This is a genomic window from Streptomyces sichuanensis (genome assembly GCF_020328095.1).
Taxonomy (GTDB): domain Bacteria; phylum Actinomycetota; class Actinomycetes; order Streptomycetales; family Streptomycetaceae; genus Streptomyces; species Streptomyces cinnamoneus.
Genome location: NZ_JAIXMK010000053.1, coordinates 1 through 57,032, shown reverse-complemented (window position 1 = coordinate 57,032; position 57,032 = coordinate 1). Strand labels below are relative to the sequence as shown.

General features: G+C 72.6%; 49 protein-coding genes and 2 tRNA genes. 23 read left to right on the top strand and 28 right to left on the bottom strand.

All coding sequences use genetic code 11. From position 1 onward, the window contains the following. Positions 1–277 precede the first annotated feature (277 nt). From LE181_RS32230 to LE181_RS17230, 4 genes are read left to right on the top strand one after another with little or no spacing between them, the layout of a single operon-like run. Positions 278–394: a keywimysin-related RiPP gene (locus LE181_RS32230; RefSeq protein ID WP_263869060.1), complete on the top strand. Its 117-nt coding sequence runs from the start codon at positions 278–280 to the stop codon at positions 392–394. 57 nt (positions 395–451) lie between these two features. Next, on the top strand, positions 452–2,281 hold the full coding sequence (locus tag LE181_RS17240; RefSeq protein WP_225662175.1) for an asparagine synthase-related protein: 1,830 nt from the start codon (positions 452–454) through the stop codon (positions 2,279–2,281). After that, a complete protein-coding gene (locus LE181_RS17235; RefSeq protein ID WP_225662174.1) occupies positions 2,278–2,535 on the top strand; it encodes a lasso peptide biosynthesis PqqD family chaperone in 258 nt (85 codons plus the stop codon). Before LE181_RS17240 ends, LE181_RS17235 begins: the two co-directional genes overlap by 4 nt. Positions 2,536–2,537: 2 nt before the next feature. Beyond that, positions 2,538–2,960: a lasso peptide biosynthesis B2 protein gene (locus LE181_RS17230; RefSeq protein ID WP_225662173.1), complete on the top strand. Its 423-nt coding sequence runs from the start codon at positions 2,538–2,540 to the stop codon at positions 2,958–2,960. A 151-nt stretch (positions 2,961–3,111) separates the two neighbouring features. On the opposite strand, the gene LE181_RS17225 is transcribed toward LE181_RS17230, so the two are convergent. Continuing rightward, positions 3,112–3,909 (bottom strand): exodeoxyribonuclease III, encoded by a 798-nt coding sequence (locus tag LE181_RS17225; RefSeq protein WP_225662172.1) that lies wholly within the window; start codon positions 3,907–3,909, stop codon positions 3,112–3,114. Positions 3,910–3,976: 67 nt separating this feature from the next. On the opposite strand from LE181_RS17225, the gene LE181_RS17220 reads away from it, so the two are divergent. After that, on the top strand, positions 3,977–4,468 hold the full coding sequence (locus tag LE181_RS17220; protein ID WP_225662171.1) for a GNAT family N-acetyltransferase: 492 nt from the start codon (positions 3,977–3,979) through the stop codon (positions 4,466–4,468). Positions 4,469–4,695: 227 nt separating this feature from the next. On the opposite strand, the gene LE181_RS17215 is transcribed toward LE181_RS17220, so the two are convergent. From LE181_RS17215 to LE181_RS17205, 3 genes are read right to left on the bottom strand one after another with little or no spacing between them, the layout of a single operon-like run. Further along, positions 4,696–5,214 (bottom strand): DUF1269 domain-containing protein, encoded by a 519-nt coding sequence (locus LE181_RS17215; RefSeq protein ID WP_225662170.1) that lies wholly within the window; start codon positions 5,212–5,214, stop codon positions 4,696–4,698. A 37-nt stretch (positions 5,215–5,251) separates the two neighbouring features. Then, positions 5,252–6,490 carry a sensor histidine kinase gene (locus tag LE181_RS17210; RefSeq protein ID WP_225662169.1) on the bottom strand — a complete coding sequence of 413 codons (1,239 nt, stop codon included), beginning with the start codon at positions 6,488–6,490 and terminating at the stop codon, positions 5,252–5,254. A 39-nt stretch (positions 6,491–6,529) separates the two neighbouring features. After that, complete coding sequence (locus LE181_RS17205; RefSeq protein WP_225662168.1) at positions 6,530–6,985, bottom strand: hypothetical protein; 456 nt, start codon at positions 6,983–6,985, stop codon at positions 6,530–6,532. A 287-nt stretch (positions 6,986–7,272) separates the two neighbouring features. Between LE181_RS17205 and LE181_RS17200 the strand changes: the two genes are divergently transcribed. Continuing rightward, on the top strand, positions 7,273–9,462 hold the full coding sequence (locus tag LE181_RS17200; RefSeq protein WP_225662167.1) for an alpha-N-acetylglucosaminidase: 2,190 nt from the start codon (positions 7,273–7,275) through the stop codon (positions 9,460–9,462). A gap of 85 nt (positions 9,463–9,547) precedes the next feature. Here LE181_RS17200 and LE181_RS17195 read toward each other — a convergent pair whose 3' ends face one another. Together LE181_RS17195 and LE181_RS17190 are read right to left on the bottom strand one after the other, a co-directional pair. After that, positions 9,548–11,011 carry a hypothetical protein gene (locus LE181_RS17195; RefSeq protein WP_372458393.1) on the bottom strand — a complete coding sequence of 488 codons (1,464 nt, stop codon included), beginning with the start codon at positions 11,009–11,011 and terminating at the stop codon, positions 9,548–9,550. 293 nt (positions 11,012–11,304) lie between these two features. Beyond that, a complete protein-coding gene (locus LE181_RS17190; RefSeq protein ID WP_225662165.1) occupies positions 11,305–12,138 on the bottom strand; it encodes an NmrA family NAD(P)-binding protein in 834 nt (277 codons plus the stop codon). Positions 12,139–12,227: 89 nt separating this feature from the next. Here LE181_RS17190 and LE181_RS17185 point away from each other — a divergent pair, with 89 nt between their 5' ends. Next, positions 12,228–13,154: an AraC family transcriptional regulator gene (locus LE181_RS17185; RefSeq protein ID WP_225662164.1), complete on the top strand. Its 927-nt coding sequence runs from the start codon at positions 12,228–12,230 to the stop codon at positions 13,152–13,154. Positions 13,155–13,282: 128 nt separating this feature from the next. Here LE181_RS17185 and LE181_RS17180 read toward each other — a convergent pair. The 7 genes from LE181_RS17180 to galU all read right to left on the bottom strand — a co-directional run bounded on the left by LE181_RS17180 (position 13,283) and on the right by galU (position 18,639). Beyond that, positions 13,283–13,356 (bottom strand) — tRNA-Ala (locus LE181_RS17180). A 95-nt stretch (positions 13,357–13,451) separates the two neighbouring features. After that, a complete protein-coding gene (gene sepX, locus LE181_RS17175; protein ID WP_225662163.1) occupies positions 13,452–14,510 on the bottom strand; it encodes a divisome protein SepX/GlpR in 1,059 nt (352 codons plus the stop codon). 153 nt (positions 14,511–14,663) lie between these two features. Next, positions 14,664–15,278, bottom strand: a complete 615-nt coding sequence (locus tag LE181_RS17170; protein WP_225662162.1) for a GNAT family N-acetyltransferase — start codon at positions 15,276–15,278, stop codon at positions 14,664–14,666. Further along, positions 15,275–15,811 (bottom strand): MogA/MoaB family molybdenum cofactor biosynthesis protein, encoded by a 537-nt coding sequence (locus LE181_RS17165; protein ID WP_225662205.1) that lies wholly within the window; start codon positions 15,809–15,811, stop codon positions 15,275–15,277. Before LE181_RS17165 ends, LE181_RS17170 begins: the two co-directional genes overlap by 4 nt. A 32-nt stretch (positions 15,812–15,843) precedes the next feature. Further along, entirely contained in the window at positions 15,844–16,350 is a 507-nt protein-coding gene (moaC, locus tag LE181_RS17160; protein WP_225662161.1) for a cyclic pyranopterin monophosphate synthase MoaC, read from the bottom strand. 68 nt (positions 16,351–16,418) lie between these two features. After that, positions 16,419–17,732, bottom strand: coding sequence for a molybdotransferase-like divisome protein Glp (gene glp / locus LE181_RS17155; RefSeq protein WP_225662160.1), 1,314 nt, complete (start codon positions 17,730–17,732; stop codon positions 16,419–16,421). A gap of 4 nt (positions 17,733–17,736) precedes the next feature. After that, complete coding sequence (gene galU, locus LE181_RS17150) at positions 17,737–18,639, bottom strand: UTP--glucose-1-phosphate uridylyltransferase GalU (RefSeq protein WP_190111902.1); 903 nt, start codon at positions 18,637–18,639, stop codon at positions 17,737–17,739. A gap of 80 nt (positions 18,640–18,719) precedes the next feature. Here galU and LE181_RS17145 point away from each other — a divergent pair, with 80 nt between their 5' ends. Beyond that, on the top strand, positions 18,720–19,334 hold the full coding sequence (locus tag LE181_RS17145) for a 5-formyltetrahydrofolate cyclo-ligase (protein ID WP_225662159.1): 615 nt from the start codon (positions 18,720–18,722) through the stop codon (positions 19,332–19,334). A gap of 6 nt (positions 19,335–19,340) precedes the next feature. Here LE181_RS17145 and LE181_RS17140 read toward each other — a convergent pair whose 3' ends face one another. Beyond that, positions 19,341–22,283 carry a penicillin acylase family protein gene (locus LE181_RS17140; protein WP_225662158.1) on the bottom strand — a complete coding sequence of 981 codons (2,943 nt, stop codon included), beginning with the start codon at positions 22,281–22,283 and terminating at the stop codon, positions 19,341–19,343. A 324-nt stretch (positions 22,284–22,607) separates the two neighbouring features. On the opposite strand from LE181_RS17140, the gene LE181_RS17135 reads away from it, so the two are divergent. The 5 genes from LE181_RS17135 to mscL all read left to right on the top strand — a co-directional run bounded on the left by LE181_RS17135 (position 22,608) and on the right by mscL (position 28,197). After that, positions 22,608–24,125, top strand: a complete 1,518-nt coding sequence (locus LE181_RS17135) for a potassium/proton antiporter (protein ID WP_308103144.1) — start codon at positions 22,608–22,610, stop codon at positions 24,123–24,125. A gap of 281 nt (positions 24,126–24,406) precedes the next feature. Then, entirely contained in the window at positions 24,407–25,693 is a 1,287-nt protein-coding gene (locus LE181_RS17130) for an MFS transporter (protein ID WP_225662157.1), read from the top strand. Positions 25,694–25,759: 66 nt separating this feature from the next. Beyond that, positions 25,760–26,071: an FmdB family zinc ribbon protein gene (locus tag LE181_RS17125; protein ID WP_225662156.1), complete on the top strand. Its 312-nt coding sequence runs from the start codon at positions 25,760–25,762 to the stop codon at positions 26,069–26,071. A gap of 219 nt (positions 26,072–26,290) precedes the next feature. Next, positions 26,291–27,181, top strand: a complete 891-nt coding sequence (locus LE181_RS17120) for an S-methyl-5'-thioadenosine phosphorylase (RefSeq protein WP_225662203.1) — start codon at positions 26,291–26,293, stop codon at positions 27,179–27,181. Positions 27,182–27,714: 533 nt separating this feature from the next. Beyond that, positions 27,715–28,197 (top strand): large conductance mechanosensitive channel protein MscL, encoded by a 483-nt coding sequence (gene mscL, locus LE181_RS17115; protein WP_225662155.1) that lies wholly within the window; start codon positions 27,715–27,717, stop codon positions 28,195–28,197. Positions 28,198–28,271: 74 nt separating this feature from the next. On the opposite strand, the gene LE181_RS17110 is transcribed toward mscL, so the two are convergent. From LE181_RS17110 to LE181_RS17095, 4 genes are all read right to left on the bottom strand, one after another. After that, positions 28,272–28,469, bottom strand: coding sequence for a hypothetical protein (locus LE181_RS17110; protein WP_225662154.1), 198 nt, complete (start codon positions 28,467–28,469; stop codon positions 28,272–28,274). 69 nt (positions 28,470–28,538) lie between these two features. Continuing rightward, a complete protein-coding gene (locus LE181_RS17105; protein ID WP_225662153.1) occupies positions 28,539–29,630 on the bottom strand; it encodes a P1 family peptidase in 1,092 nt (363 codons plus the stop codon). A 33-nt stretch (positions 29,631–29,663) separates the two neighbouring features. Beyond that, the gene (locus LE181_RS17100) at positions 29,664–30,878 is read right to left on the bottom strand and encodes a low temperature requirement protein A (RefSeq protein WP_225662152.1); all 1,215 of its coding nucleotides are present in this window, start codon (positions 30,876–30,878) and stop codon (positions 29,664–29,666) included. A 204-nt stretch (positions 30,879–31,082) separates the two neighbouring features. Continuing rightward, complete coding sequence (locus LE181_RS17095; RefSeq protein WP_308103146.1) at positions 31,083–32,600, bottom strand: MFS transporter; 1,518 nt, start codon at positions 32,598–32,600, stop codon at positions 31,083–31,085. Positions 32,601–32,696: 96 nt separating this feature from the next. Here LE181_RS17095 and LE181_RS17090 point away from each other — a divergent pair, with 96 nt between their 5' ends. Beyond that, positions 32,697–33,656: a helix-turn-helix transcriptional regulator gene (locus LE181_RS17090; RefSeq protein WP_308103145.1), complete on the top strand. Its 960-nt coding sequence runs from the start codon at positions 32,697–32,699 to the stop codon at positions 33,654–33,656. Positions 33,657–33,731: 75 nt separating this feature from the next. Here the strand turns inward: LE181_RS17090 and LE181_RS17085 are convergent, their stop codons facing one another. After that, on the bottom strand, positions 33,732–34,736 hold the full coding sequence (locus LE181_RS17085; protein WP_225662150.1) for a sigma-70 family RNA polymerase sigma factor: 1,005 nt from the start codon (positions 34,734–34,736) through the stop codon (positions 33,732–33,734). 456 nt (positions 34,737–35,192) lie between these two features. On the opposite strand from LE181_RS17085, the gene LE181_RS17080 reads away from it, so the two are divergent. Beyond that, positions 35,193–35,630 carry a hypothetical protein gene (locus LE181_RS17080; protein WP_225662149.1) on the top strand — a complete coding sequence of 146 codons (438 nt, stop codon included), beginning with the start codon at positions 35,193–35,195 and terminating at the stop codon, positions 35,628–35,630. A gap of 67 nt (positions 35,631–35,697) precedes the next feature. On the opposite strand, the gene LE181_RS17075 is transcribed toward LE181_RS17080, so the two are convergent. Then, on the bottom strand, positions 35,698–36,498 hold the full coding sequence (locus LE181_RS17075) for a dioxygenase family protein (protein ID WP_225662148.1): 801 nt from the start codon (positions 36,496–36,498) through the stop codon (positions 35,698–35,700). Positions 36,499–36,660: 162 nt separating this feature from the next. Here LE181_RS17075 and LE181_RS17070 point away from each other — a divergent pair, with 162 nt between their 5' ends. Next, positions 36,661–37,194 carry a MarR family winged helix-turn-helix transcriptional regulator gene (locus LE181_RS17070; protein ID WP_225662147.1) on the top strand — a complete coding sequence of 178 codons (534 nt, stop codon included), beginning with the start codon at positions 36,661–36,663 and terminating at the stop codon, positions 37,192–37,194. 120 nt (positions 37,195–37,314) lie between these two features. Here the strand turns inward: LE181_RS17070 and LE181_RS17065 are convergent, their stop codons facing one another. Together LE181_RS17065 and LE181_RS17060 are read right to left on the bottom strand one after the other, a co-directional pair. Beyond that, on the bottom strand, positions 37,315–38,820 hold the full coding sequence (locus tag LE181_RS17065) for an MFS transporter (protein ID WP_225662146.1): 1,506 nt from the start codon (positions 38,818–38,820) through the stop codon (positions 37,315–37,317). 36 nt (positions 38,821–38,856) lie between these two features. Next, positions 38,857–39,519 (bottom strand): TetR/AcrR family transcriptional regulator, encoded by a 663-nt coding sequence (locus LE181_RS17060; protein ID WP_225662145.1) that lies wholly within the window; start codon positions 39,517–39,519, stop codon positions 38,857–38,859. A 270-nt stretch (positions 39,520–39,789) separates the two neighbouring features. Here LE181_RS17060 and LE181_RS17055 point away from each other — a divergent pair, with 270 nt between their 5' ends. The 4 genes from LE181_RS17055 to recQ all read left to right on the top strand — a co-directional run bounded on the left by LE181_RS17055 (position 39,790) and on the right by recQ (position 45,521). Further along, positions 39,790–41,070, top strand: coding sequence for a M6 family metalloprotease domain-containing protein (locus LE181_RS17055; protein ID WP_225662144.1), 1,281 nt, complete (start codon positions 39,790–39,792; stop codon positions 41,068–41,070). A 109-nt stretch (positions 41,071–41,179) separates the two neighbouring features. Beyond that, a tRNA-Arg gene (locus LE181_RS17050) sits at positions 41,180–41,252 on the top strand. A 138-nt stretch (positions 41,253–41,390) separates the two neighbouring features. Beyond that, entirely contained in the window at positions 41,391–43,427 is a 2,037-nt protein-coding gene (locus LE181_RS17045) for a restriction endonuclease (protein ID WP_225662143.1), read from the top strand. 72 nt (positions 43,428–43,499) lie between these two features. Continuing rightward, complete coding sequence (recQ, locus tag LE181_RS17040) at positions 43,500–45,521, top strand: DNA helicase RecQ (RefSeq protein ID WP_225662142.1); 2,022 nt, start codon at positions 43,500–43,502, stop codon at positions 45,519–45,521. Positions 45,522–45,568: 47 nt separating this feature from the next. Here recQ and LE181_RS17035 read toward each other — a convergent pair whose 3' ends face one another. The 4 genes from LE181_RS17035 to LE181_RS17020 form a co-directional block, all read right to left on the bottom strand. Continuing rightward, a complete protein-coding gene (locus LE181_RS17035; protein WP_225662201.1) occupies positions 45,569–46,219 on the bottom strand; it encodes a class F sortase in 651 nt (216 codons plus the stop codon). A 183-nt stretch (positions 46,220–46,402) separates the two neighbouring features. Continuing rightward, positions 46,403–46,978 (bottom strand): GVDTG sorting domain-containing protein, encoded by a 576-nt coding sequence (locus LE181_RS17030; protein ID WP_225662141.1) that lies wholly within the window; start codon positions 46,976–46,978, stop codon positions 46,403–46,405. A 277-nt stretch (positions 46,979–47,255) separates the two neighbouring features. Next, positions 47,256–49,133, bottom strand: a complete 1,878-nt coding sequence (locus LE181_RS17025) for a DUF8823 domain-containing protein (protein WP_372458390.1) — start codon at positions 49,131–49,133, stop codon at positions 47,256–47,258. Positions 49,134–49,298: 165 nt separating this feature from the next. Further along, positions 49,299–52,010 carry a D-alanyl-D-alanine carboxypeptidase family protein gene (locus tag LE181_RS17020; RefSeq protein ID WP_225662140.1) on the bottom strand — a complete coding sequence of 904 codons (2,712 nt, stop codon included), beginning with the start codon at positions 52,008–52,010 and terminating at the stop codon, positions 49,299–49,301. 267 nt (positions 52,011–52,277) lie between these two features. Here LE181_RS17020 and LE181_RS17015 point away from each other — a divergent pair, with 267 nt between their 5' ends. The 3 genes from LE181_RS17015 (at position 52,278) to LE181_RS17005 (ending at position 54,751) form a co-directional block, all read left to right on the top strand. Beyond that, complete coding sequence (locus tag LE181_RS17015) at positions 52,278–53,042, top strand: GOLPH3/VPS74 family protein (protein WP_225662139.1); 765 nt, start codon at positions 52,278–52,280, stop codon at positions 53,040–53,042. 446 nt (positions 53,043–53,488) lie between these two features. Next, positions 53,489–54,361, top strand: a complete 873-nt coding sequence (locus LE181_RS17010) for a helix-turn-helix domain-containing protein (protein ID WP_190111923.1) — start codon at positions 53,489–53,491, stop codon at positions 54,359–54,361. Positions 54,362–54,547: 186 nt separating this feature from the next. Continuing rightward, the gene (locus LE181_RS17005; RefSeq protein ID WP_225662138.1) at positions 54,548–54,751 is read left to right on the top strand and encodes a DUF397 domain-containing protein; all 204 of its coding nucleotides are present in this window, start codon (positions 54,548–54,550) and stop codon (positions 54,749–54,751) included. A gap of 180 nt (positions 54,752–54,931) precedes the next feature. Here LE181_RS17005 and LE181_RS17000 read toward each other — a convergent pair whose 3' ends face one another. Both LE181_RS17000 and LE181_RS16995 read right to left on the bottom strand, forming a co-directional pair. Further along, on the bottom strand, positions 54,932–56,059 hold the full coding sequence (locus LE181_RS17000; protein ID WP_225662137.1) for an ADP-ribosylglycohydrolase family protein: 1,128 nt from the start codon (positions 56,057–56,059) through the stop codon (positions 54,932–54,934). After that, positions 56,052–57,032: DUF8017 domain-containing protein (locus LE181_RS16995; protein ID WP_308103143.1), on the bottom strand; the 981-nt coding region annotated here is incomplete at its 5' end. The genes LE181_RS16995 and LE181_RS17000, both read right to left, overlap by 8 nt.

The following is a 57,032-nucleotide window of genomic DNA, read 5'->3' as shown; positions in this document are numbered from 1 at the left end:
GGCTCCCCCGGGCTCGCCACGCCGTGGTCCTTCGGAGTCATCCAGCCGGCGGGGCCGAAGCCCTGCCGCCTCGGCGCGAAACGGCGCGTTCCGGTCGGAAGAACGGAGCGCGCCCTTTCATTTCTTCTCGTCCGGAATTCCGATTTCGCAAGACTCAAACAGCGCTGGCCGGAAGATGACAAGAAGGCACCGCGCCTGGTTATCGACGACCGGGCCGTGGCACTGTGGATGGCGGGGGAGACACCCCCGGGATATTCCGACGAGAGGAGATCTTGATATGACTTTCAAGGAGACTTACGAGGCGCCGCTTTTCCTGGCCGCAGGTGACTTCCGCACGGCCACCGGCTGGCTCTTCCGCGGCAGCGCCGACCTGCTCGGCGGCTCGATGGTCTGATCAGGCGCCTGATCAAGATTCTGATCAACCGCCTGATCGATCGTTAGGAAACAGCTGATGCCGAGCCACGGTACGCCTTTCTTCTTCGCATTCTCCGACAGCGAGGCCGGGTGTGCCGTGGCCCGGCACCTGTGCCGGGAAACAGCCGGCCTGCGAATTATTGAATACGATTCCGGCCGCCCCTGGATTGTGGGGCTGTGGGATGACGACGGAATCGCCGTCGCACGAGCCGGCAACAAGGCCGTCGTCCTGATCGGCACCCTGCCGAAGCTGGGAAACGGACTGGGCTCCCGTGTCGAGCGGTTGCGTGATCTGAGTGAACTGGACGGCCTGAGTTCGTCCGTGCCGGGCGAGTTCCATCTCCTCGCCACGCTGGGTGGCGCCATGCGGGTTCAGGGCACCGCCTACGGAACCAGGCGGGTCTTCCACACCCGAACCGAAGGCACCGAGGTGGTGGCCGACCGGGCCGCGCTGTTGGCCGAGTTGATTGACGCCCCGCTCGATCTGACGGCCGTCGCGATGCGTCTCGTGCAGCCGGTGATCGCACCGCTCGACCGACGGGTCATGTGGCAGGGGGTGTCCGCAGTCCAGCCCGGCTGGCAGTTGACGCTCCAGCACGATGGGCGGGCTCGCCACCTGCGTTGGCACCGGCCGCCCGAGCCGCACCTGGCGCTGACAGCAGGTGCCGCAGCGGTCCGGTCCGCCATGGCGGATGCAGTGGGTGCCAGAACCCACCTCGGCGGACTGATCAGTGCCGATCTGTCCGGAGGAATGGACTCGACCTCGATCTGCGCACTCGCCGCCAGAGACGGAGCTGCGAAGCTGATCGCCTGCAGCGCCACCGGCGAGGAGTCGGAGAACCAGGATGGGTACTACGCCCGTCTCGCCGCCGAGCAGATGCCGGGCACGGAGCATTTCGTCCTGCCGAAGGGCGAGCTGCCACTCTTCTACAGCGGGGTGGTGGACGAGCGGAGCCGGACGGACGCCCCCTCGATCTTCGCCATTTCACGTGACCGGGCGACGGTTCTGAATGCCCGGATGGCCGAGCGGGGATCACGGCTGCATCTCACCGGTTACGGCGGCGACCACCTCTTCCTGGGGTCACCCGTGCACTACCACGGTCTGCTGCCGCATCGGCCCCTGCTCAGCCTCCAGCGGATCCGGGCCTTTCGGATCATCCGCTCCTGGCCCTGGCGCGAGGTGATTCCACAGCTCGCCGACCGTCGCTCCTTCCGGTCCGCCCTCGCCGGGCTGAGCGCGCACCGTTCGGGCAGCCTCAGTCTGACCACCCCTGCGCTGGGCTGGGCACCCCAGCCGCACGTCCCCGTGTGGCTCACTCGGGACAGCCGTGATGTGATCCAGAGGGAGTTCACCGAGGTGGCCCGGGACGCCGTGCCGTACGCCGCCACCACCGGGCGTCACAACGAACTGGCTGTCATCTACGGTGGGACGCAGGACATGCGCGCGATGGCCGAGATCTCCCGGCACGCCGGTGTGCCGGTAGCGACTCCCTACTTCGACGACCAGGTGGTCGACGCGGCCCTGTCCGTCCGGATCGAGGACAGGGTTACGCCCTGGGAGTACAAGCCGCTACTGGCAGCGGCCATGCGGGGCGTCGTCCCGGACACCTGTCTGTCGCGCACCACCAAGGGCGACGGAACGCCGGACGAGGTGGGGGGGCTCTACCGCCACCGGGACGAGCTCGCCGCACTCTGGGAGGACAGCGCGCTCGCCGCGCTCGGCCTGGTCGACCAGGAGGCACTGCGCCGCTCGTGCACCCGGCCGGGCTCGCCCGAAATGAAAGACGGCGCCATCGGGGCCGTCCTCGCCTGTGAAGTCTGGCTGCGGACGGCCCACAACGGACACTCCCGAAGGACGATCTCATGACTCTGCGGCTCAGCAAGCACCTCACGTTGGCCGAGACCGATTTCGGTGCGGCGATGCTCGACCAGCGGAGCGGTAAGTACTGGCAACTCAACCCCACCGCGGCGGTGGTCGCCCGGACGCTTCTGGACGGGGGCACGCCCGAGGACGCCGTCCGTGCCGTCACCACGAGGTTCGACGTGGACGAGGCCCGTGCCTCCGCCGACGTGCACGGTCTGGTGGAGGCGATGCGTGCCGCGGGGGTGGTGCAAGGATGAGCATGACCCTCGTCCTGAGCCGCGACCGGCGGAAGCGGCCACTGGGCCTGCGGCTGCGGACCCGGGCCGCCATCGTCGTCGCCCGGCCGCTCAGCTTCCTCCCGCCGCACCGGCTGCTGCGGGTGCTGGGTGTGGTCCGCCGGGGAGCCCGGCCGGCCACCGTCGAACAGGCCACCGTCGCGCGCGAGTCCGTGCTCGCGGGGAGTCTCGCGCTCAACGGCCTGCGCGCCTGCCTGCCGCGGTCGTTGGCGGCCGCCCTGCTCTGCCGGACGTTCGGGGTGTGGCCCACCTGGTGCGTCGGCACCCGCGCCGCGCCGCCGTTCGCGGCCCACGCTTGGATCGAGGCGGAGGAGCAACTGGTCGGCGAGCTGGGGGCCTACGAGAGCTACGCCCGGCTGATGACCGTGCCGCCCGTTCATCGATAGAGACCGCCCCCAGGGCCTGCATCGGCGGGTCCTGGGGCCTCACTGTGCTTCTCCGGTGTGCTGCCGGAATCTGACCGGTCCTGGCCGCACGCGCGACCTGCCCCGCCTCGGCTGGTCTCCGAAGCCGTGCGCACCTTCCCCTGTGGGCCGGTTAGCTCTTCAGGTCGTACGCGACGGTCACCGGCGCGTGGTCGCTCCACCGCTCGGCATGGCTGGCGGCGCGCTCGACGCGGGCCTTCAGGGCGCGGTCCGCGAGGCCGGGGGTGGCGACCTGGTAGTCGATGCGCCAGCCCGAGTCGTTGTCGAAGGCGCGGCCGCGGTAGGACCACCACGAGTAGGGGCCCTCGACGCCCGGGTGGAGGGCGCGGACGACGTCCACGTACTCCGTGAAGACCTTCGTCAGCCACTCCCGCTCCTCGGGGAGGAAGCCGGCGCTCTTGCGGTTGGCCTTCCAGTTCTTGAGGTCGGCCTCGGTGTGGGCGATGTTCCAGTCGCCGCAGACCACGACCTCGCGGCCGTCCGCCGCCGCACGGGCCTTCAGGGCCACCAGGTACGGCAGGAACTCCGCCATGAAGCGTTCCTTCTCGTCCTGGCGCTCCGTGCCCACCTCGCCCGAGGGCAGGTAGAGGCTGGCCACCGTCACGCCCGGCAGGTCGATCTCGGCGTAGCGGCCGCTGCCGTCGAACTCCGCCGAGCCGAAGCCGATGCGCACCGCGTCCGGCTCGCGCCGGGAGTAGAGGGAGACGCCCGCGCGGCCCTTGGCCGCTGCGGGGGCGTGCACGACGTGCCAGCCGTCGGGGTCGCGCACCTCGTCCGGGAGCTGGTGGGCCTCGGCGCGCACTTCCTGGAGGCAGACCACGTCGGCCTCGGTCTGCGCCAGCCACTCGACGAAGCCCTTCTTCGCGGCGGCGCGCAGTCCGTTCACATTTGCGGTGGTAACGGTGAGCATCCGGGCACGATACCGACTCCCGGAAACCCCTGCCGACCGGCCGCCGTCCGCCCGTACCATCGCCGGCATGGAGATCATGACCGTCGCCTACGACCACCCCGACGCCCTGAAGCTCAATGACCAGGTGCAATTGGAGTACGCCGAGCGGTACGGCGAGGGCGATCTCACCCCCTTGGACCCCGCGCAGTTCGCCCCGCCACGTGGCCTGTATCTCATCGCCTACGACGGCGGCACCCCCCTCGCCACCGGCGGCTGGCGCGCCATGGAGCGCAACGCCGAGGGCTACGCGGACGGCGACGCCGAGCTCAAGCGCATGTACGTGGTGCCCGAGGCCCGCGGCCGGGGCCTGGCCCGCCGCATCCTGGCCGCCCTGGAGGACAGCGCGCGGCGGGCGGGGCGGCTGCGCATGGTGCTGGAGACGGGCAACCGGCAGCCGGAGGCCATAGCCCTCTACACCTCCAGCGGGTACGTCCCGGCCGTGCCGAAGTTCGGCCTCTACCGCTCCTACGACAGCAGCCGCTGCTTCAGCAAACCGCTGACCGGCCAGAGCCCGGTCTAGGGCGTGTCCGCAAAGTCCCGCCTGGCCCGCGACGCTCCCCCAGCTACCGCTGGGAGGTGCCCCCAGGCACGCACGCTCGCCGCGTTGTCGGGATCACCCAAGTACGCCCAGTACGAGGGCGACCCTCCGCCTTGCGATCTCCCCCAGCTACCGCTGGGAGGTGCCCCCAGCACCAGACGCCGCGGGCCACGCCCTTCGGGCGTACGGCGCTACTTTGCGGACACGCCCTAGGGGGCCGGCTGACCGCCGCCGCCGTGGCCCGCCGCGATCGCGGCCTCCACCTCCGCCCGCACCCGCTCCGCCGGGTACCGCCGGACCTCGCCGAACGGCGCGAGCACCCGGTCGGTCGTCCCGGGGTCCTCCTCGCGGACCTCGGCCATCAGGACCGTGCTGCCCGGCGGCACCTCCGCCGCCAGCATCTCCAGCGCCGCGTTCGAGGCGGTGGCCCCACGGGCGTCGTGGACGCCGCCGATCAGGCCGCCCGCCCCGAAGCCGATGATGACGCCGAGCGGCCCGCCGAGGATGCCCAGCAGCCCGCCGAGCAGCCCGCCCATGGCGAACGCGGGGGCCGTACCGGTGTTGTCGGCCGCGTCGGGGAAGTCCAGGGCACCCTCCGCGTCCCGTGCGATCACCGCGCCCTCGCGCAGCGTGATGTCGCCGTCGGCGTGCGCCTGGCGCAGGGCGTCCAGCGCCCGGTGACCCTTGCGCGGGCTGTCGGCATTGAGGAACAGGACGTTGTCGTTCACAGCTTCCACTCTTGGGCCTGTTCCCCTCCCCCGCACCTCAGTCGCCGCCCTCCGGGCCCGTCTCCCCCGCCGCCCGCACCGCGTCCGTCAGGTCCAGCGTCGCCTCGGCCCCGCCGCCCGCCGGGTTGGCGAAGGCCAGCCCCGCCCCCAGCACCTTCGCCTGGCCCACCGCGATCGTCAGCCCCAGGCCGAGCCCCGCGCCCGAGCCCGTGCGGAACCGCTGCGGCCCGCTCGCCAGCAGGTGTGCCGGGAAGCCGGGCCCGCCGTCCCGCACCCGTACGAGCCCGCCGTCGACCTCCGCGACCACCGGGGCGTTCCCGTGCCGGAAGGCGTTGGTGACGAGGTTGGTCAGTATCCGCTCCACCCGGCGGGCGTCCGTCTCGACGAGGCAGTCGTGCACGATCCGTACCTCCGCCGCCTCCTGCCCCGGCCCCGCCGCCCCCCGCACCGCCCGCCGGGTCAGCTCGCCCAGCGCCCGTACGTCCGTGTCGGCGCGCTCCGCGTCACCGTCGAGCCGGGCCACCTCCAGGACGTCCTCCACCAGCGACCGCACCCGCTGCGCCCGTTCGCGGACCATCTCCGCGGGCCGGCCCGGCGGCAGCAGCTCGGCGGCGGCCACCAGGCCGGCGACGGGTGTGCGCAGTTCGTGGGCGATGTTGGCGGTGACCTCGCGTTCGGCCTGGAGCCGCGCGGCCAGCGCGTCGGCCATGGTGTTGACGGCGTGGATCAGCCGGGCGATCTCGTCCTTGCCGCCCCGCGGCCGCAGCCGGGCCCCGGCGTCGCCGTCCGCGATGCGTTCGGCGGTCCGCGCGGAGGCGTTCAGCCGGCGGCCGACGACCGTCGCGAGGCCCACCCCGACGATGCCGGCCAGGGCCGTGCCCGCCCCGCCGGCCAGCCACAGGGCCTCGTCGAGCCCGTCGAGGTTGCGGGCCTGCCGCCGGTAGGAGTGCTTGAGGACGACGATGTCGTCGCGGACGCGCGTCGCACCCCACAGGACCGGCTCGGGGCCGGAGCGGTCCAGGTAGGTGGCGCGCTGTCCCTTCTGGGCGGCCCGGCGCAGCGGCTCGGGCATCCGGTAGGGGTTGAGGAGCACGCGGGGGCGGTCGACGCCGGCGGCGTGGTCCTCGGCCGCCGTCAGCAGCCGCTGGTCGAGGCTGTCGCGCGCGGTCTCCAGCTGGTTGACGGCGGTGCGGTGGTGCACGACGAGGCCGATGAGAACGGCGACCAGTGCGGCCGTGGCGGTGATCGCCACCCCGATCTTCGTGCGCAGACCCATCGGATGCAGACTCCTCGGCTCCTCGGCGGCGGCTGCCGGCTACGGCGTGGGGACGAAGAGCCGCAGGCTGCGCAGCTCGTCGGACTGCTCGGGCGGGAGTCCGTCGGCGACGACGGCGGCCCGGCCGTAGTAGGCGGAACGTTCCTGCCGGACCACGCCGCTGAGCACGACGCGGGCCCGGTACGGCGTGTCCCGGCAGCCCGGCCGGCACCAGTCACCGGTCACGCCGCCCGTCGCCTCGGCGGTCGCCCCGCCCCAGGACCGCCAGCGCAGACCGGTCAGCCGCACGGAGCCCCCGATCTCCAGGGACGCCGGGCCGCGCAGGGCGGGCCTGCCCGGGCCCTCGGTGACGTACACCGGGCCGGTGGTGGCCGAGGCCGTGGGTGCCGGGCCCGCCACCTTGAGCCCGCCGGGATCGGCGCACCCGCAGAGCAGTCCGCCCAGCAGCCCGGCGGCGAGGGCCGTGGCGCCGGACATCGCAAGGAGTGGTCGCACGGGATTCCTCATGCCGGTGTGACGGGGACGGGGCGGAACTGGTTGTACGGAACCGCGCGAGCGGGGGCTGGGCCGGGTCGGACGGAGCGGGGCTGACCGAGCTGGGCTGACGGGCGGGCTTAGCAGGTCGGAACGGGCCCGTGGGGCCATTCGTGCCAAATGTAACCGGCGTGGCTGGTTCGCCGCCCGTGCCCTTGACCGATTCCCGACGCGGGCTCATAGGATCTCGGCGCTCAAGTGGTCCAGTCCAGCCCGTCGCCGCAGTGCCACGGCCCCGGAGGTCACTCATGCACATCGCCCGTCGTACGCTCCTCGGCGCCGTCGCCGGATCCGCCGCGCTCGGTGCCGTGGGCGTGCCCCCCGCGGCGTCGGCGGGGGCCGCGCCCCGGGAGGGCGGCGCCGCCGCGGAGGCGCTGGCCCGGCTGTTGCCCCGTCACCACGCCCAGGTCGCCTTCCGCACCGTCCCGCGCCGCGGCGGCCACGACGTCTTCCGGGTGTCCGGTGCGGCCGGCCGGATCACGGTCGAGGGCACCACCCCGGCCGTGCAGCTCACCGGCTTCCACCGCTACCTCCGGCAGGTCGCCCACGCGCACTTCTCCTGGAGCGGCGAGCAGACCGCGCTGCCCGGCCGCCTCCCCGCCGCCGGCGCCCCGCTCACCGGCAGGGCCAACGTCGCCCACCGCTTCGTCCTCAACGACACCAACGACGGCTACACCGGCCCCTACCACGACTGGGACTACTGGGAGCACGAGATCGACGTGCTGGCCCTGCACGGCTTCAACGAAGTGCTGGTCTACGCGGGCGCCGACGCCGTCTACCACCGCACCTTCACCGCCCACGGTTACAGCGACGCCGAGGTCCGCCGGTGGGTTCCCGGCCCGGCCCACCAGCCGTGGTGGCTGATGCAGAACATGTCCTCCTTCGGCGGCCCCGTCTCCCGCGAGCTCCTCGACCGCCGCACCGACCTGGCGCGCAGGATCGTGGCGCGCCTGCGCGAGCTGGGCATGACGCCCGTCCTGCCCGGCTACTACGGCACCGTGCCACCCGGCTTCGCCGACCGCAACAGCGGTGCCCGCACCATCCCGCAGGGCGACTGGATGGGCTTCCCCCGCCCCGACTGGCTCGACCCGCGCACGCCCCACTTCGCCGCGGTGGCGCGCACGTTCTACCGGACGCAGCAGGAGCTGTACGGCGCGACCTCGATGTACAAGATGGACCTGCTGCACGAGGGCGGCAGCCCCGGCGACGTACCGGTCGGCGACGCCGCCCGGGCCGTGGAGAAGGCCCTGCGCGCCGCGCACCCGGGTGCGATCTGGGCGATCCTCGGCTGGCAGCGCAACCCCCGGCGCGAGATCACCGACGCCGTCGACCGGTCCAGGATGCTCGTCCTCGACGGACTCTCCGACCGCAAGGCGGCCATCACCGACCGCGAGGCGGACTGGGGCGGCACCCCCTACGCCTTCGGCTCCATCTGGAACTTCGGCGGCCACACCGCGCTGGGCGCCAACGCCCCCGACTGGGCGGCGCTCTACCACCGGTGGCGGACGAAGTCCGGCAGCGCCCTGCGCGGGATCGCCGCCATGCCCGAGGCCGCCGACAACAACCCCGCGGCCCTCGCCCTCCTGTCCGACCTCGCCTGGACGGACGGGCCGGTGGACCTGACGGCCTGGTTCGAGCGGTGGCACGTCAGCCGCTACGGCGCCCATGACGCCGGCGCCGCCCGCGCCTGGGACGTGCTGCGCCGCACCGCCTACGGCACGACCCGCGCCGACGGCTGGAGCGAACAGGCCGACGGCCTCTTCGGCGCCCGCCCGGACCTGTCCGCCGACCGCGGCGGCACCTGGTCGCCCCGGCAACTGCGCTACGACGCGGCAGAGTTCGACAAGGCGCTGCCCGCGCTGCTGTCGGTGGCCCCGGAGCTGCGCGGCAGCACGGCCTACCGCAGCGACCTCCTCGACGTCACGCGCCAGTGCGTGGCCAACCGCAGCCGGCAGCTCCTGCCGCGCATCAAGGCCGCGTACGAGGCCGGCGACCGCGACCGTTTCGGCGACCTCGCGCAGCAGTGGCTGGACTGGACGGACCTGCTGGAGCAGGTCGTCGCCACGGACGAACGCCACCTGCTGGGCGGCTGGATCGCCGATGCCCGGGCCTGGGGGGTTTCGGACGACGAGCGCGACCGGCTGCAGGCCGACGCCCTCTCCCTGCTGACCGTCTGGGGCCCGCGCGCCTCGGCCGACGCGGGCAAGCTGCACGACTACGCCAACCGGGAGTGGTCCGGCCTGGTCGGGGGCCTCTACCGGCTGCGCTGGAAGACGTACTTCACCGAACTGGACGCGGCCCTGGACGAGGACCGCGAGCCCCGGCCGGTCGACTGGTTCACCCTGGAGGACCGCTGGACCCGCCGGCCTCCCGCCCTCCGCGCCCGCCCCACGGGCGACATCGTCCGCGTGGCGAGGACGGTGGCGTCCCGGCTGTGAACGCACGACGCCGGGCGGACCCGGAGATCCCGGGCCGCCCGGCGTCGTACGTGTCGTCGGTACTACGTGTCGTCAGTGCGTGGTGTCAGCGCTTCTTGGGCGCGTTGACCGTGCCCTCGCCGCCGGCCAGCTTCCACTCCTTGTGGAAGATGTCCAGCGGGATCCGCCGCTCGAACAGCGGCGTACCGAAGATCTTCAGCTGTGCCTGCAGCGCGCCGGTCAGGTCCACGCCGCCGTAGGCGGCCCACTTCCCGGTGGCGGACGCCTTGCCGTCGCTGGACGCGGTGGCGGTGCCCTCGCCCTCCGCCCGCAGGTACGGCGACAGGTTGGCGCTCACGCCCACCGCGCCGTACAGACCGACGGACGCCTCCGCGCCCAGCGCGGCCTTGACCTTGCCGGAGGCGGTCGCCGTGGCCCGCACGGGGCTGGCGTTCATGGCGGCCCTGCTGTCGGAGGACCAGCCCTTGCCCCAGGTGTAGGCGCCGCCGACCTTGAAGTCGCCGGTCATCTCCTGCTTCACGTCGACGCTGAGCTTGCCCTCGGCGTCGACCTGGAGGTAGCAGGTGAGGTCGAGGTTGACCACGACCGGCACGGGGCCGACCTGGATGACGGGGTCGGCGTGCAGCTTGGCGAGGGGGAGCCGCAGCGGCTTGTCCGCGGTGGTGGCCGACGCCTGTCCCTTCAGCTCCCACGCCGAGGACCAGTCGCCGGACAGCGACAGGCCGGCGGTGCCGGGGCCGCGGCCGCTGCTCTTGCCGTTGTAGGAGAAGTCGACCTCGGGGGCCAGCTGGACGAAGCCCCGCGCCGACGCCTCGGCCTGGACGGGAGAGCCCTGGGGCGTGGGGATGGCGGCCCCCACGTCGAGCCGCAGGCTGCCCAGCGGCACCTTGGCGCCCTGCGGGCCCACGTGCACGCCGCCCGGCTTGGCCCAGGAGACCTTCACACCCTGGACGAGCGGGTCCACCGCGACGGTGGAGGGGTCGACGGGCACCTTGCCCTTGGCCTCGGAGTCGCCGAGCAGCGCGTCCAGGGTGGCCGGCGCGGTCTTGACCTCGGTGCCCTGCTCGGTCTTGCCGAGCACCTGGGTGACCTTGGCCAGGACGCCCTGGGGGGCGCCGGGCGCGGGCGCGCTGGCGATGACGTCGCCGACGGCCACGTTCGTCTGCGCGGCGGGGGCGGGCGTACCGGACGACGGCGCCTTGGAGGGCTGCGGGGCAACCCCCTTGGGCTTCTTCGAGGCCGCGGCGGGGCCGGATATGACGGCCCGTCCGCTGCTGCGGTCGAACGAGGCGACCTTCAGCGAGGACGAGGCCGCCTTGGGGCCGGAGCCCTTGGCGGAGTGGGCGACGGCGCTCGGTGCGGCGCCCCCCGCGGGGGCGGCCGCCACGGCAAGCTGGGGAGAGGCGCCGCCCGGGGCGGTGGCCGCCACGGGCGCGGCGTCACCGCCCTTGCCGGCGGCGGAGGGGCTCGCACCGGAACAACCGGTCACGGAGAGCAGGGACGCTGCAGTCAGTGCAGGCAGAACGGCATACCTGGTGGTATTGCGCAAAGTTGAGTCCTCGGGAGCGTGAGGTGGGGGCGCCCGGGGGGAGTTCACACCCACGGGCTGCATCACACGGCAACAGGAAGAGCTGCGATCGCCCCTCACGGGATTACCTGAGGTAGCGATCGGCATGATCGTGTCATGGCCCCACGCACCCGAAGAACCGTTTCACCTGCCTCGTAAACATGATCTGACTCACAAAACGGCCACTGGTCCGTACCTAGGGCGGAGTTGGTTCGAAAGTGGACCAATTCCGGGCCCGGACAGGCCCGGTGCGCCCCGGAAGGCCGCCCCGGCCCTCAGGCCCAGGCCCCCGCGGCCGCGGCCTCCGCCGCGTAGGCTTCGAGGCTGCGCGGCTCCCGCCCGAGCACCTGCCGCACCCCGTCGGCGGGCTCCGCGGAGTGACCGCCGCGGTGCATGGCGAACAGGGCACCGAGGGCAGTCACCACGGCCTCCGGGTGCCCCTCGGCGCGCAGCTCCGCCGCGTACTCCTCCGCTGTGAGCTCCTCGAAGCGCATCGGCCGGCCGGCCGCCCGCGCGATCGCCTCCACGGCGGCGCGGAACGTCACCGCACGCGGCCCGGACAGCTCGTAGACCCGGCCGTGGTGGCCCGGACCCGTGAGCACGGCCGCCGCGACCTCGGCGATGTCCTCGGCGTCCACGAACGGCTCGGGCACCTCGCCGATGGGCAGGGCGAGCCGGCCCTCGCGCAACGGCCGGTGCCACAGGTCCTCGCTGAAGTTCTGGTGGAAGTTGTTCGGACGGAGGACCGTCCACTGCGCACCGCTGTCGCGCACGGCCCGCTCCCCCTCGGCCATGCCCTCGCCGAAGCCGGGCCCGACCGCCTCGATGCCGTTCCCGGACAGCGCCACGAAGCGCTCCACTCCCGCGCCCACCGCCAGCGTCACGAAGTCGCCCACCGGGGCCGGGTCGTCGGGCGCCACGAGATACACCGCCGCAGCGCCCGCGACGGCGGGCTCCCACGTCGCCGGGTCCGACCAGTCGAACCGCACCTCCGCCGAGCGGGAGGCCGCCCGGACGCTCTCCCCCGCCTCCCGCAGTCTCCGCACCAGTCGCCGGCCGGTCTTGCCCGTCGCGGCCAGCACCAGAATGTCCTTCGCATGTGTCGTCATGACGAGGAGTCAACCCGCCTCGGCAGCACGCGGACATGGCCGTGCGTCCGGCCCGCATGCCCGATCGTACGGCCGCATAGTGTGAGGCCATGGACCCATTCGACGACCTGTTGCGGGGCATACGCGCCGAGGGCGCCGTGTTCGGGCGGTCGGTGCTCGCACCGCCGTGGGCCCTGCGCTTCACCGACCGTGCGGCACTGACGCTGTGCATCCCGCTGCGGGGCGAGGGCTGGCTCGTCGAGGAGGGCGAGGACGCCGGCCCGCCGCGGTACATCCGGCAGGGCGTGGCGGCCATCGTGCGGGGCCCCCGGCCGTTCGTCTTCACCGACGACCCCGGTTCCGCCGCCCGCCCCGAGGCGTTCCTCGACCTCCGCTGCGCGGACGCCGCCCCGCCCGTCGGCCCGGCCGGCGACCCGGCCGGCGACCCGGCCGGCAGCACCGTCCTGCTCGCCGGCGCCTACCGCGTCCGCAGCGAGGCGTCCCTGCGGCTGCTGCGCATCCTGCCCCCGGTGGCCCTGGTGCCCGACGACCACGACTGCAACGCGCTCTACGACTACCTCGGAGCCCACTTCGACGCGGACGGGCCGGGGCGGCAGACCGTCCTGGACCGGCTGCTGGACTGGCTGCTGGTGTGCACCCTGCGGGACTGGTTCGACCGTCCGGAGGCATGTCCTCCCGCCTGGTACCGGGCGCTGGGCGACGACGTGGTCGGCCCGGTGCTGCGCGCGATGCACGAACGGCCGGCGCACCCGTGGACCCTCGCCGCGCTGGCGGCCGAGGCCGGCGTCTCCCGCACGACCATGGCCGCCCGCTTCACGGCCCGGGTGGGCGAGCCGCCCCTCGCCTACCTGACGCAGTGGCGCATGGACCTGGCCGCCGATCTGCTGGCCGACCCCGCCCACACCGTCGCCGCGATCGCCCGCCGCGTCGGCTACGCGGACGCCTTCGGCTTCAGCTCCGCCTTCAAACGCGTCCGCGGCCTGTCTCCCAGCGAGCACCGCTCGGCGGCCTCCTGACAGTGACCCAGGTCATACCCGTGACGTGAAGAAGGGGGGTTTCCCCCCGGAACGCAAAAATCCCGCCCGATCTGACGATCGGACGGGATTCCCGCTGGCTCCCATTCCGGTTCGGGAACCTTCTGTTGTGGACCTGAGGGGATTTGAACCCCTGACCCCCTCGATGCGAACGAGGTGCGCTACCGGACTGCGCCACAGGCCCTTGCAACGAGTGAAACTCTAGCACCCCCATCGGGGTGCCAGGAAATCCACTCCCCTCCGCCCGCGCTGGTCAGCGTGGGGAGCGGCCCGCCGGGGTCACTCGTTGGCCGCGCGGGGACGGTCGTCGTCGGCGTACTGGTCGAACAGGGGGGTGCGGCCGCGCTCGCGGGGGCGGCGGCGGTAGCGGCCCGCGCGGCGCTCCTCGGCGAGGGGCTTGCGGTCGTCGGCCGGCTCCGCGGTGCTGGAGCGGGCCGAGCTCCAGGCGTCCGGGCCGCCGAGGTCCCCGCCGCCACCGGCCCGCGGGGCGACCGGCGCCGAGACGTACGTCGGCAGCGGGACGGGCACGGGCTCCCAGCCCTCGCCCGCGTTCCGCTCGCGCTGCTGGTCGACCCACTCCGCGTGGTCGGTCTGCTCGACCAGGGCCCGTCGGCCGGCGCTGTGCGGGGACGGGGGCGCCGCGGGCGCCTGGCGGTGGATCACGGTGTCGGCGGAGGCGTCCGCCTCCGGGGCGCCCGCGTGCGCGCGGGGCCGGCCCTCGCGCAGCCGCTGGGCCGCCAGCTCGGCGCGGCGCTGGTCCATGGTGAAGGCGAACCGCCGCCGCTCCTGGATCCGCAGGTAGCAGATGTACGCGCTCAGCAGCACCGCCGGGACGGCCGGGACCCACAGGAAGGCCAGGCCGCCGACGCCCGCGAAGATCGCGCCGACGGTGAAGGCGAGGAAGAGCAGCACCGTGGTCCGGCGCCGGCGGGCGAGGACCTTGGAGCGCCGGGCGCGCTCGGCGGCCGTCTGCGCCGCGGACCCGGGCCCCGGCCCGGCCGCCGGGGCGGACGCGGGTGCCCCCTGGGCGGACGCGGGCGCGCCGAAGGACCGGGCGTCGACCGTTTCGGTCGCGACGTCCGGCTCGGGCGCGCGGGGCTCCGGCTCCGGCTCCGCGGATTCCGCGGAGCCCGGCGCCTCGGCCGGAGCGCGTCCCTCCAGGTCCTTGGCATAACGCCGCTCCATGCCCGCCCGTCCGGACAGCAACCGGATGGCCGTGCTGAAGCGTTCCGTCGGACGGGCTTCATTGAGCTCGTCCTGCCTACGGAGCCACATCGGCACCAAGTAGGCGGCCCAGGCCCCGACGATGACTGCGTAGATCAGGCCGCTGCTGCTCACCCTTCAACGGTAGAGGGGTACGCGCAGCGGATTCCGCCAATTGGCGCGGTGTGTCGCACGATCCGGCTGATATCTCGAACTTTTTTTGTGATTGTTGAGACCGGAACCCAACGAATGCCGTCAATTGACAGTCAAATTCGAACGTTTATTCGTTTATTTTATTTTCGGTGAGCGCAGGTGCCAGCGGGTCAGCAGCCCCTCCGGGACCTCTTCGGCGGTCAGCGCGTAGACCAGGTGGTCCCGCCAGGCCCCATCGATGTGCAGATAGCGCGGGCGCAGCCCCTCTTCACGGAAGCCGAGCTTCTCCACCACGCGCCGGCTGGGCAGGTTCTCGGGCCGGATGCACACCTCGATCCGGTGCAGGCCCACCCGGTGGAAGCAGTGGTCCACCACCAGGGCGACGGCCGCCGGCATCACGCCCCGGCCCGCGACGGCCTCGTCCACCCAGTAGCCGACGTGGGCCGAGCACATCGAGCCCCAGGTGATCCCGGCCACGGTCAGCTGGCCCACGAGCTGGCCGCGGTACTCGATCACGAACGGCAGCATCCGCCCGGCGTGCGCCTCGGCCCGCAGGTGACGGACCATCTGCCGGTAGGTGGGCCGCTGGGCGGCCGGGCTCCCGGGCGGGGGCGGGGGGACGGTCGCCTCCCAGGGGCGCAGCCAGTCGCGGTTGCGCCGGTTGACCTCACGCCAGGCGCGCTGGTCGCGCATCCTTATCGGCCGCAGTGCGACGTCGCCGTCCGCCAGCTCGACGGGCCAGACGTTCATGCCGGGCTTCGCGGGTGGTCGCCGCCGTGCAGCTGGTCCACCGCGTGGACCAGCAGCCGCCCCAGCACCGCCAGTCCGTCGCGCACCCCGCCGGTCGACCCCGGGAGGTTGACGATCAGCGTTCGTCCGGCGACGCCGGCCAGGCCGCGGGACAGCGCGGCGGTGGGGACCTTCGCCAGGCCCTCGGCGCGGATGGCCTCGGGGATGCCGGGGACGTCGTGGTCGAGGACGCGGCGGGTGGCCTCGGGGGTGCGGTCGGTGGGCGAGAGGCCCGTGCCGCCGGTGGTGACGATGACGTCGTACCCGGCGGCCACGCCCGCGCGCAGGGCCTGCTCGACGGGCTCGCCGTCGGGCACGACCAGGGGTCCGTCGACGGCGAAGCCCATCGCGGCCAGCCCCTCGGCGAGCAGCGGGCCTCCCTTGTCCGGGTAGACGCCTGCGGCGGCCCGGTTGGAGGCGGTGACGACCAGCGCGGAGTGCGCTTGGGCGAGGAGGGCCGCGCCGAGCCCGTCCGCGTCCCCGGGGAACGGCACGCCCGCGCCCGGGCGCCCGTCGGGGCCGGCGCTCACGCCCCCGCCCCTGCGCCACCCTCGGGACGGGACCAGTCGCCGGACTTCCCGCCCGTCTTCTCCTCGACCCTGATGTCGGTGATGACGGCGCCCTTGTCGACGGCCTTGACCATGTCGACCACCGTCAGCCCGGCGACGGCGACGGCCGTCATGGCCTCCATCTCCACGCCCGTGCGGTCGGTCGTGCGCACGGTGGCGAGGATCTCCACGGCATCGTCGGCGACGGTCAGGTCGACCGTCACTCCGGACAGGGCCAGGGGGTGGCAGAGCGGGATCAGCTCGGGGGTGCGCTTGGCTCCCATGATCCCGGCGATGCGGGCGGTGGCGAGGGCGTCGCCCTTGGGCAGGCCCTCGCCCCGCAGGAGCTCCACGACGCGCGGTGCGACGATCACCCGGCCGCTGGCCCGGGCGGTGCGGGCGGTGATCTCCTTGGCCGAGACGTCGACCATGCGGGCCGCGCCCGCGGCGTCGAGGTGGGTGAGATGGTCCTGGCCGCTGCTCATCGTTCTCCCGGTCCGGGGCGGGGCCCAGTGGTCCTGTGGGCAGCCACCGTACCCGGCGCGGCGGCCGGTCAGTCGAGAAGTACCACGTCCAGTTCGGCGCCCGGCTCCACGGACGTGGTGTCCTCGGGGACGACGATCAGGGCGTTGGCGTCGGCGAGGGCCTTGACCAGGTGCGACGAGGGTCCTCCGACCGTGCCGACCTTCCCGTCCGCGTAGTGGCCGCGCACGTACTGGCGGCGGCCCCCGGGCGAGGAGGCGATGCCCTCGGGGCACACCGCCCGGACCGTTGCGCGGTCGGTGGAGGGCTCCAGCCCCATCAGGGCGCGGATGGCGGGCCGCACGAAGAGCTCGAAGGAGACGTACGAGCTGACGGGGTTGCCCGGCAGGGCGAACAGCGGGGTGCGGTCGGGGCCGATGCGGCCGAAGCCCTGGGGCTTGCCGGGCTGCATGGCCAGCCGGCGGAAGGAGACGCTGCCCTCGTCGCCGGTCAGCCCGGCCAGGGTCTCCTTGACCACGTCGTACGCGCCGACGCTCACCCCGCCGCTGGTGACGACGGCGTCGGCGCGGATGAGCTGGTCCTCCAGCGTGGCGCGCAGGACGTGGGGGTCGTCCTCGACGGCGCCGACGCGGTAGGCGATGGCGCCGGCGTCGCGGGCGCAGGCGGTGAGCATGAAGCTGTTGGAGTCGTGGATCCGCCCTGCGGCCAGCTCCTCGCCCGGCGGCACGAGCTCGCTGCCGGTGGACAGGACGACCACGCGCGGGCGCGGGCGCACCTTCACGGTGGCCCGGCCGATGGCCGCCAGCAGGCCGATGCGGGCGGGGCCGAGGACGGTGCCGGCGGTGAGGGCGATCTCGCCGGCGGCGACGTCGCTGCCGCGGCGGCGGACGTGGGCGCGGGCGGTGGCGGGGCGGTGGACGCGGACCTCGCCGGAGGCACCGTCGAGGCCCTCGCCGCGGGCGGCCATGGCGGTGACGGGACCGCGACCGGTGCCACCGTCGGTCCACTCGACGGGGACGACGGCCTCGGCGCCGGGCGGCAGCGGGGCGCCGGTCATGATGCGGGCGGCCTCGCCCGGGCCGACGGTGGGCAGCTCGCCACTGCCGGCCGCGATGTCACCGACGACGGTGAGCACGGCCGGGAACTCCTCGCTGGCGCCCTTCACGTCGGCGACGCGGACGGCGTAGCCGTCCATGGAGCTGTTGTCGAAGGGGGGCAGGGAGGCGGGGACGGTGACGTCCTCCACCAGCACGCAGCCCTGGGCGTCCAGCAGTTGCAGCTCGATCGGCTCCAGCGGGCGGATCTTCGCGAGGATGTCGTCGAGGTGCTCGTCCACCGACCAGAGGCGGTCCCCCCTGGCGGCCGTGTCGGCGGTACTGCTCAAAGCGCTACATCTCCTCGGTGACGTAACTTCGAAGCCAGGCCCGGAAGTCGGGACCCAGGTCTTCACGTTCGCATGCCAGTCTGACAATGGCACGCAGGTAGTCACTGCGGTCACCGGTGTCATAGCGACGGCCCTTGAAGATCACGCCGTGCACGGGCCCGCCGAGGGCCGGCTCGGCGGCGAGGGCCTGGAGGGCGTCGGTGAGCTGGATCTCGCCGCCGCGGCCGGGCTCGGTCTCGCGCAGCACGTCGAAGACGGCCGGGTCGAGGACGTAGCGGCCGATCACGGCGTAGTTGCTGGGCGCCTCGTCGGGGTCGGGCTTCTCGACCAGGCCGGTGACCTCGACGACGTCCTCGGTGTCGGTGGGTTTGACGGCCGCGCAGCCGTAAAGGCCGATCTGTGCGGGGTCGACCTCCATGAGGGCGATCACGCTGCCGCCGTGCAGGCGCTGGATGTCCACCATGTGGGAGAGCAGCGGGTCACGGGCGTCGATCAGGTCGTCGCCGAGCAGCACCGCGAAGGGCTCGTCGCCGACGTGCGGGGCGGCGCACAGGACGGCGTGACCCAGGCCGCGGGGGTCGCCCTGGCGGACGTAGTGCATCGTGGCCAGGTCGCTGGACTCCTGCACCTTCGCGAGCCGGGAGTCGTCGCCCTTGCGGCGCAGCGCCTCTTCCAGCTCGTAATTGCGGTCGAAGTGGTCCTCCAGCGGGCGCTTGTTCCGCCCTGTGATCATGAGGACGTCCGACAGCCCCGCGTGGGCCGCTTCCTCCACCACGTACTGGATCGCCGGCTTGTCGACGATCGGCAGCATCTCCTTGGGAGTGGCCTTGGTAGCAGGGAGAAAGCGCGTTCCGAGCCCGGCGGCAGGGATGACAGCCTTGCTGATCCGAGGGCGCGATTGAGTCATGAGCCGAACACTATCCGGTGAGATTGAGCGGAAGATGTGACTCCGCCGAGTATGACCCGAGACAGGAGTTTGTAAGAACAATGATCGAGTCCGACGGAATTCCCGGCCGCGACGACGGTAGCAAAGGCGCCCTGCGGCGGGCCCTCCTGGCGGTGAGGTCCGGGTTGACCAAGGATGACATTCGCGCGGCGGAGGCCGCCCTGGGGCAGCGGGCCCTGGAGCTGCCGGAGCTCGCGCGGTCACGCACGGTGGCCGCCTACGTCTCCATCGGCAGCGAACCGGGGACCCGCGCCCTGCTGGACGCGCTGCACGCGCGCGGGGTGCGCGTGCTGCTGCCGGTCCTGCTGCCCGACAACGATCTCGACTGGGGGGTGTACCGCGGCCCCGGCCACCTCGTACGGGCCGGCCGGGGCCTGCTGGAGCCGGACGGCGAGCGGCTCGGCCCCGACGCCGTGACGGAGGCCGACGCCGTGCTGCTGCCCGGTCTGGCCGTGGACGGGCGCGGGCTGCGGCTGGGCCGCGGCGGCGGCTCCTACGACCGGGTGCTGGCCCGCCTGGAGCGGTCGGCGGCCGATCCCGCCCTCGTCGTCCTCCTCTACGACGACGAGGTGGTCGCGCAGGTCCCCGAGGAACCGCACGACCACCCCGTGCACGCGGTGGTCACCCCTGGCGGGGTGCGCCGTTTCCGGCCGTAGGGCCGGCTACGGCTTGAGCGTCAGCGTGACGTCCGTCGCCTTCTTGACCGCGTCCGGGCTGTAGGCCCAGGGCAGCAGCTCGCCCTTGGCCCACTTGTCGGTCTGGTCGTAGTAGTGGGCGTTGTACGCGTGGCCGGAGGCGCCGGTGAGGTTGATCCAGCGGGACTTGTCCAGGTCGTCGAGGTTGACGACCATCCGCATGGACGGCACCCAGATCACGTCGTAGCCACCCGCCGCGTTCCAGCCGGCCGCGTTGACGGCCGCCTCGCCGCCGGCGAGGTTCCAGGGGCCCCGGTTGAGCATCCACTTGACGATGCCGGGGCCCTCCTTGCCGAGGGTCTGGTTCTTCAGGTTCAGCTGGTGCAGACGGCCCCAGCTCCAGGACGTGACGTCCTTGCCGAGCTTGGAGGTGAGCTCCCAGCGGGCGTCCGTCATGGCCCGCGCCAGCAGCTCGTCGCGGTTGCGGGTGCCCGAGTCGGGGTTGGCGCGGGTGCTGCCGGTCTTCCACCAGTCGTTGTCGGGCTTGTCGAGGATGGTGCGGACGACCTCGAACCAGCGGTCGCCGCCGTCCGGCTGCGCGGAGTCGCCCTCGCGCTCGCCGCACTCCAGGACCAGCGGGGCGTGCCCCTCCAGGTCCTCCTTCGGGCGGGAGCCGTCGTCGGCCGGACGCACCCGCAGGCACTGGCCCTTGACCCGCAGCTCCTTGGGGAGCTTGTTGCCGAAGGCCAGCTTGAGGGTGTTGCGCCAGACGGCGTTGAAGTACGCGGCGGCCGCCGAGTCGGCCTCCTGGTTGTAGTCCCAGTCCTTCAGCAGCTTCTGCGCCTCACGGACGTACTTCGTCTCGCGCTCGTTGGCACCCTTGACGTCGATCTTGAGCAGGTAGGGCGTGAGCAGCTTGGCGATCTCGCTGCTGTTGTCCAGCTGCATCTTCTGCATGTCGTCCGTCGAGATCTTCCCGCCGTCCTTGATCTTCGACTGGATGAGGTCGTTGATCCGCTGGCTGCGGGCGCCGTAGCCCCAGTCCTGCGTCAGCAGGTAGGGGTACTTCTTGTCGGCGACGGGCTGGTTGGCGGTGACGATGTAGCCGCGCTTGGGGTTGTAGTCCCACGGCAGCGCGGACTGCGGCACCCAGCCGGTCCACTGGTAGGCCGGGTCCCAGCCGGGGGCCGGGTAGCGGCCGTCGACGACGGGGGCCTCGGTCTTGCCGTCCGTCTTCTGCTCGTCCTTGGCGTCGATCTTGCCGTCGCCGTTGACGTCCACCTTGGCGGTGCCGGTCTGGCCGGTACCGGTCGGACCCGTGCCCGTCGGGCCGGTGCCCGTCGGGCCGGTGCCGGTCTGCTCGTCGCCCTTGGCGCCGGCCTTGCCGCGCAGCGGGATGCGGCCGGGGGCCTGGTAGCCGATGTTGCCCTTGGTGTCGGCGTAGATCAGGTTCTGCGAGGGGACCTCGAAGTCGGCCGCGGCCTTGCGGAAGGACGTGAAGTCGTTCGCCTGGTTCAGCGCGAAGACGCCGTCCATGGTCTTGCCGGCGTCCAGGGCGGTCCAGCGCAGCGCGACGGCGTAGCCCTCGCCGCGGTCCGGGGCCGGGTCCTTCACGGGCGCCTTCTCGCCGACCTTGACGAGCTCGTCGTTGCGGTCGGAGACGACCGGGCCGTTGTTGGTCTCGCGGACGGTGATCTCACGGCTCTTCTCGCCCGCGACCTTGATGGTCTCCTTGCGGACGGTGAAGGGCTGCTGCTTGCCGTCGTAGAGGTAGGTGTCGGCGGTGACCTTCTCCAGGTAGAGGTCGGAGACGTCGGCGCCCAGGTTGGTCATGCCCCAGGCGATGTCCTTGTTGTGACCGATGACGACGCCCGGCATGCCGGAGAAGGTGTAACCGGCGACGTCGTACGGGCACTGCGGACCGGTCTTGGTGCAGTGCAGGCCCATCTGGTACCAGAGCGAGGGCATCTGCGGGGCCAGGTGCGGGTCGTTGGCCAGCAGCGGCTTGCCGGTCGTCGTGTACGTGCCGGAGACGACCCAGGAGTTGGAGCCGATGCCGTTGCCGCTCGGGCCGAGCAGCGCCGGGACCTTCTCCAGGGTGCTCGACAGCGAGGCCAGGCTGGAGCGCAGGCCGCCGGCCGCACCCGCGCCACCGGTGGCGGCGGCCGGGCCGGTGCCGGCGGGCGTGCCGGACGCGGCGCCCTTCGGGTCGTAGGTCTTGCCGGCCGCGTCGACCGCGCCGCCCTCGACGATCGGCTTGTTCCGGTCGTACGGGTACGCCGGGTACAGGTCCTCGATCTGCTTCGGGCTCAGCCGGGAGGCGGCCAGCGAACGGTCGATCTCGTCCTGCATGTTGCCGCGCAGGTCCCAGGCCATGGCCTTCAGCCAGGCGACGGAGTCGACCGGGTTCCAGGGCTCGGGCTTGTAGTCGTTCTCGAACTCCAGGGCCGCGTACTCGACCGACAGCGACTTGCCCTTGTGGTCCTTCAGGTAGGCGTTGACGCCGTCGGAGTACGCCTGGAGGTACTTCTTGGTGGCCGGCGACAGCTTGGAGTCGTACTCCTGCTGCGCGACCCGCCGCCAGCCCATGGTCCGCAGGAAGGCGTCGGTCTCCACCTGGCCGGATCCGAACATCTCGGAGAGCCGTCCGGCCGTCAGGTGACGGCGGACGTCCATCTCCCAGAACCGGTCCTGCGCCTGGACGAAGCCCTGGGCGCGGAAGAGGTCCTCGGCGTTGTCCGCGTACACCTGCGGAATGCCGTGGTCGTCACGGACGACCTTCACCTCGCCCGACAGGCCCTTGAGCTGAAGGGTGCCGTCGGTCGTCGGGAAGGAGGCGCGGACGGTACTGACGCTCCAGTACGCGCCGTAGGCGACGCCCGCCACGAGCAGCAGCACGAGGGTGATCACGAGCAGGCGGGCGCGTCGCCCCTTCTTCTTCTTGGCGGGGCCGGTCTTGTTGGCGGGCATCGCTGTCCTTAGAGGGGCAGGTGGTCCTGGAATGCTGGAAGCAACCATAGGCGCAGGGCGCGGAGCACCCGGACGCGGTGCCGTGCACGAGCGGCCGCCGCGGCGATACGGCGTCAAGAACCCGTAAAATATTAGATGAGGAAATTAACTTCCCGTCGGATGCGTGGTCGTCCGACCGTCAACAGCACGGAGGAACGTTTCGGCCTTACCGCACATACCGATGACGCACGACGCCCGTGGAAGACCTCGTGAAGGGACCGGCCCCTGACTGTCCACCACCTCAATGAACTCCTGCTGATCTGCTCGCTCGTTCTGCTCGTCGCGGTGGCGGCGGTACGGGTCTCCTCGCGCAGCGGGCTGCCCAGTCTGCTCATCTATCTGGGCATCGGCGTCGCCATCGGGCAGGACGGCATCGGCGTCTCCTTCAACGACGTCGGTCTGACCCAGATCATCGGTTATGCCGCACTGGTCGTGATCCTCGCCGAGGGCGGCCTCGGCACGAAGTGGCACGAGATCAAGCCGGCCCTGCCGGCGGCGGCCGTGCTCTCCACCGTCGGCGTCGCCATCAGCGTCGGCGTCACGGCGGCGGCCGCGCACTACCTCGCCGGCGTCGAGTGGCGCCAGGCTCTGATCATCGGCGCCGTGGTCTCCTCCACGGATGCCGCCGCGGTCTTCTCGGTCCTGCGGAACGTTCCCCTGCCCGCCCGCCTCACGGGTGTCCTGGAAGCCGAGTCCGGCTTCAACGACGCCCCCGTCGTCATCCTCGTCGTCGCCTTCTCGGCCGCCGGCCCCGTCGACGACTGGTACGTCCTGATGGGCAGGATCGCGCTGGAGCTCGCCATCGGCGCGGCCGCCGGCCTCGCGATCGGCATGCTCGGCGCCTACGGGCTGCGACACGTGGCCCTGCCCGCCTCCGGTCTGTACCCGATCGCCGTGATGGCCATCGCCGTGACCGCCTACGCGGCCGGCGCGCTCGCCCACGGCTCCGGCTTCCTCGCCGTCTACCTGGCCGCGCTGGTCCTCGGCAACGCCAAGCTGCCGCACTGGCCGGCCACCCGCGGCTTCGCCGAGGGCCTGGGCTGGATCGCCCAGATCGGCATGTTCGTCCTGCTCGGCCTGCTGGTCACCCCGCACGAGCTGGGCGACGACATCATCCCGGCGCTGGTGGTGGGGCTGGTGCTCACCATGGTGGCCCGGCCGCTGTCGGTGTTCCTCGGCCTCGCGCCGTTCAGGACCCCCTGGCGGGAGAAGACGCTGCTGTCCTGGGCCGGGCTGCGCGGGGCGGTCCCCATCGTGCTGGCCACCATCCCCATGGTGGGCGGGGTCGCCGACAGCCGCCGGATCTTCAACATCGTCTTCGTGCTGGTGATCGTCTACACCCTGGTGCAGGGTCCGACCCTGCCCTGGCTGGCCCGCCGGCTGCGGCTGGGCGAGAACGAGCCGGAGGACCTGGGCATCGAGTCGGCGCCGCTGGAGCGGCTGCGCGGCCACCTGCTGTCGGTGGCGATCCCCGAGGGGTCGAAGATGCACGGCGTGGAGGTCTCGGAGCTGCGGCTGCCCGCCGGGGCGGCCGTCACCCTGGTCGTCCGGGACGGCTCCAGCTTCGTGCCCTCGCCCTCCACCGTGCTGCGGCAGGGCGACGAGCTGCTGGTGGTCGCCACCAACCCCGTGCGCGACGCGACCGAACGCCGGCTGCGCGCGGTCGGCGAGGGCGGCAAGCTGGCGGGCTGGCTGGGCACGGCCCCGGCGGCACCGGCCGGGGCCCCGGCGACCGGCCCGAGCGCGGCGGCGAGTGCGGCGGCAAAGTGGGGAGCAAAGTGGGGTCTGGTAAAGCGGAAGTAGGTTAAGTAAGATATTCGCTCACGTAGCGAGCATTTCCGCTGCGTAGCGTTCCCTTACGGAAACTTCCCGACGGAACGTCCCCCGACAAACGAAATCGAACCAACTCTGCCTGATGCAGGGCTGGCGCGACCGCACGGCGGCCGCGGTCGCGTGACACCACCCGGTGCACTAGGCGGCCGGATCGGCATCTACCACGGTCCTGCGCGAGAGGACAGCTCTCGGCGCGCTCCGTGCGGCGATCCCGTTCGGGGCGTGCTACCAGGCGGCGGAAAGGCCCGGCCGTGGCATCCACGGTCAACGACCCCACCGGGGAGCGCCCCGGGTACGGCAGTCTGCTGCGCACGCGCGGCGCGCTGTCGTTCCTGCTCCCCGGCTTCCTGGCCCGGCAGCCCTTCGCGATGCTGACCATCGGCATCCTGCTGCTCGTCAACCACACCACCGGCTCGTACGGCACCGCCGGCACCGTCTCCGCGACGGCGGGCGTGGCGATGGCCCTGTTCGCCCCGCAGAGCGGCAAGCTCGCGGACCGCTTCGGCCAGGCCGCGGTCCTGATCCCCGGCGTCGTCGTGCACGCCGCCGCGATCTCGCTGCTGACGGCGCTCGCGCTGTCGGACGCGCCCGTGTGGGCGCTGCTCGTGGCGGCCGTGCCGGCCGGTGCGTCCACCCCGCAGATCGGCCCGATGGTGCGGGCGCGGTGGGCGGCGAAACTGGACGGCTCGCCGCTGATGACGACGGCCGCGGCCTTCGAGTCGGTCACCGACGAGTTCACGTTCGTCATCGGCCCGGTGCTGGCGACGGCGCTGTGCACCGGCGTCCACCCGGCCGCCGGCCTGATCGCGGAGGCCGCGCTGACGCTGATCGGCGGTCTGCTGTTCGCCACCCAGCGGCGCACCCAGCCCCAGCCGAACGGCGCCGCCGGCGCCGCGGCCGGCGCGGACGGCAAGCGCGTCTCGGCACTGTCCGTGCCGGGCGTGCGCGTGCTGGCGGTGTCGATGCTCGGCATCGGCACGGTCTTCGGCGGCATGCAGGTGTCGATGACCGCGTTCACCAAGGAGCTCGGCGAGCCGGGCCTGAACGGTCTGATGTACGGCGTCTTCGCGGCCGGCAACATGATCGCCGGCATCGTCTGCGGCGCCGTCGCCTGGAAGACCTCCCCGCAGCGCCGGCTGCTGATCGCCTACCCGCTGCTGGCCCTGGCCACCACCCCGCTGTGGGCGGCGCACGCGCTGCCGCTGCTGGGCGGTTTCGGCCTGCTGGTCGGCCTGTGCATCGCGCCCGCGCTGATCACCGGCTACACGCTGGTCGAGAAGCTGGTCCCGGCCGGCGCCCGTACGGAGGCGTTCACCTGGCTCACCGGCGCCGTCGGCCTGGGCCAGGCGGCCGGTGCGACCGTGGGCGGGCGGCTGATCGACGCCCACAGCGCGAGCACCGGATTCCTGGTGCCGCTGGGCGGTACGGCCCTGGCCCTGGTGGTCCTGCTGGCGCTGCGGAAGGCGCTCACGCCGAAGGGCGAGTCGCTGCTCGCCGCACGTGGGGTCGGTCACCGTGAGCCGGTTGCGGTGGACTGACGGACCGGAATACTGCACTATTGAGCGTCGTTAGCACTCATTGAGTGAGAGTGCCAGGAGGAGCAAGTGCCGACTTACCAGTACCAGTGCACCGAGTGCGGCGAGGGCCTTGAGGCGGTGCAGAAGTTCACCGATGACGCATTGACCGTGTGCCCGCAGTGCGACGGACGCCTCAAGAAGGTGTTCTCTGCGGTCGGCATCGTCTTCAAGGGCTCGGGCTTCTACCGGAACGACAGCCGCGGCGCGTCGTCCAGCAGCAGCCCGGCGGCGAAGTCGACGTCCTCGGCGTCCACGTCCTCCTCCACGTCCTCGTCCTCGTCGACGTCCGCCTCTTCGACGTCGTCGAGCAGCAGCACGAGCAGCAGCTCGGCCGCCTGACGCGCGAGGTGCGGGCAGAGGCCCGCACACCACGTACACACGACGGAGCCCGTCGCCTCTCGGTGAGAGGTGGCGGGCTTCGTCGTGCTGTCCCGTCGGATCGGTGGCCGCCGGTCGCGAGGGGGGCGTCGGCCGGGGGCGTTGGCAGGTGAGAGACAGGAGCCGTTGGGGGGGCAGCGGTCGTGGGGGCGGCGCGGCTAGGGTGACCGCATGTCCGACATGATCAACACAGCAGCGTCCGCGGACCCGTCGGGTACCGCCGGGGCGGCCGGGACGGCAGGCGTCGCGGAGATCGGCGTCATCGGCGGCTCGGGGTTCTACTCCTTCCTCGACGACGTGACCGAGGTCACGGTCGACACCCCCTACGGCGCACCGAGCGACTCGCTCTTCCTCGGCGAGCTGGCCGGCCGCAAGGTCGCCTTCCTGCCCCGGCACGGCCGCGACCACCGGCTGCCGCCGCACCGCATCAACTACCGGGCCAACCTCTGGGCCCTGCGCTCGGTCGGCGTGCGGCAGGTGCTGGGCCCGTGCGCGGTCGGCGGCCTGCGGGCCGAGTACGGGCCGGGGACGCTGCTGGTGCCGGACCAGGTCGTGGACCGGACGAAGACCCGCGTCCAGACCTTCTTCGACGGCGAACCGCTGCCGGACGGCACCGTTCCCAACGTCGTGCACATGACCTTCGCCGACCCCTACTGCCCCGCCGGCCGGGCAGTGGCCGTGGCCGCCGCCCGCGGGCGGGACTGGGAGCCGGTGGACGGCGGAACGATGGTCGTCATCGAGGGACCGCGCTTCTCGACCCGGGCCGAGTCGCGCTGGCACGCCGCGCAGGGCTGGTCGGTGGTCGGCATGACCGGGCACCCGGAGGCGGTCCTGGCCCGTGAGCTGGGGCTCTGCTACACCTCCATGTCGCTGGTCACGGACCTGGACGCGGGGGCCGAGACGGGCGAGGGCGTGTCGCACGAGGAGGTGCTGCGGGTCTTCGGCGAGAACGTGGGCCGGCTGCGCGAGGTGCTGTTCGACGCCGTGGGCGCCCTGCCGAAGACGGCGGACCGGGACTGCCTGTGCACCCGCGCCCACGACGGGTGGGACCTGGGCATCGAGCTGTCGTAGCGGCGGCGAGAGGCGGGGCTGCTGGGACTGGCGGGACTGGCAGGGTCACGGTGGGCTTCTGTGCCGGTGTGGCGTCGCCCGTCCGAGGGATGGGGTTTTCCACAACCGGTGGGTAGTCCACAGGGCTCAGCGGGATCCGGCGGAAGCGGGGATGGTGGGCGGGCGGCGGTTCGTACGCCGCTCACTCACTCGCTCGTTCGTCACGTCAGGTGGTGGTCGCCGTGTCCCGTGCCGTTCTTCCCCCCTCGCGCCCCTGGCCGCCGGGGGCCTCGCTGCAGGCGGCCTGGGCGCCCCCGGGGCGCCGGGTGCCGATGTTCGCTCCGGTGCGCGTGGGACGCCGACGGCGCTTGCGGCCGCGGGCGGCCCTCGTGGGCGTACTGGCGGCCGCGGGGCTGGCGGCCCTGTGCTCGTCCCCGCTCGCCCACGGACACCTGGGCTGATCGTGTTTCGCAACTGGACAGAGCAGCCAGACTCTCTCGTATGTTATGGAATCGGCCATTCCATCACAGGTACGCACAGAGAGAGGTTGTTCGGTGAGCGAGAAGAAGACAGGGGTCCTTGGAGGCTTCAAGGCATTCCTGATGCGGGGCAACGTGGTAGACCTCGCGGTCGCCGTCGTCATCGGCGCGGCGTTCACCAACATCGTGAACTCTGTGGTCAAGGGCATCATCAACCCGGTCGTCGGCGCCTTCGGCACGAAGGACCTCGACCACTACGCCGCCTGCCTCAAGGGCCCGTGCTCCCGGAACGGCACGACGGGCGAGGTGACGACGGGCGTCTACATCCAGTGGGGCTCGGTGCTGAGCGCCACCCTGACCTTCCTGATCACGGCGGCGGTCGTCTACTTCCTGATGCTGCTGCCCATGAAGCGCTGGCAGGACCGTCAGGCCGCCAAGGCCCCCGCGGAGAACAAGGCCGCGCAGCCGACCGAGATCGAGCTGCTCGCCCAGATCCGCGACACCCTCATCGAGCAGCGCCGGGGTCCCGGCACGGATTCGGTGCCGGCTCCCCGCTGACCGCCGGGCACGCCACCGCCCGGGCCCTGCGAGGGCGGGCCCGGGCGGTGTTCGAGGCCGTCCGGCGCGATGTCTCAGATGTGGTGCGGCGGCTTCTCGTCCAGGAAGCGGGCCAGGTCGGCGGCGCTGTCGGCGTCGCCACGGCCCGGCCGCTCGCCCCAGCCGCGGTCCGTGTCGTCCGACGACTGCTGGGACAGCGGGTCGCCGAAGATCAGCGCGGCGGCGGCAGCCGGGTCGCGCTGCGGCGCACGGGGCTCAGGGTCGGTGCTCATACCCCCAGGGTACGGGCGAGGCCCTCGACGCCGACGCGCTCGGTGCCCGTCGGTCCGGTCCCGGTGGGCTCAGTTCCCGTAGAGCGAGCGGTAGGAGGGGAAGACCCCGCCCGGCCCGTCGACGCTCTCGGCGCTGAGCACCGCCTTGACCACCGACCGGGTCAGGACGTCCGCCCCGGCGGCGAGGATCTCGTTGACGGCCCCCGCCGCGAAGTCGGCGCTGCCCGGCAGGTGCTCCTCCACCGGCAGCGGCCGCTCCCCCGTCGCCAGCGCGAAGACGGTGTCGCCGTCGGTGAGCAGGTGTACGGGCCGGACCGCCCGGGCCAGCCCGTCGTGCGCGGTGCCGGCGAGCTTCTGCGCCTGCGCCCTGGTCAGGGCGGCGTCCGTGGCGACCACAGCCAGGGTGGTGTTGAGCGGCGGCCGGGCCGATGCCGCCCACCGCTCGGCGGAATCCCGGCGGGCGGCGTCCAGCGTCCGTTGCGCGGCGAGGTGCCGGTCCGTCGCCGGGTAGGCGACGGGTCCGCCCTCGTACAGGCGCCCGTACAGCACGCCGGTGGCCGGATCGGCCACGGCACCGGCCGCGTTGACGGCGGCGAGGGCCGCCACGGTCACCCCCGAGGGCAGCACGACGCTGGCGGTCCCCACGCCGCTCTTGATGCCGCCGGCCACCGCCCCGGTGCCGGCGCCGACGTTGCCCTGCGCCACGGGGGCGCCGGAGGGCTGCCGGGCCGCGGCCTCGACGGCCGCACGGCCGAGCGCGGCACCGGGCCGGGCACGCCAGTCACCGCCGCGACCCAGGTCGAACAGCGCGGCGGCCGGTACGACGGGCACCACCTGCGCGGGATCCGGCCCCACCCGGAAGCCCCGGCCCTCGTCCTCCAGCCAGGCCATCACCCCGGAGGCCGCGTCCAGCCCGAACGCGCTGCCACCGGTGAGCACGATCGCCTCGACGCGCTGCACGAGGTTGCGGGGGTCCAGTGCGTCGGTCTCCCGGGTCCCGGGCCCGCCGCCCCGGACGTCCACGGCCGCGACCGCGCCCCCGGGTCCGGTGAGCACGACGGTCGTGCCCGTCAGCGCTCTGCTCCCGGTCAGTTGTGCGTGCCCCACCCGCAGTCCGGCCACGTCGGTGAGCGCATCCCTCGGCTTACCAGCACCAGTCATGCGCCATCCGTATCACGCGCCGCAGCCCGCCCGTCAGGTCGCTTCGGCCGGCTCGCCGGGGCCCTCCTGCCGTCTCGCGGCGAGCGTGACGCCCACCGCGACCGTCGCGGCTGCGACCAGCCCGGCAAGCAGCACCGCCGCGCTGCCGGCGAACGTGCAGGCGAGCACCGCCAGGGCGGCGCAGGGCAGCACCGACTGCTGGGCGATGCCGCGCTTGTGGAAGCGGGAGTGGATCAGCCACACCGAGAACATGAACAGCGCCGCCGGGACGGTGACGCAGGCCGACGCGGCGAACGCCGAGATGTGTGCCTTGCCGGTGACCTCCTCGACGGCCACTTCGATGCCCGCGCCGATGGCGGCGGCCGATCCGAAGACCAGGTAGTGGCCGTAGCCCCAGAGGAACGCCTGGCGGTTGGAGGCGAGATGGAGGTGGATGGGCACCGCGAAGTAGATCCAGTAGGCGGCGAAGATGATCAGCAGGCCGCCCGCTGCGATCGGCAGCAGGACGCCGAGCGCCTCGTGCTCGTCCCCCGCGGTCTGGACGGCCACGGTGGCGGCCGCCACCGTCTCGCCGAGCACGATGATGGTGAACAGGCCGTACCGCTCGGCGATGTGGCGCGGGTGCCAGGCCGTCGGCCGGCTGAGCTCGGCGAGGGCGGGCACGGACATTTCGACGAGCGCCATCACCAGGAAGACCCACGGCTTGGCGGGACCGGGCAGGAGGAGCAGGCCCAGCCAGCCGACCTGGCACAGGCACACGCCGACGGCGTAGCGCAGGGCCGTGCGGCGTTCGTCGCCCCGGGAGGCGCGGGCGGCGCGCAGCCACTGGGAGACCAGGGCCAGCCGCATCACCAGGTAGCCGAACCAGACCACCGAGAAGTTGCTGTCGTTGAACGCCCGGGGGACGCCGGCCGCCAGGATCAGCACCCCGGCGATCTGAACGAGCGTCACCACGCGGTACAGCGCGTCGTCCGTGTCGTAGGCGGAGGAGAACCACGTGAAGTTGACCCAGGCCCACCAGACGGCGAAGAACGTCATCAGGTAGCCGGGGATGCCGTGGCCCGGGTGTCCCTCGGCCAGCGAGTGCATCAGCTGCCTGCCGGCCTGGGCGACGGCGACCACGAAGCACAGGTCGAAGAAGAGTTCCAGGGGCGTCGCCGCCCGGTGCTCCTCCTCGCGCCCGCGTGCGGTCATGCGGCGCAGGACGCCGGACGACGGCCGCCGGGCGGCCGGCGAGTCCTCGCTCATAGGGCGATTGTCACCGCTGCCTCCGTGCCCCGCGCGTTGTGGGCCGCGGCCGTGCGGGCCGCCCGCCGGTGGGCCTGCAGCCGTGCCCGAAGCCGTGTCGGTGCAGGGCGACCGTGGGCCGTCTTCCGCGCTTGGGGCGCACGGCAGCGGGCCCCCGGCCGCGGTGCGGACGGGGGCCCGGGAAGGAGCCGTTCGGGACGGACGTCAGTGCGCGGCCGCCGGTGCGTGGGCCGGCTCCGCCGCGGCTTCGGCGGAGGCCGGGCCCGCGGGCGCCGCCTTGCGCGGCAGGGCGAACATCAGCACGAGCACCACGGCCAGTACGGCGGCGACCCACCACATGCCGTGCCGGAAGGCGTCCGCGAAGGCCAGGCCGGCGCGGCCCTGGGCCATGGCCTTCTCGTCCAGGGCGTCGAAGAAGGCGACGGACACCAGGGCGAGGCCCACCGCGTTGCCGAGCTGCTGCGTGGTGTTGATGAGGCCCGACGCGGAACCGGCGTGCTCGCGCGGCACCTTGGCGATGACCGTCTCGGTCAGCGGGGCCACGATCAGGCCCATGCCGATGCCCATGACGGTCAGCGGGAGCGCCATCTGCCAGGGGTGGATGCCGGTGCCGTAGTGCTCGGACTCCCAGATGTAGAGAACGACGCCGGCCATCATGGCCAGCGCGCCGGCCTGCAGCACCTTGCGGCCGAAGCGCGGTACGAGCTTCTGCACGGAGATGCCGGCGGCCACGGACACGCCGATCGAGAACGGGATGCCGGTCAGGCCGGCGCGGAGCGGGCTCCAGCCCAGGCCGATCTGCATGTACAGCGTCCAGATCATGAAGAAGATGCCGCAGGCGATGCCGAAGGCGATCTCCACGCCGATGCCGGCCGCGAAGCTCTTGACCTTGAACAGCGACAGCTCGACCAGCGGCGAGCCGTCCTTGCGGGTCTTGTGGCGCTCGTAGGCGACGAAGGCGGCGAAGACGAGCGCGCTGCCGGCCATGCAGAGGTTGCCCCACAGCGGCCAGTCGTTCTCGCGGCCCTGGGTCAGCGGGTAGAGCAGCATGAGCAGGCCGCCCGTGGCCAGGACGACGCCCACGAGGTCCAGCTTCATGGCCTGCGGGGCCCGGGACTCGGTGATGTACTTCCGGCCCATGATCAGGCCGATGATGCCGACCGGCAGGTTGACCAGGAAGATCGGCCGCCATTCCAGGCCGAAGAGGTTCCACTGGGTGAGCAGTGCGCCCAGGATCGGGCCCGAGACGGCCCCGAGGCCCACGACCGCGCCGAACATGCCGAAGACCTTGCCGCGCTCGTGCGCGGGGAAGGTCGCGTGGACGATCGCCAGGACCTGCGGCACCATCAGGGCCGCGGTGGCGCCCTGCAGGACGCGGGAGGCGACGAGCAGCTGCGGGTCGCCGGCGACGCCGCACAGCACCGAGGCGAGGGTGAAGCCGGTCATGCCCAGGAGGAAAACCTTCCTGCGGCCGTATATGTCGCCGAGCCGTCCGCCGGTGATCAGCCCCGCGGCGAACGCGAGCGCATAGCCCTCGGTGATCCACTGCAGGATGCTGAAGGAGGCGCCGATGTCCTTCTGGATGTTCGGCATGGCGATGTTGACGATGGTGACGTCGACGAGGTCCATGAACGATGCGGTCATCACCACGGCGAGCGCCAGCCAGCGGCGGCGGTCGGCGGCGCCCTGGGCGGGCGGATCGGTGGTCGCGGTGGTGGTCACAGGGGTCACTGCCTTCCTGGTCGTTCGCCGGGTCTCCCGAAACCTAACCCCCCTGTAGGTCAGGACGTGTCCTAGATGGCTGCCACCCTGGACGTCATGACCGACACCCCGGCACGGCTGCTGACTCTGTTGTCGCTCCTCCAGACACCTCGCGAATGGCCCGGCAGCGAGCTCGCCGAGCGGCTCGGCGTCAGTCCCCGCACGATCCGGCGGGACGTCGAGCGGCTCCGCGACCTCGGCTACCCCGTACAGGCAACGATGGGAGCGGACGGTGGGTACCGGCTGGCGGCCGGAGCCGCCCTGCCGCCGCTGGTCCTCGACGACGAGGAGGCGGTCGCCATCGCGGTCGGTCTGCGGGCGGGCGCGGGCCATGCCGTCGAGGGCATCGAGGAGGCGTCCGTGCGGGCCCTCACCAAGCTGGAGCAGGTGCTCCCCTCCCGGCTGCGGCACCGGGTCTCCGCGCTGCAGGCGGCGACGGTGCCGCTCACCGGCGGCGACGGCGCGACGGTCGACCCGCGGACCCTGACCGCCATGGCCTCGGCCGCCACGGGCCACGAGCGGCTGCGCTTCGCCTACCGCACGGGCGACGGGACGGAGACCAAGCGGCTGGTCGAGCCGCACCGGCTGATCAGCACCGGACGCCGGTGGTACCTGGTCGCCTACGACGTCGACCGCGACGACTGGCGCACGTTCCGGGTGGACCGGGTGAGCGAGCCGTTCCCCACGGGGGCGCGCTTCGCGCCGCGCGAGCTGCCGGTGGCCGACGCGGCGGAGTTCATGAAGCGGTCCATGACCCGGCTGCAGCCGACGTACCGCGTCGTGTCGACGTTCCGGGCACCGGCGGAGTTCGTGGCGGCCCGGCTGCCCAACTGGCTGGGGACGCCGGCGCGCGTCGACGACGACACCTGCCGGCTGGACGTCACCACGTCCGACTCCCTGGAGTGGGTGGCGTTCCGGCTGGCGCTGGTCGACTGCGAATTCTCCGTGCAGGAACCGCCGGAGCTGGTGGAACACCTGCGCGAACTGGGCTCCCGCATCAGCCGGGCGGCCGGTTAGCCGCGCACGCGCGCGCACCGCGATCGCCGGGCCGGCCCCCGTGGGGCCGGCCCGGCGATCGCGGGACCCGGGCTGCTACGCCGCCGCGTCGAAGCCCGTGTCGTGGGCCATCTTCTTCAGCTCCAGCAGAGCGTGCTTCTCGATCTGCCGGATGCGCTCACGGGTGAGGCCGTGCTGCTTGCCCACCTCGGTGAGGGTCCGCTCGCGCCCGTCCTCGATGCCGTAACGCGCCTTGATGATCGACGCGGTGCGGTGGTCGAGACGGCCGATAAGCCCCTCCAACTCCTCGCTGCGCAGCAGCGCGATGACCGACTGCTCGGGCGACACGGCAGAGGTGTCCTCCAGCAGGTCGCCGAACTGGGTCTCGCCCTCGTCGTCCACGTGCATGTTCAGGCTGACCGGGTCGCGGGCCCAGTCGAGCACGTCGCCGACGCGCTCGGGCGTGGTGCCCAGTTCGGCGGCGATCTCCGCGTGCTCCGGCTCGCGGCCGTTCTCCCGGTTGAACTCGCGCTGCACCCGGCGGATGCGGCCGAGTTCCTCGACCAGGTGGACGGGCAGCCGGATCGTGCGGGACTGGTCGGCGATCGAACGCGTGATGGCCTGGCGGATCCACCACGTCGCGTACGTGGAGAACTTGAATCCCTTGGTGTAGTCGAACTTCTCGACGGCGCGCACCAGGCCCGCGTTGCCCTCCTGGATCAGGTCCAGCAGCGGCAGGCCACTGCGGGGGTAGCGGCGGGCCACGGCGACGACGAGACGGAGGTTGGACTTGATGAAGACGTCCTTGGCCCGGGCGCCCTCGGCGGCTATCGCCTCCAGCTCCTCGCGGGACGCCTCGCCGGCCTTGGGGCCGCCGTCCTCCAGACCGTCGAGGATCTGCCGGGCGTAGACGCCCGCCTCGATGGCCTGCGAGAGCTCGACCTCCTTCGCGGCGTCGAGCAGGGGTGTACGCGCGATTTCGTCGAGGTACATGCCGACCAGGTCGCGATCGGCGATTTCCCCGCCTGCGGCGCGAACACTGCTTGCCTCGTCGGGGCCCTTGGTGGAGGTCTGCCGACGGGCGACGGCACGGGTTGCCATGCGTACTCCCTTGCGATGAGACGGTCGCGGGACGGACCGGACACCCGAGGCGGGCGTCCCATCCGAAGTAAAGAACGGCTGGAATCCGGACAGAATTCCCCTGAGGCGCCTTCTTTTTTGTGATCATGCAGTACCCTGTCCGGCCGCACGCCGCGGCCGCAGGCGTGGGCACCCCAGGAAGCGCAGGTCAGACAGGGCCGGGCAGTGACCCCACCGCCCTCGCGGAGCCCTCCCGCCACTCCGCTGCTGAGACGGCCGTCACAGTCCGACCATGTCGGACGCCTTCCCCTCCCAGGACGCCGCACACCTGCGCCCGGTTGCCCCGCGACCGGGCCGGGCGCGGCGCGTCCGGGCCGGCCTGCGACCGGCTCCGGGACCGGCCCCGTGATCGAGTTGCCCGGACTGCGGGGCGGGTGTGCGCTGGTGGAACGGGGGCGCAGTGAGAGGAGCCTCGCCATGCCGACGCACTCGATCATGCCCGGGCGGCACCCCGCCCACGAGGGCCCCGGCCCGGTGGCGCGCACCGGCCACGTCCGCACCGACGAGGCCACCGCCCGGTGGACCTGGGCCGTCCCCGTCGCCGGCGGCGTGGTGTTCGGCCTGTACGCCGTCTTCCTCGCGCACGACAACGACTTCTCCGAACTCACCGGCTGGATGCTGGGCCTGGTGGCGGCCGTGGTCTCCGCGGGACTGGGCTACGTCCTCATCCGTGAGCGCAACACGATGATCGCCGAGGTGCGCGCGGCCGCGTTCGGTGCGCTCTTCGGCGTCTGCATGGGCTTCCTCCGCAGCCTGGTGGACGTCTCGGTGCTGCGCTCGGCCGGCACGGGCCTCGTCTTCGGGCTGTGCATGGGCCTGGTCTCGTACTACGTCTTCTACTGGCACGAGCACTGACCCCGCTCGCGCCCAGGCTTCCCGCAGGAACCGCCCGTACGACCCGGGCCGTCCGCACGACGCCGGACTACCCGAACTGCACCGAGCGCTTCGCCAGCCCCATCCAGAAGCCGTCGATGACGCTGCGTCCGCTGCCGAGTTCACCCTCGGCGGCGCCCAGCGTGACGAAGAGCGGCGCGAAGTGCTCGGTGCGCGGGTGGGCCAGCCGGCCCGCCGGGGCCTTGCGTTCGAAGTCCAGCAGCGCGTCGACGTCCTGAGCGGCGAGCACCTCGCGCCCCCAGGCGTCGAACTCGGCGGACCACGCGGGCGGCCCGGACCCCACGTGCCGCAGCGCGGCGAGGTTGTGGGTGAAGAAGCCGCTGCCGACGATCAGCACGCCCTCGTCGCGCAGCGGCGCGAGCTTGCGCCCGATCTCCATCAGGCGCTGCGGGTCGAGGGTGGGCAGGGACATCTGCAGGACGGGTATGCCGGCGTCGGGGTACATCTCGACCAGCGGTACGTACGCGCCGTGGTCGAGCCCCCGGTCCGGCAGGTCCTGTACGGGCGTGCCGGCGCTCCGCAGCGTCCTGCGCACCCGCTCGGCGAGGGCGGGGGCGCCCGGCGCCGCGTAGCGCACGGCGTAGTAGTGCTCGGGGAAGCCCCAGAAGTCGTACACCAGGGGCACGGGCACCGTGGCGCCGAGGGCGAGCGGGGCCTCCTCCCAGTGCGCGGAGACCATGAGGATCGCGGTGGGGCGGGGCAGGGCCGCCGACCAGGCGGCGAGCTGGCCGGGCCAGACGGGGTCGTCCGCGAGGGGCGGGGCGCCGTGCGAGAGGTAGAGGGCGGGCATGCGCCCTGCGGCGGGCGTCGGGGCGGTGGTGGCCTGCATGGGAGGGAGCCTCCTCGGGGTGCTGCCGGCGCCGGGGCGGCGCCCTGGATTGCTTGAAGTCTCAAGCTCTATGCTCGGTACAGACCTTAGGTCAACTTTATTGAAACTTCAAGGATAAGCCTTGCGGAACCGTGAGGAGGAGCAAGTGGAACAGTGGATGCCATGACGAACCGACCCGCGGAGAGCGCGGCAGCCGCGGAGGCCCCGGAGGCCGGGGCCGGACCCCGCTGGCTCACCGCAGCAGAACAGGACACCTGGCGGGCGTACATGCACGCCTACACGCTCCTGGAGGATCACCTCGACCGTCAGTTGCAACGGGACGCGGGGATGCCGCACATCTACTACGGGCTGCTGGTGCAGCTCTCGGAGGCGCCGCGCCGCCGGATGCGGATGACCGAGCTGGCCCAGCACGCGAAGATCACCCGGTCCCGGCTCTCGCACGCCATCGCCCGGCTGGAGAAGAACGGCTGGGTCAGGCGCGAGGAGTGCCCGTCGGACAAGCGCGGCCAGCTGGCCGTCCTGACCGAGGACGGCTTCGCGATGCTCAGCAGGTCCGCGCCGGGCCATGTGGCGGCCGTCCGCGCGGCGGTCTTCGACCGGCTGACGCCGGAGCAGGCCGCGCAGTTCGGCGAGGCGTGCCGGATCATCGCGTCGGGCCTGCAGCCGGCCGGCGCGGACGTGCCCTGGCTGCGCTGACCGCCCCCTGCCCCCGCCCCCGCACAGCCCCGTACGACCCACGACCACGCGAAGGCCCCCGCCGGTGACGGCGGGGGCCTTCGGGCTAGGGGTGGCCCCGTACGGGGAGCGGCAGCGGCCTCAGTGGGCCATCACCGGCACGGCGTCAACAGCTTCCTCACCGTCACCCGATCCGGCGACGGCGCCGCCCTGGTGACCGGCGTTGACGGCGAAGAACGCGATCAGCGCGGAGAGGGTCAGGATGCCGACCGCCCACCACACGGCGGTGGAGTAGCCGTGCACCATCGACTGGAAGGTGAGCAGCTTCTGGTCGGCGCCGGGCCCGATGTGGGACGTGAAGTAGTCCGTGGTGGCGCTGGCGGCGATGGTGTTGAGCAGCGCGGTGCCGATGGCGCCGCCGACCTGCTGCGAGGTGTTGACCATCGCGGAGGCGACACCCGCGTCACGGGCCTGGACGCCGTAGGTGGACAGGCTCATGGCGGGCATGAAGGCCGTGCCCATGCCGAGGCCCATCAGCATCAGACCGGGCAGGACGACCGTCGTGTAGGAGGTGTCCAGGTCGATCTGGGTGAGCAGGACCATGCCCACGGCCGCGAGCAGGAAGCCCGGGCCCATCAGCCAGCGCGCCGGGACGCGGGTCATCAGACGGGCGCCGATCTGCGTGGAGCCGGTGATCATCGTGGCGATCATCGGCAGGAACGCCAGGCCGGTCTTGACCGGCGAGTACCCGCGGACGACCTGCAGGTAGTAGGTCAGGAAGAGGAACAGGCCGAACATCGCGATGGCGGCCAGGCCCAGCGAGACGTACACGCCACCGCGGTTGCGGTCGGTGACCACGCGCAGCGGCAGCAGCGGGGCCTTGACCTTGCGCTCGACGAGCACGAAGGCGAGCAGCAGCACGGCCGAGCCGGCGAACAGGCCGAGGGTGCCGGTGGAGGTCCAGCCGTCGGACTCGGCGCGGGTGAAGCCGTAGACGAGCGAGACCAGGCCGAGGGTGGCCAGGACGACGCCGGGGACGTCGAGCTTGGCGGTGTTGCGGGCCTCGGCGGGCTCGTGGATGGTGGCGAAGGCGCCGATGGCGGCGACGACGGCGAAGGGGATGTTCACGAAGAACGTCCAGCGCCAGTTGAGGTACTCGGTGAACAGACCGCCGAGGATGAGGCCGACACCACCACCGGCACCGGCGATGGCACCGAAGACGCCGAACGCCTTGGCGCGCTCCTTGGCCTCGGTGAACAGCACGGCGAGCAGCGACAGGGCGGCCGGTGCGAGCAGCGCGCCGAAGACGCCCTGCAGGGCGCGGGCGCCCAGCAGCATCCCGGAGTTGACCGCGGCGCCGCCGAGCGCGGAGGCGGCCGCGAAGCCGATCAGGCCGATGACGAACGCACGCTTGCGGCCCCACAGGTCGGAGACCCGGCCGCCGAAGAGCAGCAGGCCGCCGAAGGCGAGGGCGTAGGCCGTGATGACCCACTGCCGGTTGCCGTCGGAGATGCCGAGGTCGGCCTGGGCGGAGGGCAGCGCGATGTTCACGATGGTCGCGTCGAGCACGACCATCAGCTGCGCCAGGGCTATGAATATGAGCGCTTTCCAGCGCCTGGGGTCGGGTTGCGTGGTGAGTTCAGGCATGGGTGGGGCCTACCTAGCTGGTGCGGAGGGTGGTTACTACCGGTGGGACGAGTCGTCGGCGGAGGACGGGAACTTGCGGCGCAGGTCCTCCAACGTCGCGGGCGATCCGGGAAGTCGTGAACGGGCGGGCGCCATCAGTCCGTCCAGGAACAGCTGCAGGTGCCGGTGCACGAACTGGTCGAAGTCCATGCAACCGGTGTCCGGCAGCGGCCTGGTGAGCTGGGTGATGGCCACCATGAGGTCGCCGATGGCGATGTCGGGACGCAACTGCCCGGACGCCCGGGCGTCGGCCATGACCGCCTCGATCGCGCTTTCCAGCCGGTCGCGAGCCTCGACGTGGTCGGGGTGCTCCTTGTCGATGCCCTCGGCGAGCAGGGGGCAGAGCGCCCCGACCCGCTCGTCCGCCGCGGCATGGACGAAGCGCCTCAGCGCCAGGAAAGCATCGGGCTCCTCGGCTCGTGCCCGCTCGGCCTGGTCCGCGATGCGGGCCATGACGGAGAGGGTGACGTGATGGATCAGCTCGCGGCGGTCCGCGAAATGCCGGTACAGCGTGGCATTCCCGACCCCGGCACGTCGAGCGATTTCATCGAGCGAGGATTCGGCCCCGTGTTCGACGAGCGCCTCGCGGGCGGCCGCGACGATGCGCTCGCGGTTGCGCAGGGCGTCGGCGCGGAGGCGGGGCTGCGGCGTTGCTGCCATGGGCGACGCTCCTTCCGTGAGGTCTCGGTTTAATCGGGGAAGGTCTCCCCGTTTGACAGTGACGTTCACTTAAACGGGGACGACCTCCCCGGAAATTTCGATTCCGCGAGTGACGTACCTCACAGGCACCGAAGGGTGGTACGAGCCGCCCGGACGGCCGCCGACGCCGCCATCTGGCCGCATTCCAGGACGCGTCGGGGCGCGGAAAGGCAAAGGCTGAAGGAAGCGCGGCCCGGGGCAGACGGCCGCCCCGCCCCGGAGGTGACCGGCATGAGACCCCTGACCAGCGCAGCCGTCGCGGCCGTCGCGGCCACCGCCTTCGTCGCCGCCTCGCCCGCGCCGCCCTCGCAGGCGGGCGAGGCCGAGCCCCCGCACGCCGACCGCGCCGCCGGCCCGCCCTTCCCCGGCCGGGCCCCCTCCGGCCCCTGCGCCCTGCGCACCCTGAGCCGCAACGTCTCCGAAGGAGCGCGGACCCCGAACGGCTACGCCCGCTCCAGCGGCACCGTGCGGGCGGTCACCTTCTTCATCGACTTCCCCGACGCCCCGGCCCGCATCAGCCCCTCGCAGCGGTACGCCGAGTTCTTCCCCGCCGTCGCGCAGCACTACCGCAAGAGCTCTTACGGACGCCTGGACTACCGCTCCACCCCGGTGGCGCGGTGGATCCGCATGTCCCGCCCGTACCGCTCGTACGGGATCCGGCGGGGCGCGCCCTTCGACCCCAACCGCAACGACGGCTACCACGCCCTCGCCCGGGAGATCGTCGCCGCCACCGACGCGTTCGTCGACTTCCGCCGCTACGACCTGATCAACGTGCTGGCCAGCCCCGAGGCGGGTCCGCCCGCCATCCGGGACGTGCGCTCGGTGACCTTCGCCGGCGCCCCCACCGGCCTGGACACCCGCGACGGCGTGCCCTTCCGGAACGTCTCCTTCATCTGGAGCCGGCAGACCGGCGACAGCCCCTACCGCGTCCTCACCCACGAGAACGCCCACAGCTTCGGCCTGCCCGACCTCTACGACACGGGCCCGGGCCGCGCCGGGCGGACACCCGTCGGCCACTGGGACCCCATGGACGAGGACTGGGGGCCCTCCAACGACTTCCTCGCCTGGCACAAGTGGAAGCTGGGCTGGCTCTCCCCCGCCCAGGTCCGCTGTCTGCCCCGGACCGGCACCCGCACGGTCACCCTGACCCCCACCTCGGGCCCCGGCGGGGTCAAGCTCGCCGTCGTCCCGCTCTCGCGCACGCGCGCGATCACCCTCGAAGCCCGGGCCCCCGGCCCGCTGGACCACGCCGTCTGCCGCCCCGGCGTGCTCGTCACCACCGTCGCCTCCGACCTCGCCTCCGGGTCCGGCCCCGTCCGCGTCTCGGACGCCACCCCCGGCAGCGCCGGCTGCTACACGAAGGACCCCAACGTCACCCCCGGCCTCACCGACGCCCCCTACCGCACCGGCCAGCGCTGCTCGACGGCGGGCGTCACCGTCGAGGTGCTGGGCCGGACCCCGTCCGGCGCCTGGCGCGTGTCCGTCACCCGGGGCCGCGACACGGGGGCGTGACGCGCGACACCGGGGTGTGACGACGGCCTTGCACCAAGCCTGCTACCGGCGCAGCGGCACCCGCTAGACTGTCCGCGGTGGCGCCGCCCGCACGGGCTCGGCGCCTCCCGCCTCCGTAGCTCAGGGGATAGAGCACCGCTCTCCTAAAGCGGGTGTCGGCAGTTCGAATCTGCCCGGGGGCACACCTGCGAGAGCCCTTCCGTGATGTTGCACGGAGGGGCTCTCCGGTTTCGGGGAGATCTGTGCCGCGGTGATCGTTTTGTCGGCGTGGGCGACTAAAGTCGGCAGGGCACCGCAGTCGTTGGGGGAGGAACGTATCCATGAGCCGTCACTCCGGTGGACTGATCGGGATATGGGCCGAAGCCCAGCGGCAGCAACAGCGGCAGCACGAGGCCCGGCAGCGGGCGGCGGCGCAGGCGGCGCGCGAGCAGGAGCGGCAGCAGCGCGCGCACGAGCGGGAGATGGCCCGCCAGGACCGTGAACAGCGCCAGGCGTACCGGGCGGCCCGCGAGGCGGAGGCCCGGCGGCGGACCGAGGAGTTGGAGGCGCGGGTGGCGGCCCTGGAGGGGCTGCTGGCCGCAGGATGCCGGGCACCGGCGTTCACCACCGCGGCGCTCGCCCGGTCCGAGCAGCTGCAGCCGTTCGACCCCGGGCACCTCGGACAGCCCGTTCCCCTGCCCGATCCGGGCCGCTACGGCCACGCGAACAGGCCGCAGTTCGAGCGCGACTGGTACGCCGCGCAGGCGGCCGAGAGCGAGCGCATCGCCCAACTCGACGCCTACCGCCGCCAGTACGACCAGTGGGCCGCGGCGACACTCACCGAGATACGCCGGCACAACGCCGGCATCTCGGAGATGCTCTCCGCGCTGCGCGCGGGCGACCCGGACGCGGTCGTGGAGTACTTCTCCGCCGCGCTCTACGCCTCCGGCGCCTGGCCCGACGACTTCCCGCACCGCATAGCGGCCGCCTACGACCCGGCCGCCCGGCAGCTGGTGCTGGACTGGGAGCTGCCAGGCTTCGAGGTCGTCCCGGAGACGAAGTCGGTGCGCTACATGGTCAACGCCGACGAGCAGAAGGAGGTCGCCCGGCCGGTCACCCAGCGCCGCGGCGTCTACCGCGACGTCCTGGCCCAGTGCGTCCTGCTGGCCCTGCACGAGCTGTTCGCGGCGGACGTCTTCGGGGCCCTGGAGTCCGTGACGCTCAACGGCTTCGCCGACGAGCACGACCCCGCCACCGGGCGGCCCGCGGAGATCTTCCTCGCCGCCGTCACCGCCCCCCGCGCCGCCTTCGCCCGGCTGCACCTGGAGCAGGTGAGCGCCGTCGAGTGCCTCACCGGCGCGCTCGGCGGGCAGCTGTCCGCCCGGCCGGACCAGCTGGCCGCCGTACGGCCGGGGCGCCGGCCCGGCGACGTCGGCCGGGGCGTCGTCTCGCACGGCGGGGAGGACGACCCCGACCTCTTCGAGATGGACCCCGTCGCCTTCGAGGCGCTGGTCGCCGAGCTCTTCCGCGCCCGCGGCATGCAGGCCGTGATGACCCAGCGCTCCAACGACGGCGGCGTGGACGTCGAGGCCCTCGACCCGGACCCGATCAGCGGCGGCCGGATCATCGTGCAGGTCAAGCGGTACCGCAAGACCGTGCCGCCGACCGCCGTCCGCGACCTGTACGGCACGGTGCAGGGCGCGGGGGCCAACAAGGGCGTGCTGGTGACGACTTCCGGCTTCGGACCCGGCTCGTACGCCTTCGCCAACGGCAAGCCGCTGACCCTGGTCTCCGGCGAGGAGCTGGTCGAGCTGCTGGCGCAGCACGGGCTGCGCGGACGGCTGGGCGGCGGCGCGGCGCGCCGCAGCCGTTCCGGAGCCGCAGCCCCGGCCGCCGACCACAACCTGCTGGGCATGTCCTGGTCGGGTGGCGTCGCCCTCGACGTCTGCGCGCTCGTCTGCAACGGCTCGCGGGTCCTCAGCGACGATCACTTCGTCTTCTACAACAACCCGCGCACCCCCGACGGCTCGGTGCGCACGGCAGAGCCCACGCTCACCGACCGGGCCGCGCTGCGGGTCGCCTTCGAGGCGCTGCCGGCCGGCGCCGACCGGCTGGTACTGGTCGCGGCCATAGACCCGGCGGTCGACCCGGACGCCGATCTCTCCCTGTTCACCGACGCCCGCATCCGGCTGACGGACGCCGCCGGCGGCGAGGTGGGGCAGCTGGAGGTGTCCGACGGGCGGCCCGGCGAGACCGCGCTGGTGCTCGGCTCCTTCCGCAAGCGGTCGAGCGGCGACTGGGACTTCGTGATCGGCGGCAAGGGGTACGCGGGCGGGCTGGAGGCGCTCGTGCGGGAGTACGGCATCGAGGTCGCCTGAGCGGGCCGCCGGTTCCGGCGGTTGTTGCTTGATCCACCCGGGTTTGTCGGTGGCGGCTCGTAGACTTCTGCAATGGCCGACGACCCCACACAGAGCACAGCGGAGATCAGCACAGCCGGCGACGCCCTGAGCTGCCTGCGGCGCGTCTTCGGGTACGACGCGTTCCGCGGCGACCAGGAAAAGATCATCGATCATGTCGTCGGCGGCGGTGACGCGCTCGTCCTGATGCCGACCGGTGGCGGCAAGTCGCTGTGCTACCAGATCCCCGCGCTCGTCAGACCCGGCGTCGGCGTCGTGATCTCCCCGCTGATCGCGCTCATGCAGGACCAGGTCGACGCGCTGCGCGCGCTCGGTGTGCGGGCCGGCTTCCTGAACTCCACGCAGGACCTGGACGAGCGGCGGATGGTCGAAGCCGAGTTCCTGGCCGGGGAGTTGGACCTCCTCTACCTCGCACCGGAGCGGCTGCGCGTGGACGCCACGCTGCGGCTGCTGGAACGCGGCACGATCTCCCTCTTCGCCATCGACGAGGCGCACTGTGTGGCCCAGTGGGGCCACGACTTCCGGCCCGACTACCTCGCCCTGTCCGCGCTGCACGAGCGCTGGCCGCAGGTGCCGCGCATCGCGCTGACCGCGACGGCCACGGACGCGACGCGCACCGAGATCGCGGCCCGGCTGAACCTGAACGAGGCGCGGCACTTCGTCGCCAGCTTCGACCGGCCGAACATCCAGTACCGCATCGCGCCGAAGAACGACCCGAAGAAGCAGCTGCTGGAGCTCGTGCGCACCGAGCACGCGGGCGACGCGGGCGTCGTGTACTGCCTGTCGCGCCGGGGCGTGGAGGACACCGCCGCGTTCCTGGCCCAGCACGGCGTCGAGGCGCTGCCGTACCACGCGGGCCTGGACGCACGGACACGCGCCGCCAACCAGGCGCGGTTCCTGCGCGAGGACGGCATCGTGATGGTCGCCACGATCGCCTTCGGCATGGGCATCGACAAGCCCGACGTGCGCTTCGTGGCCCACCTGGACCTGCCCAAGTCGGTCGAGGGCTACTACCAGGAGACCGGCCGCGCCGGACGTGACGGGCTGCCGTCGACGGCATGGCTGGCGTACGGCCTGCAGGACGTCGTCCAGCAGCGCAAGATGATCGACGGCTCGGAGGGCGACGACGCGCACCGCCGCCGGCTGGCCACGCACCTCGACGCGATGCTGGCGCTGTGCGAGACGGTCGAGTGCCGCCGGGTGCAGCTGCTGGACTACTTCGGCCAGCGCGGCGCGGGGCCCTGCGGCAACTGCGACACGTGCCTGACGCCGCCGGTCACGTGGGACGGCACGGTGGCCGCGCAGAAGTTCCTCTCGACGGTCCTGCGGCTGGCCCGGGAGCGGCGGCAGAAGTTCGGCGCGGGCCAGATCATCGACATCCTGCTGGGCAAGAAGACCGCGAAGGTCATCCAGCACGACCACGACGGCCTGACCGTCTTCGGCATCGGCACGGAGCTGAGCGTCGCGGAGTGGCGGGGCGTGGTGCGGCAGCTGCTGGCGCAGGGCCTGCTGGCGGTGGAGGGCGAGTACGGCACGCTCGTCCTCACCGACGCCAGTGGTGAGGTCCTGGGCTCCCGCCGCCAGGTCCTGCTGCGCCGCGAGCCGGAGAAGCCGGCCCGCGCGGCACGGAAGACGTCCGCCGCGGGCTCCTCCCGCCGTGCGGCGCCCGCCGACCTGCCGCCGTCGGCCGTGCCGGTCTTCGAGGAGCTCCGCGCCTGGCGTGCCGCCACCGCCAAGGAGCAGGGCGTCCCGGCCTACGTCATCTTCCACGACGCCACCCTGCGCGAGATCGCGACGGCACGGCCGTCGTCGCTGTCCGGGCTGTCGGGCATCAGCGGCGTCGGCGAGAACAAGCTGGCCAAGTACGGCGAGCAGATCCTCGCCGCCCTGGCTGCCCTGCCCCCCGCCCAGGACGGGACCCCACCGCCGGCCCCGGCGGCCCCGGTGCCCGCGAGTGCCCCGGTGCCGGCGCCCCGTCAGAGCCCGGACGAGGTCCCGTGGCCCGACGAGGAGCCGTCCTGGGCGGACGAAGAACCCCCGTGGGAGGACTTCTAGCCCGAGTCGCCCGGGGGACTGGGGGCTGGGGAGCGGCGCACCGCCCCCTAGTCCCCCAACTGCGGGGTCATCCGCACGGCAGCCAGGTGCGCGTACACCACGACGTTCCCCAGGTACGCGTCGTCCTCCTGCGAGAAGCCGCCCCCGCAGGTGATCACCCGCAGTTCCGCCCGCCCCTGTGCGGTCCCGTACACCCTGTCGGACGGAAAGCGGTCCCGCGCGTAGACCTCGATCGCGTCGATGGTGAAGACGGCGGTGCGGCCGTCCTCCCGCGCCACCTCCACCTCGTCGCCCTTCTTCAGCGCACCGAGGTTGTAGAAGACCGCCGGGCCGCTCTCCGTGTCCACGTGGCCGGCCACGACCGCCGTTCCGGCCGCGCCGGGTGCGGTGCCGCCCGCGTACCAGCCCGCCAGGTTCCGGTCGTCCTCGGGAGGGCTCGCGAGGCTGCGGTCCGGGAGCAGACCGAGCGGCATCAGCGGCGCGTCGACCCGGACGGCCGGGATCCACACCCGCGTCGGAGCGGCGGGCGGCAGCGGCGGGACGGACCGCGCACGCCGCGCGGTGGCCAGGAGCGGCTCACCCGGCGAGCCGAACGCCTCCGCCGCCGACGGCTGGGGCGGCGGCGCCTGGTCCTTCGCTCCGTGCTCGATGAGCCAGCTCCCCGCCAGCAGCGCCACCGCCAGCAGCACGGCGATCACGGTCTTGCGCCGCGACTCCCGCGCCTGCCGCACCACGTGCGCCGGCTGCGGCCGGTACGGCGTGCGCGGCAGCGACCCTCGCAGGAAGGCCCGCACCACGCCCGGACCGTCCCCGGCCCCCGGACGCAGGGCCCGCGTCCGGGGACCGAGGGGCGGACCGGCCGGCACCGGAACGGTCCTCGGTCAGAACTGGTTGCGGCGGCGCAGGAACCAGGCACCGGCGACCGCAGCCGTGGCCAGGACGGCCGCACCCGCCACGATCTCGACCGTTCCCGAGCCATCGCTCGTACCGCCGGCACCGGTCTTCATCCCGCCCATGGGCGGCGAGGCCGGCGTGCTCGGCACGGCGCTCGGCATCGCACTCCGCGCGGTGCTCGGCATGGCGGAGGGCGAGGAGGAGCCGCGGCCCGCGGTGACGACCAGGTCGCCCGTGGCCTCCTTGCCGTTGTCGCACTTGGCGCCGATGCCGTATGTACCGGGCTTGGCCGACTCGGGCACCGTGAACTGACCCACCACGTCCTCCTTGTGCGTGCCGGGCTTGAGCTCGAAGGACGCCGGGCCGCCGACGGCGCTGGCGTCACCCGTGCCGTGGCCGTCGGCGCCGCAGGCGGTGGTGTTCACCGTGACCGTCGCGCCCGGCCGGACGCTGCTCGGACTCAGTTCCAGCTTTCCGAAGCTGTCGGCGAGCGCGGGGGCGTACGGCAGCCCCAGCGCCGCTATGGCCAGGACGGCCCCGGTGAGCACTCGTGCAGTACGCATGCTTCCTCCGTGAGCGCGGACGCGGCACGCCGATGTGCCGCAGCAGGTCGGAATCCCGCACTCCTCACAGCCGAGCCAAACCGCGTTCCGGCCCTCGCGCACCCCGGCAAACCAGAAAACGACCCGCGCCCGACGGGCTCGTGGAGAGCCGAACGGGCAGGTCATACCGGGTGGCCCGAGATCATCCGTCCGGCCCTCCCCGAAGACGGCGAACGGGTGACCGAGAGGCTACTCTCGGTCACCCGTTCGATGTCGGTGCCGGCCGTCCGGCCCCCGGCTAGTAGGCCAGGTCGTCAGGGCACCCCGTGCCCCGCGGCAGCTTGTACGGCGCCGCGATCCGGTACGTCCCCGGGTGCGGTGCCCGCAGCAGCGTCCAGTCGTCCTCCGGCTCGCCGTCCTTCGGCGGCTGCACCTGCTTCGCCAGGCAGCCGTTGACGTTGACCGGCGGCTGCCCGCCCGGCCCCGTCCGCGGCGGCTGCACGGCCTTGCCCGACTTGTCGATCAGGCCCAGCCACGGCGAGTACGGGATGCGGATCAGCACCGGCCCCGCCTTCCGCACCGTGATCGTCAGCTCGCCGGCGTCCGCGCGTTCGACGACCGCCGGCGGCTCCGCCAGCGGCGTGGGGTCCTTCACCTCGTACAGCCGCCAGTTGGCGTCCGACCAGATCTCCCGCAGGTACGGCAGGCCCTGGCCGACCAGCCTGGCCTCCTCGACGGCGGCGTTGTCGGGCTCGTCGGTCGGCAGCACCACGTGGTGCACCGCCCAGCGGCTGAGCCAGGCGCGGTAGCTGGCCGGGGTGAGCTTGCCCTCCTCGTAGAAGAGCGGGTTGCGCTTGAGGTCCGCCTGCCGGTTCCAGCCGCGCGCGAGGTTCACGTACGGGGCCAGGGCCGACGCCTCGCGGTGGCTGCGCGCCGGTACGACCTCGACGCGGCCGCGCCGGGCGTCCGCCTGCTGGAGCCGGTCCACCAGGGGGGCTATCTCGCGGGCCCAGGAGGCGGCCGGAGTGGTGTGCACGATGTCGCTGATGGAGTTGGCGGCCTGCCAGATGGTGATCGTCAGCAGCGCGAGGACGGCCGCCGTCCAGACGCGGCCCCTGCGCAGCAGCTCGGCCCTCTCCGGCCTCTTCTTCTCCGTCAGCACGGCGACCAGCACCACACCGCCGAAGACCATGCCGAGCCGGGAGATGTTCGTGCCGATCTGCGAGGGGATCAGCCAGACCAGCAGCACGCCCAGCGAGTAGAGGGCCGAGGCGATCCGTACCGTGCGCCAGGTGTGGGGCGTGAACGTCATGCCGAAGATTCCGGCCAGGAGCGGCAGGATCACCGACGCCCACGACATCGGCTGCTGACCGGAGAACGGGAACAGCCACGCCGACAGCCCGACCACCAGCACCGGGGTCACTCCCAGCGCGTACGCCGCCGGACGGCGCCTGCCCACCCAGAGCGCGGCCGCCACGATGCCCACGTACAGGCCCGCCACCGGGCTGGACGCCGTCGCCAGGCCCGCCATCACCGCTGCCAGCGCGGCCCGGCCCCAGCGGTACTTGCGCTGCGTGCGCCACCGCACCGGCCACGCGAAGATCGTGGCAACCGCCGCCAGGCCGAACATCACGCCGAGCCCGAAGGTCACCCGGCCGGAGATGGCGTTGCAGGTCAGCGCGAACGCTCCGTACAGCGCCGGCCACAGCGGCCGCCGGACGACCCGGCTGCGCACCAGCAGCAGGGCGATCAGCCCGGCCGACAGCGTGCCCGCGATCATCATCGTGGTGCGCACGCCCAGCTGGGCCATCAGGTACGGGGAGATCACGCTGTACGAGACGGGGTGCATCCCGCCGTACCAGGCGAGGTTGTAGGCCGACGCCGGGTGCTGGAGCGCGAACTCCGCCCATGCGTCCTGGGCGGCCAGGTCGCCGCCGCTGTTGGCGAACAGCGTCACCCACAGCACGTGCAGCACGGCTGCGACGAAGAGGGTCACCGGCACGGTCCCGGTGAGCGCGCGGCCGCGGCCGCCGCCCCGGTGGCCGGGCACGACCGCCCACGACGGCCGCCGCCAGGCCGGTTTCGCGGCGCCCACCGTGGTGGTCGCTCTGGCCTGCGCCGGGTCTCTGTCGGCTTCTCCCGGCTGTCCGGCCCGCGCCGGCCCCACGGTGGTCACTGCGGCTCTCCCCGTCTTCCCCCTAGGTTCTTCTCCCCCATCTTCACGCATGCCCGCACCATTGCGGGCATTCCCGTGATCCCGGCGGCCCCGGCCCGTGCTCCTGCGCACGGGCCGGGAGCCGTCGCCGACGGACCGGCCGTCGGCGAGGCGTCGGGCCGTACGTCAGCCCAGGCGGCCCAGCTTCGCCCCGAACGAGGGCTCCGCCAACGCCGTCTTCAGCGCCACCGGCACCTTGACCGCGTCCGCGCCGCTGCCCACCGTCAGCTCGCCGATCTCCGTACCGGCCTTCGCCGAGTGCGGGATCTTGCGGCCTCCGGCCGACAGTGTGAACTTCGTCGCGAAGCCGGGCCAGCCGACCGCCACGACGTCCTTCGTGGCCACGACCGGCGTCCGACCGCCGAGGCCGTCGTCCACGCGGCCGACGACGTCGCCCTTCTTCACGACGGTGGCCGTCTGCATCGCCTTCTGGATGGCCGTGATCTGGAGGTAGCTCTTGTCCTTGACCTTCTTCAGGCTGTTCTCCGCGTTGGGGTCCAGGCCCTTGAAGTGGATGTCCATCGTGGCGCCGACGACCAGGTACTCCTTGCCGTCGAGCACCCGCCGGCCCGCCCACATCAGCGCACCGCCGGCCGCGCTGCTGGAGCCCGTCTTGATGCCGAGGACACCGGTGCCCTTCACCAGCAGCGTGTCGTTGTTGTTGTTGATGTGCGGGCCGCCGGGGATGTCGGCGTTGGGCTGCTGGGTGATCTCCCGGACGACCGGGTTCTTGATCATCACCTCGGCCAGCTTCACCTGGTCCACGGCCGTGCTCTTCGTCGTGGCCGTCAGACCGCTGGGGTCGGTGTAGGTGGTGTTGGTCATGCCGAGTTCCTTGGCGGCGTCGTTCATTTTCTTGACGAACGCGTCCTCGGCACCGTTGGTGTCCCACCTGGCGAGCAGACGGGCGATGTTGTTGCCCGACGGAATGAGCAGCATGCGGAGCATGTCGTACTCGGAGAACTCCTGACCCGCCCTGACCTTCGCCGTCGACTCGCCTTCGGCGTTGGACTCCTTCTCCGCCGCCTCGTCGACCGTGATCTTGTTGCTGGTCTTGTCCCCCTTCTTCAGGGGGTGGTCCTTCAGGACCACGTAGGCGGTCATGACCTTCGCGACGCTCGCCGTCGGCACCGGCTTCTGCGGGCCGGACGTGCCCACGTCACCGGCGCCCACGACCTTGGCCGCGGACTGGCCCTCCTCGGGCCACGCGAAGTCGGGCTTGCCGCCCGCGAACGTGTACTCCTTCTTCGACCCCAGCGACAGCGTCGGGTCGGGCAGCGGGCGGAACGCCTGGACGACCATGAAGATGATCAGGAGCAGCAGGACGAGCGGCGTCCAGATCTTCACGCGGCGCATCGCCGTGCGCACCGGGGTCTCCGGCGGCGGCGGGGTGTTCGTCAGCTGCGCGAGCAGGTCGAGCGGCGCGGCGGGCCGGCCCGGCCCACTGTCCGCCGCCGCGCCGGCGCCCGGCCGGGCGGGGAACGGCGTCTGCTTGGTGCGCTCGGCTCCGTCCGTTGCCGCGGGCGCCTTGGGCGGCGTCACGGAGACGGGGATCGCGGGCTTGGCGGACGTCGCCGGCTTGGCGGACGCGGCGGGCTGACCGGCGGCAGGCTTGCCGGCGGAAGGCTTGGTGGCGGCCGGCTTGACCGGGGCGTCGTCCTTCAGCGGGACGAACTGGCTCTTGCGTGCCTGACCGGCCTTCGGAACGGAGGCCGGGTCCGGGGCCTTGAGCAGCTCGGTCGGCTGGTCGCCGGCATCGGCCTCGGCAGCGGCGTCGGCCTTGGGCCGCACGGCCTTGAACACGGCGGTCGGCTGGTCGCCGGCGGGCGGCTCGTCACCGCCATCCGCATCGGCCTCGGCATCGGCATCGGCCTTCGACGGGCTCCCGGCCTTGCCGGACGCTTCGTCACCCTCACCGGCCTTCGGCCGGACCGCCTTGAACACGGCGGTCGGACGGTCGACGGCGGGCTTCTTGTCCGCTCCGCCCGCCTTGTCCGACGCCTCGTCACCCTCGGCAGCCTTGGGCCGGACCGCCTTGAACACGGCAGTCGGCTGGTCGCCGGCGGGCGGCTCGTCACCACCATCCGCATCGGCATCGGCATCGGCCTTCGACGGGCTGTCGCCCGTGGCGCGCACGGCGCTCGGCGCGGCCGTCGGACGGTCGGCGGCGGGCTTCTTGTCCGCTCCGCCCGTCTTGTCCGACGCCTCGTCACCTTCGCCGGCCTTGGGCCGCACCGTCTTGAACACGGCAGTCGGCTGGTCGGCGGCGGCAGGCTCCTCGTCCGCGGCCGCCGACGTGCCGGCCTTGCCGGACGCCTCGTCACCATCGGTAGCAGCCTGACGGTCAGCGGCCGGCTTCGCGGCGGCGGGGCCCTCGGTGGGCGCGTCCGCGTCGCCGGCGGGCTTCTTCTCGGCCGCGCCGGCCCCGGAGGGGCCGTCCGCGTCCTCGGGCTCGTCCTCTTCGGCGCTGGCCACCCAGGCCGCCACGGCGGCCTTCAGCCGGGCATCGCCCTTGCCGTCGGTGCGGCCGTTGCCGTTGGCGCCGGCCTTCGCCCCAGCCGGCTCCGCCTTTGCATCCGCACCCGCAGGCGCATCCGCATCGGCTTCGGCTTCGGCGGTCACGTCATCCGCCGCCTCCGTCTCCGCCTCGTCGGCCTTCGGCCGTACCGTGCGGAAGACAGCCGTAGCCCGGTCGCCACCCTCACGGCCGCCGGCCGCGTCGGACTTTGCCGGTTCCCGTACGACCCCGAGCCTCGGGTCGCGTTCACTGCCCGTCGTGCCGGTCGTCTCCCCCGACGACTTCAGCTGCTTCGACTTGTCGGGGGACTCGCCCGCCACCGATGCCTCCTCGAATTTTTCCGCACCATACGCCGAGGCGGGACAGCGACAAACCACCCCGCTGACCGATTCTCTCAACGTCTTACCAGTGTCCGCTGTCGCCCTCACGACAAGGCGCGACCATACGGTCAGAGGGCGTTGTGTGCCTTCACCCACGTGCAAGACGAGACGACATACCTACCGGTTCCCACCCGAAGCCACCACGCACTCTCGACAGACCAATGTGAGAGGGGTCACCCTGTCACTCATCCACGCGGGGAGGCATGGATGGGCAGGAGCCGCAGAACAATTCCGGAGGAGCTTCTGCTGCTGGCCCTGGACCCGGCCACGGGTACCACGGCGCAGCCGCAGTCGCTCGACCTCGGTCTTGCCGGAGCACAGCTAGTGGAGCTGGCTCTGGCCGGACGGATAGCCCCAGACGGGGATCGTATCGCCGTGGTGCACCCACGGCCGACAGGAGATCCGACCCTGGACACCGCGCTCGAACTGCTGCGCCGCCGCGGCAGCCCGGTGCGGGCCGTCCACTGGATCGGCGGGCCCCGGCTGGGGCTGCGTCAGACGTATCTCACGCACCTGGAGCGGTGCGGCATGGTGCATGCCGTGGCGGGCCAGATGTGCGGGGTGCTTCCCACCACGCGGTACCAGGCGACCGACACCACCATCAGCCGGGAGATCCGGGCCCGGCTGGACAGTGCGATCCGCACCGGCGTGCCGCCGGACCCGCGGACCGCGGCGCTCGCCGCCCTGGCGCACGCCGTCGGGCTGGGCAAGCACTTGTACCCGGGCAACGAGGGGCGGTCGTCACGGTCCCGGCTCCGGGACCTGATCCGGCACGACCCGATGGGCGGGCTCGTGGCGCACGCGGTGATGGACGTGCAGAACGGCGTCGCCGCCCAGCCGCGGCGGGCACCGGCCGCCGGCGGGCCCCAGGGCAACGGCGGTTCCGGTCGCAGGGCGGCGGCCGTGCGGGCTCCGGCGGAGGCCGCGACGGCGCACCACGGCGGCGTGATGGCCCGCGCGGGCGCTTCGTGAAACGGTTCGGCACCCGCACCGCCGACGGCGCCCGTTAGCCCACGGGCACACGAGCGCCTCAGCAGGACAGCACAGGCACGGCAACGAGCACGGCAACAGGAACGGGCACCGGCGCAGGCCGTGTGCCGGCATTCAGCACCACCCTCCGCTCCGTCAGACCGCACCGCAGTCCCCACACCGGTTCGGGAGCCGCAGCACCGCGCGGGGTGGTGGACCGACCCGTCCCGGACGGCAGCCGGTCCACCACCCCGCGCACGCGTGCCCGCGCACGGACGTCCACGGGTCGCGCCCGCGCGCGGGCGTACGTACATCGACTACGTCAGTCGCGCACAAGTGCCAGGGATGGGAAGCCGACTTGGTATAAGCATTTTCCAGCGCCGCCCTGGTGAGTGGTGGCAGGCTGCGGAGCAGTAGACAGCAGCATGACGGAGCCGGAGGTGCCTCCCGTGGCGTCCAGTGTCAACCCCACCGTACGGCGGCGCCGATTGGGGCAGGAGCTGCGCAAGCTCCGGGAACTCAAGGGCATGACCGCCGAGGAGGTGGCCGAGCGGCTACTGGTCTCGCAGTCGAAGATCAGCCGGCTGGAGAACGGCCGCCGCAGCATCAGCCAGCGCGACGTCCGCGACCTGTGCAGCGTGTACGGCGTCGAGGACCACCGCATCGTCGATTCGCTGATGCAGATGGCCAAGGAGTCGCGCCAGCAGGGCTGGTGGCACGCCTTCGGCGACATCCCGTACAGCGTCTACATCGGCCTGGAGACCGACGCCGCGTCCCTGCGCGTGTACGAGGCGTCGCTCGTGCCGGGCCTGCTGCAGACGCCGAACTACGCCAGCGCCGTGACCGAGGGCTCGTGGCCGGAGGCCACGGCGGCGGACGTCGAACGGCGCGTCCAGGTGCGCATGCGGCGCCAGGAACGGATCACCGATCCGGAGAATCCGCTGCGGCTGTGGGCGGTCATCGACGAGTCGGCGCTGCGCCGGATCGTCGGGAACAACTCCATCATGCGCGAACAGATGGAGCACCTGGTGGAGTTCAGCATGCAGCCGCACATCACCGTGCAGGTGCTGCCCTATTCCGTGGGCGCACACCCGGGTATGTACGGAAAGTTCTCCATTCTCGAATTCCACGATCCCCAGGACGCGAGCACGGTCTATCTGGAGGGAATCACCAGCGACCTCTATCTGGAGAAGCCGAATGACGTCCAGGCGTACAGCGTGATGTACGAGCACCTGCGCATGCAGGCGCTCAACGCGGAGGACTCGCGGCGGTTCATCCTGCAGGTCGCCGAGGACTGGGCGAAGGCGGCGGCGCACTCCTGAGGGCGACCGGAGCGGCTGCTGCCGTGCGGGGGCGGAACGGTACACCCCCGGCACCCGGTAGGGAAGGCGTAATGCATATATGCCATCCGGTCGAGTGAAGGGCCAATTCATCCGGTGATGTTGGCGCGTAACGTCGGTCGCACCTCGGGAAACCGGCGTTAGCAACTCACATGCATCGGAGCAATCATGGCGATTCAGCAGGGTAAGACCACGTGGCAGAAGTCCTCCTACTCGCTGGCCAACGGTGACTGCGTGGAGGTGGCCTCCCCGGTTCGGCAGTCCATCGCGGTCCGTGACTCCAAGGACGTGCAGGGTCCGTCCCTCGTCTTCACCCCGGACTCCTGGTCCGCGTTCGTGGCGATCGTCGACGACGGCAGCCACGCTCTCTGACCACTGACCCCACTGCGGATCGCCCGGCAACGGCGATAGCACCGCCGCCGTATCGATACACCCGCACAGAGCCCTCTCGCCTGGCCCCGCCGTCCCGGTCGAGAGGGCTCGGTCGTGCCCGGGCCGGGCCCGGAGCACACCCCGGGGGCGGCCCGGGCCCGGCCTGCGGGCGCCGTAGCACTACGAGCGCGGGTAGCGCTCCAGCCAGGCCGCCGAGTGGCCGCCGGGGCCGTGCAGCGACGGGCCGTGCGTGAGCTCCATGGCGAAGTCGTCGGCGAGTTCGAGGATCGTCGCCCGGCCCTCCAGTTCGGCCACCCAGCCCGGCGGCAGCGCGGTCTCGCCGTGCACCGCGCCGAGAAGGTTGCCGCAGATGGAGCCCGTGGAGTCGGAGTCACCACCGTGGTTGACGGCGAGCAGCAGGCCGTGGCGTACGTCCTCCGCGACAAGCGCGCAGTACAGGCCCATGGCCAGGGCCTCCTCGGCCACCCAGCCCTCCCCCAGCGACCGGACGCGCTCGGGCGTCGGCACGCCCTGCCGCACGGCGACGAGGGCCATGCGCAGCGCCTCGGTGGTCTCCTCGTGGCCGGGACGCGCGGCCAGCAGGGGCAGGGTGCGGTGGACGGCCGACTCCAGCGCCTCGCCGCGCATCACCCCGTGCACGATGGCCGCGAAGGCCGCCGCCGCGAGGTGGCCGGAGGGGTGACCGTGCGTCTGGGCGGCGCATTCGTCCGCCAGCTGGAAGACGGCCTGCGGCTCCCAGCCCGTCAGCAGCCCGAACGGCGCGGAGCGCATGACGGCGCCGCACCCCTTGGACCCGGGGTTCTTGGGCGCGTCCAGGGTGCCCATCCGGTCGTCGGCGAGGCCGCCCAGGCAGGCGTTGCCGGGCGCCCGCCGGGCGTACAGCCACTCCTGGCCGGCGAGCCAGCCGGCGTCCGGCACCCGCTCGTCCGGGCCCCAGCCGCGCTGGGTGGCGGCCCAGCGCAGGTGGGCGCGGTGGACGTCGGCCGCCGGCTGCCAGACGCCGGTGGAGCGGCGCACCTGGGCCCGGATCAGCCCCTCCGCCGTGAAGAGCGTCATCTGGGTGTCGTCGGTGACGGCGCCGCGCCGCCCGTAGGCCGGCACGTAGTCGGTCACTCCGGCCGGACCGTGAGCGGCGCGGATCGCCTCCAGCGAGTCGAACTCGATGCCGGCGCCCAGCGCGTCCCCGATCGCCCCGCCCAGCAGGCAGCCGCGCACCCGGCTGCGGAAGTCCTGCTGCTCCGCCCTGCCCCAGGGGAAGTGGCCCGCCGGCCCGGGCCCGTCAGCCATCGGACTTCTTCGCCGGCCGGACCGTGTTCATGATCTTGTCGATCTGCTCGGTGGACAGTGCGTCCGGCACGCCCTGGTCGGCGTAGAGGACCCAGCCGTGGAAGGTGCCGTCGGGCATCTTCTGCGCGATGCTCTTGACGATCGCGGTGGGCGGCACGCAGGGGCTCGGCCGGTTCTTGACCGTCACCTTGGCGGTGGCGGTCCAGCCGTCGATCCCGTTGTGCTTCCACTCCTTCTCGTCCGTGATCTGGATCTCGGGCTTGTTGTCCTTGCCGCCGTAGGCCATGAAGCCCCAGTTGCCCGCCCAGTTGCGGGCGTTCGTCTTGAGGTCGCCGTCCGTGCCGCCGCCCGTGGTGCCGACGGTGGCGAGCTGGCCCGAGCCGGCCTCGCCGATGGAGTCGGGGTTGGCCTTCGACGAGCAGCCGCCCTCACGGAAGTTGGAGGCGCCGGTCATGACGACGACCGGCTTGCCGCCCTCGGTGTAGGAGATGGCGGTGTCGGTCGGGTAGACCTTCCACTTGTCGTCCTTGGACGGCACGTCGTACTGGAAGAAGTGCTCCTCCCGCAGCTGCGTCTGCCACCCGGCGACCATCGGCTGCGGGCCGGTCGGGGTCGGCTGGCCGTTGCCCCCGGGGGTCGGCTTGTCCTGGCCGGGGGCGGCCGGTGCCTGGGAGCTGCCGGGCTTGCCGGCCTTCTCGTCGTCCTTGTCGTCGCCGCCGGCGAGCAGGAACACCGCACCGCCGCCGATGACGGCCAGCGCCACGACGCCGCCGATGACGGCGAGGAGCGTGGTGTTCTTCTTCCGCTGCTGCGGCGGCGCCGGCGGCTGCCCGTACGCCGGGGCCTGCCCGTAGGCGGGGTTCTGCCCGTACGCGGGGGCCGCGCCGGGCGGCGTCATGCCCGGCTGCGGGGCGACGCCCGGGCCGGGGAAGGGGCCGGGCGCGGCGCCGTGGCCGACCGCGGGGCCCGGGGC

Bases quoted from the DNA above. Each gene is read 5' to 3' on its own strand.
- LE181_RS17225 (WP_225662172.1), bottom strand. From the start codon at position 3,909: ATGCTCACCGTTACCACCGCAAATGTGAACGGACTGCGCGCCGCCGCG.
- LE181_RS17185 (WP_225662164.1), top strand. From the start codon at position 12,228: ATGGACCCATTCGACGACCTGTTGCGGGGCATACGCGCCGAGGGCGCC.
- LE181_RS17230 (WP_225662173.1), top strand. From the start codon at position 2,538: ATGACCCTCGTCCTGAGCCGCGACCGGCGGAAGCGGCCACTGGGCCTG.
- LE181_RS17210 (WP_225662169.1), bottom strand. From the start codon at position 6,490: ATGGGTCTGCGCACGAAGATCGGGGTGGCGATCACCGCCACGGCCGCA.
- LE181_RS17140 (WP_225662158.1), bottom strand. From the start codon at position 22,283: ATGCCCGCCAACAAGACCGGCCCCGCCAAGAAGAAGAAGGGGCGACGC.
- LE181_RS17090 (WP_308103145.1), top strand. From the start codon at position 32,697: ATGACCGACACCCCGGCACGGCTGCTGACTCTGTTGTCGCTCCTCCAG.
- galU (WP_190111902.1), bottom strand. From the start codon at position 18,639: ATGACTCAATCGCGCCCTCGGATCAGCAAGGCTGTCATCCCTGCCGCC.
- LE181_RS17060 (WP_225662145.1), bottom strand. From the start codon at position 39,519: ATGGCAGCAACGCCGCAGCCCCGCCTCCGCGCCGACGCCCTGCGCAAC.
- LE181_RS17110 (WP_225662154.1), bottom strand. From the start codon at position 28,469: ATGAGCACCGACCCTGAGCCCCGTGCGCCGCAGCGCGACCCGGCTGCC.
- LE181_RS32230 (WP_263869060.1), top strand. From the start codon at position 278: ATGACTTTCAAGGAGACTTACGAGGCGCCGCTTTTCCTGGCCGCAGGT.
- LE181_RS17120 (WP_225662203.1), top strand. From the start codon at position 26,291: ATGATCAACACAGCAGCGTCCGCGGACCCGTCGGGTACCGCCGGGGCG.
- LE181_RS17105 (WP_225662153.1), bottom strand. From the start codon at position 29,630: ATGACTGGTGCTGGTAAGCCGAGGGATGCGCTCACCGACGTGGCCGGA.
- LE181_RS17055 (WP_225662144.1), top strand. From the start codon at position 39,790: ATGAGACCCCTGACCAGCGCAGCCGTCGCGGCCGTCGCGGCCACCGCC.
- LE181_RS17220 (WP_225662171.1), top strand. From the start codon at position 3,977: ATGGAGATCATGACCGTCGCCTACGACCACCCCGACGCCCTGAAGCTC.
- LE181_RS17190 (WP_225662165.1), bottom strand. From the start codon at position 12,138: ATGACGACACATGCGAAGGACATTCTGGTGCTGGCCGCGACGGGCAAG.
- LE181_RS17030 (WP_225662141.1), bottom strand. From the start codon at position 46,978: ATGCGTACTGCACGAGTGCTCACCGGGGCCGTCCTGGCCATAGCGGCG.
- LE181_RS17200 (WP_225662167.1), top strand. From the start codon at position 7,273: ATGCACATCGCCCGTCGTACGCTCCTCGGCGCCGTCGCCGGATCCGCC.
- recQ (WP_225662142.1), top strand. From the start codon at position 43,500: ATGGCCGACGACCCCACACAGAGCACAGCGGAGATCAGCACAGCCGGC.
- LE181_RS17075 (WP_225662148.1), bottom strand. From the start codon at position 36,498: ATGCAGGCCACCACCGCCCCGACGCCCGCCGCAGGGCGCATGCCCGCC.
- LE181_RS17015 (WP_225662139.1), top strand. From the start codon at position 52,278: ATGGGCAGGAGCCGCAGAACAATTCCGGAGGAGCTTCTGCTGCTGGCC.
- LE181_RS17005 (WP_225662138.1), top strand. From the start codon at position 54,548: ATGGCGATTCAGCAGGGTAAGACCACGTGGCAGAAGTCCTCCTACTCG.
- LE181_RS17080 (WP_225662149.1), top strand. From the start codon at position 35,193: ATGCCGACGCACTCGATCATGCCCGGGCGGCACCCCGCCCACGAGGGC.
- LE181_RS17170 (WP_225662162.1), bottom strand. From the start codon at position 15,278: ATGAACGTCTGGCCCGTCGAGCTGGCGGACGGCGACGTCGCACTGCGG.
- LE181_RS17070 (WP_225662147.1), top strand. From the start codon at position 36,661: ATGACGAACCGACCCGCGGAGAGCGCGGCAGCCGCGGAGGCCCCGGAG.
- LE181_RS17085 (WP_225662150.1), bottom strand. From the start codon at position 34,736: ATGGCAACCCGTGCCGTCGCCCGTCGGCAGACCTCCACCAAGGGCCCC.
- moaC (WP_225662161.1), bottom strand. From the start codon at position 16,350: ATGAGCAGCGGCCAGGACCATCTCACCCACCTCGACGCCGCGGGCGCG.
- LE181_RS17000 (WP_225662137.1), bottom strand. From the start codon at position 56,059: ATGGCTGACGGGCCCGGGCCGGCGGGCCACTTCCCCTGGGGCAGGGCG.
- LE181_RS17235 (WP_225662174.1), top strand. From the start codon at position 2,278: ATGACTCTGCGGCTCAGCAAGCACCTCACGTTGGCCGAGACCGATTTC.
- LE181_RS17240 (WP_225662175.1), top strand. From the start codon at position 452: ATGCCGAGCCACGGTACGCCTTTCTTCTTCGCATTCTCCGACAGCGAG.
- LE181_RS17065 (WP_225662146.1), bottom strand. From the start codon at position 38,820: ATGCCTGAACTCACCACGCAACCCGACCCCAGGCGCTGGAAAGCGCTC.
- LE181_RS17145 (WP_225662159.1), top strand. From the start codon at position 18,720: ATGATCGAGTCCGACGGAATTCCCGGCCGCGACGACGGTAGCAAAGGC.
- LE181_RS17100 (WP_225662152.1), bottom strand. From the start codon at position 30,878: ATGAGCGAGGACTCGCCGGCCGCCCGGCGGCCGTCGTCCGGCGTCCTG.
- LE181_RS17045 (WP_225662143.1), top strand. From the start codon at position 41,391: ATGAGCCGTCACTCCGGTGGACTGATCGGGATATGGGCCGAAGCCCAG.